This window comes from Bradyrhizobium glycinis (assembly GCF_016031655.1).
Taxonomy (GTDB): domain Bacteria; phylum Pseudomonadota; class Alphaproteobacteria; order Rhizobiales; family Xanthobacteraceae; genus Bradyrhizobium; species Bradyrhizobium glycinis.
This window is the reverse complement of sequence record NZ_JACCHQ010000006.1, coordinates 1-57413: the sequence shown is the minus strand read 5'-3', so window position 1 is coordinate 57413 and position 57413 is coordinate 1. Positions and strand designations below refer to the sequence as shown.

Annotated in this window: 46 protein-coding genes and 1 pseudogene (1 of these 47 running past the window's edge); 26 read left to right on the top strand and 21 right to left on the bottom strand. The window is 65.9% G+C overall.

Going from position 1 to position 57413, the window contains the following annotated elements:
* Both HZZ16_RS11780 and HZZ16_RS11775 read right to left on the bottom strand, forming a co-directional pair.
* Positions 1–287, bottom strand: partial view of an ADP-ribosylation/crystallin J1 gene (locus HZZ16_RS11780; protein ID WP_197948624.1) — the 5' portion only. Its footprint begins 67 nt before the window's first position; the window shows 287 of its 354 coding nt (coding positions 1–287); it begins with the start codon at positions 285–287; the stop codon falls past the left edge of the window.
* Between the two features lie 127 nt (positions 288–414).
* On the bottom strand, positions 415–1854 hold the full coding sequence (locus HZZ16_RS11775) for a hypothetical protein (protein ID WP_197948623.1): 1440 nt from the start codon (positions 1852–1854) through the stop codon (positions 415–417).
* 75 nt (positions 1855–1929) lie between these two features.
* Here HZZ16_RS11775 and HZZ16_RS11770 point away from each other — a divergent pair, with 75 nt between their 5' ends.
* Positions 1930–3126 carry an MFS transporter gene (locus HZZ16_RS11770; RefSeq protein WP_197948622.1) on the top strand — a complete coding sequence of 399 codons (1197 nt, stop codon included), beginning with the start codon at positions 1930–1932 and terminating at the stop codon, positions 3124–3126.
* On the opposite strand, the gene dgcA is transcribed toward HZZ16_RS11770, so the two are convergent.
* Complete coding sequence (gene dgcA / locus HZZ16_RS11765) at positions 3096–4091, bottom strand: N-acetyl-D-Glu racemase DgcA (RefSeq protein ID WP_197948621.1); 996 nt, start codon at positions 4089–4091, stop codon at positions 3096–3098. The two genes, HZZ16_RS11770 and dgcA, sit on opposite strands and share 31 nt — an antisense overlap.
* 131 nt (positions 4092–4222) lie before the next feature.
* On the opposite strand from dgcA, the gene HZZ16_RS11760 reads away from it, so the two are divergent.
* Genes HZZ16_RS11760 through HZZ16_RS11750 form a run of 3 tightly spaced genes read left to right on the top strand, consistent with a single transcriptional unit; the run spans position 4223 to position 7025 of the window.
* Entirely contained in the window at positions 4223–5356 is a 1134-nt protein-coding gene (locus tag HZZ16_RS11760; protein ID WP_197948620.1) for an MlaE family ABC transporter permease, read from the top strand.
* A 2-nt stretch (positions 5357–5358) separates the two neighbouring features.
* Positions 5359–6129 carry an ABC transporter ATP-binding protein gene (locus HZZ16_RS11755; RefSeq protein WP_197948619.1) on the top strand — a complete coding sequence of 257 codons (771 nt, stop codon included), beginning with the start codon at positions 5359–5361 and terminating at the stop codon, positions 6127–6129.
* A gap of 29 nt (positions 6130–6158) precedes the next feature.
* A complete protein-coding gene (locus HZZ16_RS11750; protein ID WP_197948618.1) occupies positions 6159–7025 on the top strand; it encodes an MlaD family protein in 867 nt (288 codons plus the stop codon).
* Positions 7026–7321: 296 nt separating this feature from the next.
* On the opposite strand, the gene HZZ16_RS11745 is transcribed toward HZZ16_RS11750, so the two are convergent.
* Positions 7322–12958: an apolipoprotein A-IV repeat region-like domain-containing protein gene (locus HZZ16_RS11745; protein ID WP_197948617.1), complete on the bottom strand. Its 5637-nt coding sequence runs from the start codon at positions 12956–12958 to the stop codon at positions 7322–7324.
* Between the two features lie 397 nt (positions 12959–13355).
* On the opposite strand from HZZ16_RS11745, the gene HZZ16_RS11740 reads away from it, so the two are divergent.
* Together HZZ16_RS11740 and HZZ16_RS11735 are read left to right on the top strand one after the other, a co-directional pair.
* Positions 13356–13730: an Hpt domain-containing protein gene (locus tag HZZ16_RS11740; RefSeq protein WP_197948616.1), complete on the top strand. Its 375-nt coding sequence runs from the start codon at positions 13356–13358 to the stop codon at positions 13728–13730.
* 166 nt (positions 13731–13896) lie between these two features.
* On the top strand, positions 13897–14217 hold the full coding sequence (locus HZZ16_RS11735) for a 2Fe-2S iron-sulfur cluster-binding protein (protein WP_008143731.1): 321 nt from the start codon (positions 13897–13899) through the stop codon (positions 14215–14217).
* Positions 14218–14348: 131 nt separating this feature from the next.
* On the opposite strand, the gene HZZ16_RS11730 is transcribed toward HZZ16_RS11735, so the two are convergent.
* Positions 14349–14816, bottom strand: a complete 468-nt coding sequence (locus HZZ16_RS11730; RefSeq protein ID WP_197948615.1) for an acyl-CoA thioesterase — start codon at positions 14814–14816, stop codon at positions 14349–14351.
* Positions 14817–14998: 182 nt separating this feature from the next.
* On the opposite strand from HZZ16_RS11730, the gene HZZ16_RS11725 reads away from it, so the two are divergent.
* From HZZ16_RS11725 to HZZ16_RS11715, 3 genes are all read left to right on the top strand, one after another.
* Entirely contained in the window at positions 14999–16027 is a 1029-nt protein-coding gene (locus tag HZZ16_RS11725; RefSeq protein WP_197948614.1) for an NAD(P)/FAD-dependent oxidoreductase, read from the top strand.
* 171 nt (positions 16028–16198) lie between these two features.
* A complete protein-coding gene (locus HZZ16_RS11720) occupies positions 16199–16792 on the top strand; it encodes a DUF2147 domain-containing protein (protein WP_197948613.1) in 594 nt (197 codons plus the stop codon).
* A gap of 261 nt (positions 16793–17053) precedes the next feature.
* The gene (locus tag HZZ16_RS11715; RefSeq protein ID WP_197948612.1) at positions 17054–17407 is read left to right on the top strand and encodes a hypothetical protein; all 354 of its coding nucleotides are present in this window, start codon (positions 17054–17056) and stop codon (positions 17405–17407) included.
* Between the two features lie 170 nt (positions 17408–17577).
* Here HZZ16_RS11715 and HZZ16_RS11710 read toward each other — a convergent pair whose 3' ends face one another.
* The 3 genes from HZZ16_RS11710 to HZZ16_RS38120 form a co-directional block, all read right to left on the bottom strand.
* Complete coding sequence (locus HZZ16_RS11710) at positions 17578–17847, bottom strand: hypothetical protein (RefSeq protein WP_197948611.1); 270 nt, start codon at positions 17845–17847, stop codon at positions 17578–17580.
* Positions 17848–18040: 193 nt separating this feature from the next.
* Complete coding sequence (locus tag HZZ16_RS11705; RefSeq protein WP_197948610.1) at positions 18041–19405, bottom strand: sensor histidine kinase; 1365 nt, start codon at positions 19403–19405, stop codon at positions 18041–18043.
* Entirely contained in the window at positions 19402–20082 is a 681-nt protein-coding gene (locus HZZ16_RS38120) for a response regulator transcription factor (RefSeq protein WP_197948609.1), read from the bottom strand. Before HZZ16_RS38120 ends, HZZ16_RS11705 begins: the two co-directional genes overlap by 4 nt.
* A 352-nt stretch (positions 20083–20434) precedes the next feature.
* On the opposite strand from HZZ16_RS38120, the gene HZZ16_RS11695 reads away from it, so the two are divergent.
* Entirely contained in the window at positions 20435–21322 is an 888-nt protein-coding gene (locus HZZ16_RS11695) for a MipA/OmpV family protein (protein WP_197948608.1), read from the top strand.
* 3 nt (positions 21323–21325) lie between these two features.
* Positions 21326–22066: a hypothetical protein gene (locus HZZ16_RS11690; protein ID WP_197948607.1), complete on the top strand. Its 741-nt coding sequence runs from the start codon at positions 21326–21328 to the stop codon at positions 22064–22066.
* 60 nt (positions 22067–22126) lie between these two features.
* Here the strand turns inward: HZZ16_RS11690 and garD are convergent, their stop codons facing one another.
* The 7 genes from garD to HZZ16_RS11655 all read right to left on the bottom strand — a co-directional run bounded on the left by garD (position 22127) and on the right by HZZ16_RS11655 (position 32105).
* Positions 22127–23668, bottom strand: a complete 1542-nt coding sequence (garD, locus tag HZZ16_RS11685) for a galactarate dehydratase (RefSeq protein ID WP_197948606.1) — start codon at positions 23666–23668, stop codon at positions 22127–22129.
* A gap of 112 nt (positions 23669–23780) precedes the next feature.
* Positions 23781–25229 (bottom strand): aldehyde dehydrogenase family protein, encoded by a 1449-nt coding sequence (locus tag HZZ16_RS11680; RefSeq protein WP_197948605.1) that lies wholly within the window; start codon positions 25227–25229, stop codon positions 23781–23783.
* 26 nt (positions 25230–25255) lie between these two features.
* Positions 25256–26614 (bottom strand): glucarate dehydratase, encoded by a 1359-nt coding sequence (gene gudD / locus HZZ16_RS11675; protein ID WP_197948604.1) that lies wholly within the window; start codon positions 26612–26614, stop codon positions 25256–25258.
* Between the two features lie 24 nt (positions 26615–26638).
* The gene (gene kdgD / locus HZZ16_RS11670) at positions 26639–27583 is read right to left on the bottom strand and encodes a 5-dehydro-4-deoxyglucarate dehydratase (RefSeq protein WP_197948603.1); all 945 of its coding nucleotides are present in this window, start codon (positions 27581–27583) and stop codon (positions 26639–26641) included.
* 123 nt (positions 27584–27706) lie between these two features.
* Positions 27707–28612, bottom strand: coding sequence for a LysR family transcriptional regulator (locus HZZ16_RS11665; RefSeq protein ID WP_109143167.1), 906 nt, complete (start codon positions 28610–28612; stop codon positions 27707–27709).
* A 365-nt stretch (positions 28613–28977) separates the two neighbouring features.
* Positions 28978–30924 carry an SGNH/GDSL hydrolase family protein gene (locus tag HZZ16_RS11660; protein WP_197948602.1) on the bottom strand — a complete coding sequence of 649 codons (1947 nt, stop codon included), beginning with the start codon at positions 30922–30924 and terminating at the stop codon, positions 28978–28980.
* 98 nt (positions 30925–31022) lie between these two features.
* Positions 31023–32105, bottom strand: coding sequence for a lysylphosphatidylglycerol synthase transmembrane domain-containing protein (locus tag HZZ16_RS11655; protein WP_197948601.1), 1083 nt, complete (start codon positions 32103–32105; stop codon positions 31023–31025).
* Positions 32106–32532: 427 nt separating this feature from the next.
* Between HZZ16_RS11655 and HZZ16_RS11650 the strand changes: the two genes are divergently transcribed.
* Positions 32533–33039 carry a YciE/YciF ferroxidase family protein gene (locus tag HZZ16_RS11650; RefSeq protein WP_197948600.1) on the top strand — a complete coding sequence of 169 codons (507 nt, stop codon included), beginning with the start codon at positions 32533–32535 and terminating at the stop codon, positions 33037–33039.
* A 52-nt stretch (positions 33040–33091) separates the two neighbouring features.
* Here HZZ16_RS11650 and HZZ16_RS11645 read toward each other — a convergent pair whose 3' ends face one another.
* Complete coding sequence (locus HZZ16_RS11645) at positions 33092–34312, bottom strand: MFS transporter (protein WP_197948599.1); 1221 nt, start codon at positions 34310–34312, stop codon at positions 33092–33094.
* A 269-nt stretch (positions 34313–34581) separates the two neighbouring features.
* Here HZZ16_RS11645 and HZZ16_RS11640 point away from each other — a divergent pair.
* Positions 34582–36971, top strand: a pseudogene (locus HZZ16_RS11640) (EAL domain-containing protein).
* Positions 36972–36975: 4 nt separating this feature from the next.
* Here HZZ16_RS11640 and HZZ16_RS11635 read toward each other — a convergent pair.
* Positions 36976–37410: a hypothetical protein gene (locus HZZ16_RS11635; RefSeq protein ID WP_197948598.1), complete on the bottom strand. Its 435-nt coding sequence runs from the start codon at positions 37408–37410 to the stop codon at positions 36976–36978.
* Positions 37411–37475: 65 nt separating this feature from the next.
* Here HZZ16_RS11635 and HZZ16_RS11630 point away from each other — a divergent pair, with 65 nt between their 5' ends.
* Both HZZ16_RS11630 and HZZ16_RS11625 read left to right on the top strand, forming a co-directional pair.
* Positions 37476–38057, top strand: coding sequence for a hypothetical protein (locus tag HZZ16_RS11630; RefSeq protein ID WP_197948597.1), 582 nt, complete (start codon positions 37476–37478; stop codon positions 38055–38057).
* Positions 38058–38119: 62 nt separating this feature from the next.
* Entirely contained in the window at positions 38120–38719 is a 600-nt protein-coding gene (locus tag HZZ16_RS11625) for a YdcF family protein (protein ID WP_197948596.1), read from the top strand.
* Between the two features lie 3 nt (positions 38720–38722).
* Here the strand turns inward: HZZ16_RS11625 and HZZ16_RS11620 are convergent, their stop codons facing one another.
* Positions 38723–40066, bottom strand: coding sequence for an aminotransferase-like domain-containing protein (locus tag HZZ16_RS11620; protein WP_197948595.1), 1344 nt, complete (start codon positions 40064–40066; stop codon positions 38723–38725).
* 186 nt (positions 40067–40252) lie between these two features.
* On the opposite strand from HZZ16_RS11620, the gene HZZ16_RS11615 reads away from it, so the two are divergent.
* Complete coding sequence (locus HZZ16_RS11615; RefSeq protein WP_197948594.1) at positions 40253–40489, top strand: DUF1127 domain-containing protein; 237 nt, start codon at positions 40253–40255, stop codon at positions 40487–40489.
* A 256-nt stretch (positions 40490–40745) separates the two neighbouring features.
* On the opposite strand, the gene HZZ16_RS11610 is transcribed toward HZZ16_RS11615, so the two are convergent.
* Together HZZ16_RS11610 and HZZ16_RS11605 are read right to left on the bottom strand one after the other, a co-directional pair.
* The gene (locus HZZ16_RS11610) at positions 40746–41171 is read right to left on the bottom strand and encodes a universal stress protein (RefSeq protein ID WP_197948593.1); all 426 of its coding nucleotides are present in this window, start codon (positions 41169–41171) and stop codon (positions 40746–40748) included.
* A 177-nt stretch (positions 41172–41348) separates the two neighbouring features.
* Positions 41349–41885: a SixA phosphatase family protein gene (locus HZZ16_RS11605; RefSeq protein ID WP_197948592.1), complete on the bottom strand. Its 537-nt coding sequence runs from the start codon at positions 41883–41885 to the stop codon at positions 41349–41351.
* A 92-nt stretch (positions 41886–41977) separates the two neighbouring features.
* Between HZZ16_RS11605 and HZZ16_RS11600 the strand changes: the two genes are divergently transcribed.
* The 9 genes from HZZ16_RS11600 to HZZ16_RS11560 all read left to right on the top strand — a co-directional run bounded on the left by HZZ16_RS11600 (position 41978) and on the right by HZZ16_RS11560 (position 55634).
* On the top strand, positions 41978–43435 hold the full coding sequence (locus tag HZZ16_RS11600) for an NAD(P)/FAD-dependent oxidoreductase (protein WP_197948591.1): 1458 nt from the start codon (positions 41978–41980) through the stop codon (positions 43433–43435).
* Positions 43436–43522: 87 nt separating this feature from the next.
* Positions 43523–44035, top strand: a complete 513-nt coding sequence (gene msrB / locus HZZ16_RS11595; RefSeq protein ID WP_197948590.1) for a peptide-methionine (R)-S-oxide reductase MsrB — start codon at positions 43523–43525, stop codon at positions 44033–44035.
* Positions 44036–44304: 269 nt separating this feature from the next.
* On the top strand, positions 44305–46566 hold the full coding sequence (locus tag HZZ16_RS11590) for a flagellar hook-basal body complex protein (RefSeq protein ID WP_197948589.1): 2262 nt from the start codon (positions 44305–44307) through the stop codon (positions 46564–46566).
* Positions 46567–46601: 35 nt separating this feature from the next.
* Positions 46602–48485, top strand: coding sequence for a flagellar hook-associated protein FlgK (flgK, locus tag HZZ16_RS11585; protein WP_197948588.1), 1884 nt, complete (start codon positions 46602–46604; stop codon positions 48483–48485).
* A gap of 21 nt (positions 48486–48506) precedes the next feature.
* Complete coding sequence (locus HZZ16_RS11580; RefSeq protein ID WP_197948587.1) at positions 48507–50390, top strand: flagellar protein; 1884 nt, start codon at positions 48507–48509, stop codon at positions 50388–50390.
* 71 nt (positions 50391–50461) lie between these two features.
* Entirely contained in the window at positions 50462–51247 is a 786-nt protein-coding gene (locus tag HZZ16_RS11575; protein ID WP_197948586.1) for a hypothetical protein, read from the top strand.
* Between the two features lie 10 nt (positions 51248–51257).
* Entirely contained in the window at positions 51258–52886 is a 1629-nt protein-coding gene (locus HZZ16_RS11570; RefSeq protein WP_197948585.1) for a hypothetical protein, read from the top strand.
* 1 nt (position 52887) lies between these two features.
* Positions 52888–54141, top strand: coding sequence for an ATP-grasp domain-containing protein (locus tag HZZ16_RS11565; protein WP_197948584.1), 1254 nt, complete (start codon positions 52888–52890; stop codon positions 54139–54141).
* Positions 54138–55634, top strand: coding sequence for a pyridoxal phosphate-dependent decarboxylase family protein (locus tag HZZ16_RS11560; protein ID WP_197948583.1), 1497 nt, complete (start codon positions 54138–54140; stop codon positions 55632–55634). Before HZZ16_RS11565 ends, HZZ16_RS11560 begins: the two co-directional genes overlap by 4 nt.
* A gap of 73 nt (positions 55635–55707) precedes the next feature.
* On the opposite strand, the gene flbT is transcribed toward HZZ16_RS11560, so the two are convergent.
* The gene (gene flbT / locus HZZ16_RS11555) at positions 55708–56148 is read right to left on the bottom strand and encodes a flagellar biosynthesis repressor FlbT (RefSeq protein WP_197948582.1); all 441 of its coding nucleotides are present in this window, start codon (positions 56146–56148) and stop codon (positions 55708–55710) included.
* 320 nt (positions 56149–56468) lie between these two features.
* Between flbT and HZZ16_RS11550 the strand changes: the two genes are divergently transcribed.
* Positions 56469–57413: DUF1522 domain-containing protein (locus HZZ16_RS11550; protein ID WP_197948581.1), on the top strand; the 945-nt coding region annotated here is incomplete at its 3' end.

Genomic DNA, 57413 nt, shown 5'->3' with positions numbered 1-57413 from the left:
GCCGGAATCCAGTATTCCAGATGTGAGCGCCCGCCCGCTTCTTGCACGTCGTATTTTTCGATGAAGCTGCGTTTGACGGCAAAGCGCGTCACGAAGCCCGCGCCACTCGCCGGGACATTCCAGTCGCGCGCGATCTTGATGGCGTAATCTTCGGTCAGCACCGGATAGAAGATCGGCTGGTCCGGCAGGCGCGGCGGAAATGCGCGCATGCCGGATTGCTGGATTAGCTCCAGCTCTTTTGGACCAACGGGCCGCCAGAGGATGAGGGTGTCTTCGGTGCGGAACATGTTCGTGAGGTCCAAGATCAAGCATCGTCATTGCGAGCGCAGCGAAGCAATCCAGAATCCCTCCGCGGACACAGCCTGGATTGCTTCGCTGCGCTCGCAATGACGGTGTGGGAGCGTGCGCGCCCCCTTACGAGAAGAACGCAATCTTCTCGGCCTGGGTCATGCGGCGGATCGGGGCGAGCGGGTCGTTGGCCGGTGTGCGGGGTTTTTGCAGGATGCCGCTGGCGAGGATGGTGGCGCCGAGCGAGGCGTCGGACATGGATGCGGACTTGGACGCGGGCAGGGGCGAGGGCATCGGCAGCGTCGCGGTCGGAGCTGCCGCCAATGATGCCGCGGCCATGGCCGGTGCCTGCTGCTCCATCACTTCGGCGGCGGCTTCCGCGATGGCGTCGGTGAGGCGCGCGAGCGAGTCCAGCGCGATCGGCGCGTCCGCAGCGGGCTCTTCGGCGATGGCTGCGACGACCGGCTCGGCTGCGACCGGCTCCGGATGCTCGGTGGCAATCGGCGTCACGATATCCGAGGGCACCGGCCCCGGCGTCGCGGCTGCCATCTCCGCCGGCTCGATGATTTCGTCGAAGTGGGGATCGGGCGCGGCCATCTCCATCGCGATGGCCTCGAGGATGGCTTCGTCCTCGGCCTCGGCAGCGGCATCGAGCGAGAACTCATCGCTTGCTTCCGTCAAGGCCTCCGGCTGAGCGGCCGGATCTTCAAACGCGACGGCTTCGAGCTCGGCATCATCAGACGCGACGTTTTCGAGCACCGCGCTTTCGGCAGGGAGCTGGCTTTCGGCCGCGATCTCCCGTGCGGCGCCTGCGTCGATCGCCTGCTCGGCCATGGCGGCGGTTTCAGCGACGGCCGCAGATTCGACGGCTGCATCGAGTTCCGGAGCTGCTGCGATCTCTTCGCGCGTCTCCGTAAAAGCCACGGGTGCATCGCCCGACATCGCCGCAGGCGCCGTCTCGACGGGCGAGGCTTCTGCGACCGATGAGGGCGCCTCCTGCGCCGCAGCGGGCGCGGCCTGCGGCGTTGCGTCGCCGTCGAGCTGCTCGACGCGGTCCTTCAACAGATCGAACGCAGCCTTGAGCTCGACGCGGGGATCGAGGGTCGAGATCTGCCCGCAGGCGGCCTCGATCGAAGCCAGCTGCGAATCAATGAGGTCGCAGATTCGCCCGTCGGCGCCGATCTCGCGCCAGCGCCATGAGATCTCCTTGATGATGCGCACCCCGCGCGGGATCGGCGCGAGACAAGCCTCGATCGCGCCGGGATCGAATGCAGCGAATGCGATCGTCTCAGCCTCGCGGATGGCGCGGCGGATCTCGACCAGCGCCTCGGGCAAGCGGTCCTCGACGACCGGTTGCCGCTGTGCCGCAAGGGTTTCCTCGATTCTGGCGACCGCATCCAGCACCATGCTTGTGTCGGCATTGCGGTTGCGCTTGGCATACTCGCCGAGGAACCAGCGGCCGCGCGCGGTCTCCATGAAGGCTTCGCGGATCGCTTCGTAATCCTGCTCGTTCGGCGCGGCCGCGCGGGCAGACATGGGCGAGAGGGCGAATGCTTCGTTGGCCATGACAATCTCGTCGCGCAAATCAGTGCGCGTTACTGTAACGATCATCACGATATCGACCGAATCGCAATTGGTTTGATGCAGTCCGAATCACAAATCCCCATCGCGGCAGCGACCAAGCGGCGATTCGCCGTGAGCCTCGCCGTGTTCTATTCGGCCTTCTTTGCGGTTCTGGGCACGCATATGCCGTTCTTCCCGGTCTGGCTGAAGGCGATCGGCATCGACGCGGCCTGGATCGGCATCATCAACGCGCTGCCGGCGATCACGCGTTTCACCACGCTGCCGCAAGTGACCGCCTTTGCCGAAAAGCGACAGGCCATTCGCGCCGCCATCATGGTGTCGGCGCTGGCAACCGCGATCGGATTTACGGCGGTCGGCCTGCAGCAGCAGCCGCTGGCGCTGTTCCTGATCTACGCGCTGACCTGCATGATGTGGACGCCGACGATGCCGCTGACCGATGCCTATGCGCTGCGCGGTGTCGCCCGCTACGGGCTCGACTACGGACCCCTGCGGCTGTGGGGGTCGGCGGCGTTTGCCGCCGGCTCGCTCGCCTGCGGCTATCTCGTCGACGTCGTCGCTCCGCGCGAGCTGATCTGGGTCATCGTAGCCTGGGCCGTCGTCGCGGTCGCAGCCAGCCTGCTGCTGCAGCCGCTCGACGATCTCAGGCGGAGGACGCCGGAGCGGCACGCCGGCAAGCCGCTGCTGCGTGATGCCGGCTTCTGGGCCGTGATCGCGTCGGCGGCGCTGATCCAGAGCAGTCACATCGCCTTCTACACCTTCTCGGCCATCGACTGGCAGCTCCATGGCATCAGCGGGCTGACCATCGCTGTGTTGTGGACGCTGGGCGTGATGGCGGAGATCGTCGTGTTCGCGCTGTCGCCGCGCTTTTCGCTGCAGCCGTCCACGCTGATGGCGATCGGCGGCGTGATCGCCGTGCTGCGCTGGATCATCACCGCGAGCGAGCCGCCGCTCGTGCTGCTCGCGATCGCCCAGCTCGGCCACGGCTTTAGCTTCGGCATGACCATCCTCGGCACCATGAACCTCCTGGTGCAGCGCGTGTCTTCGCATCAGATCGCGCGCGGGCAGGGCTATTACGCCGCCTGCAACGGGCTCCTGGGCGCGGCGACCTCGATCGCGTCCGGCGCGATCTATGCCCGCATCGGCGACAATATCTATCACGTCATGGCCGCGATGGCCGCTGCCGGTGCCATCCTGATCTGGTCGGCGCGGCATCGCCTCACGGCTCAGCCCCAGAGCGAAGCGTCCGGCGGGTAGACCAGGCTGCCGTCATAACGCAGGCCATGGTCGCGGTCGCGCGCCAGCAGCAAGGGGCCGTCGAGATCGACGAAGCGCGCCTGCGGCGTCACCAGCATCGCCGGCGCCATCGACAACGAGGTCGCGACCATGCAGCCGATCATGATCTCGAAGCCGAGCGCCTGGGCAGCATCGGCCATGGCCAGCGCCTCGGAGAGGCCGCCGGTCTTGTCGAGCTTGATGTTCACGGCGTCGTAGCGTTCGCGCAAGGGCGCGAGGGAAGAGCGGTCATGCACGCTCTCGTCCGCGCAGACGGCGAGCGGGCGCCTGATGCGCGCCAGCGCCTCGTCGCGGCCTGCCGGCAGCGGCTGCTCCACCAGGGTGGCGCCGGAAGCGGCGCAGGCGGCGAGATTGGCTTCCAGATTGGCCTCGGTCCAGGCCTCGTTGGCATCGACGATCAGCTCGGATTCGGGCGCGGCCTTGCGCACGGCCGCGATGCGCTCGGGATCGCCGTCGCCGCCGAGCTTGATCTTGAGCAGCGGACGGTGTGCCGCCCTGGCGGTCGCGGCGGCCATGGCCTCGGGATCGCCTAACGAAATCGTGTAGGCCGTGGTGCGCTCCCGAGGCGCCGGGCGGCCCAGCAGTTTCCAGGCGCGCAAGCCAGCCGCCTTGGCTTCGAGGTCGATCAATGCGCAATCGAGGGCGTTGCGGGCCGCGCCTGATGGCATGGCGGCCTGGAGGGCCTCTCGCGTCAGCCCGTCCGCGACGGCCTCCTGCATGGCCTGGATCGCGGCCAGCGTCGCCTCAGGCGTCTCGCCGTAGCGGGGATAGGGCACGCACTCGCCGCGGCCGGTCAGGCCGTCCCGGCTGACCTCCGCCACGACCGCGACGGCCTCGGTCTTGGCGCCCCGACTGATGGTAAAACTGCCGGCGATCGGGAAGCGCTCGATTCGCGCCGCCAAAGCTGCAAATTTCATGGAAGTCATTTTGAACTCTGGCGAAATCTGAACCTGCTAGTTACCTCTAGCAACTAACATTAACCCCTTGGGGATACCTTCTCTGGGTAAGGGCGCGTGCGCAACCATCTGATTTTCTCCGCCTCGGCACGGGAGCGGACATGAGTGGCGATCCGAAGCTGGAACGGATTGCCAGGGGCAACGCGCTGGCACTGTGCGCCACCGGCACCTGGACCGCGAGCTTTGCGCCGGTCCTGGAGCGGATGGTGACTGAGGCCGAGAAGCTCGCAGGCACCCCGCAAAGCATCTTCATCGACGTCTCCGAGATCGCCCAGCTCGACACGTTCGGCGCCTGGCTGATCGAGCGGCTGCGCCGCAGCCTGACCAAGGGACCCGTCGAGGCGCAGATCGCGGGCCTCTCCGCCAATTATTCCAGCCTCGTGGACGAGGTGCGGCGGGTCAGGGCGACGGCCGTGGTCGACAGCAACCCGATCACCATCTCCGGCATGCTGGAGCAGATCGGACGGGCCGTGGCCGGCGTCGCCGGCACGGTGGCGGGCCTCGTCGACATGCTGGGCGCCGTGCTCGCGGCGTGGTTTCGCGTCCTGATCCATCCGCGCTCGTTCCGCCTGACCTCGACCGTGCACCACATGGAGCAGGTCTGCTGGCGCGCGGTGCCGATCATCGTGCTGATCACCTTCCTGATCGGCTGCATCATCGCGCAGCAGGGCATCTTCCATTTCCGAAGATTCGGCGCCGACATCTTCGTCGTCGACATGCTCGGCGTGCTGGTGCTGCGCGAGATCGGCGTGCTCCTGGTCGCGATCATGGTGGCGGGCCGCTCGGGCAGCGCCTACACCGCCGAGCTCGGCTCGATGAAGATGCGCGAGGAGATCGACGCGCTGCGCACGATGGGATTCGATCCGATCGAGGTCCTGGTGCTGCCGCGCATGATGGCGCTGGTGCTGGCGCTGCCGATCCTCGCATTTCTCGGCGCCATGGCCGCGCTCTATGGCGGCGGTCTGGTGGCCTGGCTCTACGGCGGCGTTCAGCCTGAGGCCTTCCTGCTGCGCCTGCGCGATGCCATCTCCATCGACCATTTCATCGTCGGCATCGTCAAGGCGCCCGTCATGGCCGCCGTGATCGGCATCGTCGCCTGCGTCGAAGGGCTCGCCGTGCAGGGCAGCGCGGAATCGCTCGGGCAGCACACGACCGCGTCGGTGGTGAAAGGCATCTTCTTCGTCATCGTCATGGACGGCGTCTTCGCCATCTTCTTCGCCTCGATCGGGATGTGACGATGGCTGGCGAGATTCAAAATCCCATCATCCGCGTCCGCGACATCACCGTGCAGTTCGGCGCTACACGCGTGCTGGACGGGCTCAACCTCGACGTCAAGCGCGGCGAGATCCTGGGCTTCGTCGGTCCCTCCGGCGCGGGCAAGTCGGTGCTGACGCGCACAATCATCGGCCTCGTGCCGAAGGTCGCGGGCTCCATCGAAGTGTTCGGCGTCGATCTCGATTCCTCCGGTGCGTCGCAGCGGCGCAACGTCGAGCGGCGCTGGGGCGTCCTGTTCCAGCAGGGCGCGCTGTTCTCCTCCCTGACCGTGCGGCAGAACATCCAGTTTCCGATGCGCGAATATTTGCGCGTCTCGCAACGGCTGATGGACGAGATCACCATGGCCAAGCTCACCATGGTCGGCCTCAAGCCCGAGGTCGCCGAGCGTTTCCCGTCCGAGCTCTCCGGCGGCATGATCAAGCGCGTGGCGCTGGCGCGCGCGCTGTCGCTCGATCCCGACCTCGTCTTCCTCGACGAGCCGACGTCGGGTCTCGATCCGATCGGCGCCGGCGATTTCGACGAGCTGGTCCGGACCCTCCAGCGCACTTTGGGGCTGACCGTTTTCATGGTAACCCACGACCTCGACAGCCTCTACACCGCATGTGACCGCATCGCCGTTTTAGGGAACGGTAAGATCATTGCGGCAGGGTCGATCGCGGACATGCAGGCCTCGCAGCATCCCTGGCTGAGGCAGTATTTTCATGGCAAGCGCGCCCGCGCGGTCATGGGTTGAATAGCTGGATCGAGTAGCCGGAGCACCTGATGGAAACGCGGGCGAATTACATATTGATCGGCTCGTTCACGCTGGCGGTGATCGCCGCCGCGATCGGCTTCGTGCTGTGGTTTCAGTCGCTGCACACCACCAAGCAGCGCAGCCCGCTGCGCGTCGTGTTCGAAGGGCCGGCGGCGGGCCTGCGCAACGGCGGCAGCGTCAATTTCAACGGTATCAGGGTGGGCGAGGTGGTCTCGGTGAAGCTGGACAACCCGCGGCGGGTTGTCGCACTCGCGATGATCGAGAACAACGCCCCGATCCGCAAGGACACGCTCGTCGGCCTCGAATTCCAGGGCCTCACGGGCGTCGCCGCGATTTCGCTCAAGGGCGGCGAGGAGGCTGCGGCCCCGCCACCACTCGACCAGGACGGCATCCCGACGCTCATGGCCGACCCCAACAAGCTCCAGGACGTCACCGAGGCGATCCGCGCCACGCTGCAGAACGTCAACAAGATCGTCGCCGACAATCAGGAATCGGTGAAGAACTCGCTGAAGAACCTCGAGACCTTCACCAACTCGCTGGCGCGCAATTCCGAGAAAATCGACGCCGTGATGGCCAAGGTCGACGGCGTCATGCTCAAGGCCGACAACCTCATGCTCGGCCTCAACACGCTGGCCGGCGGCAAGGACGGCGGCGAGCTGTTCCAGGCGGTGAAGTCGATTCGCGAGCTCGCCGAGGATTTCGACAAGCGCTCCGGCGCATTGATGGCCGATGGCCGTCGCACCCTCGGCGACATCAGCCGCGCCGTGAACAATTTCGACCGCAACCCGACCCGCGTGCTGTTCGGCGCCAGCAATTCGTCGCAAGCAGCCCCGCCGCCCGAGCCGCCCAAGCCGGCGGCAGCGCCGAGGCGGTAGGAAAGCGGGAGCGTTCGCGCGAGAGGGGAGAGTGTTCATGCTCTCTCCATCCGTCATTGCGAGCGAAGCGAAGCAATCCAGACTTGTCTCTGCGGCAGCAGTCTGGATTGCTTCGTCGCAAGAGCTCCTCGCAATGACGAACTTGTAGGAGTCAGCTGCGTAGCCCGGATGGAGCGAAGCGCAATCCAGGAAACTTGCCCTGCATTCCGCTTCGCTCTATGCGGGCTACGATTGCCCAAACAAAACGGAGGCCGTGAGGCCTCCGTTTTCATTCGTCGTTCGTTGTTATCCGCAGCTTACCCCAGCCGGCCGGCCGCGTGGGCCAGCAGCGTGTACACCAGACCCGTCTCCGAGATCAGGTGGCTGCGCAGCTCCTGCGGGCCGCGGCCGTCGCGGGCGACTTCGTCGAGCAGGCGCTCGAACTCGGCGACGTAGCGGTCGACCGTGCCCTTGAAGTTGCGGTCGGCGCGGTACTTGCGGGCGACCTCGTCGAAGGCCTTCTGGCCGGCGGGCGTGTAGAGGCGCTTGGTGAAGGCCTTGTTCTCGCCGCGCTGGTAGCGGTCCCACATCTCGGCCGCGAGGTTGCGGTCCATCAGCCGGCCGATGTCGAGCGACAGCGATTCCAGCGGATTGCTGCTCGCTTGCGGGGCCTGCGGCTGCGGCGCGGGGGCCGCGCGGCCGCGGGGAGCCTGACCGGCCGGCGCGCCCTGATTGGCGTCGGTGCGGTTGAGCAGGTCCGACAGCCAGCCGTCACGGCCCTGGTCGTTGTTTCCGGGCGCAACCGGTGGCGCTTCGGTGCGGCGTGCGGCCGGCATGCCGAGGTCCGGCGGCGGCAGCGTCGAGGCGCTGCCGATGTCGCGCATGCGGGTCTCGGGAGCGCGGCCGCCGACGGCGGCCAGCACCGGCTCGTCCTGGCGCTGCACGCTGGCGCGGCCCGCCGTGGTGACGTCGAGCCCGCGGCCGTGCTGGGCCACGATGCGGTTGAGCTCGGCGAGCGCCTCGATCTGGTCGACGATCACCTTGCGCATCTGCGCCGTGCTCTCGGCGGCCTCCTGCGGCATTTCCAGCACGCCGCGGCGCAGCTCGTTGCGGGTGGCTTCGAGCTCGTTGTGCATCTCGAGAGCCATCTGCTTCATGCTGGCGACGAGGTTGGTGAACTTCTCGGTCGACTGCTTGAACATCGCATCCGCCTCATCCGTGGTCTGGCGGTAGATGTCGTGCATCGCCTCGATGGTCTGCCGGTGCTCCTCTTCGGACGCCGCGCGCACCGCCTCGAACTGACGGGTGATCGCGGCCGAGCCTGCGCCGGCGGTCTCGGCGACGACGCGCGCGATGTCGCGGGCGCGCTCTTCGGCCGCGGCAAGCGATTCATCGAGCAGGCCGGTGAAGCGCGACAGCCGCTGGTCGAGATCGGCCGTGCGCAGGTCGATCGTGGTGACGAGCGATTCCAGCGCCTGCTTGCGCTCGGCGAGCGAGGCGGTGGTGTTCTTGTTGCTCTGCTCGACGACCTGCGCGGCCTCGACCAGCGCCTGGCCGTGCTTGTCGAACTGGACCGACAGCTCGCCGAGATCCTGCAGCGCCTTCGTGGTCTTGCTGTTGAAGACGTTGAGCTGCTCTTCCAGGTTCTGCGTCGCCGCGCCGTTGCGCGAGGTGACGTCGTTCATCGCCGAGACGAAGTCGGCGACGCGGGTCACCAGCGCCCGCTCGAGCGAGTTGAGGTTGTCGTGCGCACCGGTCAGCACCTCCTGCAGCAGGATGTTGCCTTCGCGCAGGCGCTCGAACAGGGCGACGGTGTCGGTACGCAGGATCTTGCTGGTCTCCTGCATCTCAGTGACGGCCGCGATCGAGACCTGGCGCGACTGGTCGATCGCCGAACGCGAGGCCTGCTCGAGGTCCTTGAGCGACTTGGCTACCGCGGTGGTGGCGACCTCGCTCGCCGCGTTGATGGTGCGGGCGACTTCCGAGCCGTTGCCCATCATGGTCTGCGAGAACGCCTGGCCGCGCGTCTCGATCGACTTCAGCGCATCCGAGGTGACGCGGTCGATGTCGAGCGTGAGCTGGCTGGTCTTCGAGCCGATCGCGTCCACCAGCGCGCCGCGCTTGGCGTCGATCATGTTCGACAGACGGTCGGCCTGCTGCTGCACGTAGGTGACGATCTCGTCGGTCTTGCCGGTCATGGCCTGGCCGAAGCTGGAGCTGGCGGCGAGCACCGAGCGCTCGACGTCGGCCGAGCTCGACTTGACGCGCGAGCTCGCCTCGTTGGAGGCCGAGATCAGCGCGTTCTGGGCGTTGAGCGCGCTGGTCTGGATGTCGTTGGTCGCGTTGGCGGTGGCCGCGCTCAGCGTGCGCTCGATCTCGGTCGAGATCGTGCGGATCTGGCTCGCGGCGTCGGCCGAGGTCGAGGTTAGCGAGATCTGGGCCTCACGCGCGCTGTTGAGGATGGTCGAGGCGGTGTCGGCGCCGACCGCGGTCAGCGTGCGCTCGATGTCTGTGGTCAGCGACTTGATCTGGCTCGCCGCATCGGTCGAAGCGGAGATCAGCGTGCCCTGGGCCTCGCGAACGCCGCTGGTGAGCGCCTCGATGGTAGCGCCGCCGGCGGTCGCCAGCGCGCGCTGCATCTCGGCCGCGAGCGAACGGACCTGGCTGGTCTGCTCGGCCGAAACCGCGAGCAGGGTGGTCTGGGCGTCGCGGGCGCTGGTGGTGATCGTCTCGGCAGTGGTCTGGCCGACCTGCGAGAGCGAGCGATGCACTTCGGCCGCGAGCGACTTGACCTGGCTCGCCGCATCCGAGGATGCCGTCACCAGCGTGCTCTGGGCCTCGCGGGCGCCGCTCATGATGGTCTCGGCCGTCGAGGTGCCCGCCATCGTCAGCGAGCGCTGCACGTCCGAGGACAGCGCCTTGATCTGGTTGGCGGTCTCGGTCGAGGCGGCGATCAGCGTGCTCTGCGCATCGCGGGCGCCGGCGGTGATCGACTCCGCCGTGGCGGTGCCGGCCATCGACAGCGAGCGCTGCACGTCGGCGGTGAGCGTCTTGACCTGGCTTGCCGCATCCGAGGACGTGGTGACGAGGGTGGTCTGCACCTCGCGGGCGCCGGCCAGGATCGAGGCCGCGGTGGCAGAGCCCGCCGCCGAAAGCGTGCGCTCGACGTCGGCCGCGAGCCCCTTGAGCTGGGTGGAGGCTTCGCCCGAGGCCGCGACCAGCGTCGACTGCGCTTCGCGTGCGCTGGTCAGGATCGAGTTCGCCGCACCGGTGCCGACCGCGGTCAGCGCCTGCTCGACCTCGGCCGAGGTCATCTTGAGCTGGGCGTTAACGTCGGAGGAGACCGTCAGCAGCGACTGCTGAGCGGTGCGCGCGCCGGTCTGGATGGTCTCGCTGGTGTTGACGACGAGGTTGGTGAGCGAGCGCTCGGCGTCCTCGACATGCGAGCGGATCGCGGTCGAGATCATCTCGGCGCGGGACATCATGTCCTCGCTGGCCTGGCGACCGCTGCTTTCGATGCGGCCGGCGACGGCCTCGACGCGCGAGCCGAGCAGGTCCTCGAACTGCGCCACGCGCACGTCGATATCGCTGGCGACCGAGCCGACCTTGGTCTCGATGGCCTGCTGGATCTCCTGGAAGCGTGCCGTGACCGTGTCGGTCAGATGCGTGCTGCGGCCGTCGATGACCTCGGTGACGCCGGTAATGCGGCGGTCGACCGCCTCGATCGCCTGCGCGGTGCCGTCGGTGAGCGTCGAGGTCAGCAGCGTCAGGCGCGTGTCGATCGACTGCACGGCCTGGGATGCGCCGTTGGTCACGGCCGTAGTCAGGTAGGTGAGGCGCGAGTCGATGGACTCGAGTGCCTGCGTCGCATTGCCCGTCAGCGTCGTCGTGAGGTGCGTCAGGCGCGTATCGATCGTCTGGATGGTCTGCGATGCGCCGTCGGTCAGCGAGGTCGTGAGGTGGGTGAGGCGGGAGTCGATCGACTGGATCGCCTGCGCGGCACCGTCGGTCAGCGACGCCGCCAGCGTGTTGATGCGCCCGTCGATCGTTTCGGTCATCGACTTCGCGCGGCCGTCGAACGACTGCTCGAGCGCGGCGACGCGGCCGACGAGCTGCTCGTCGAAGGTCCTGATGTGGCCTTGGATGGTGCCGTCGAGGCTGGCGATCTTGCCGTTCAGCGAGGCGTCGATATTGCCGATGCGTTCGCCGATCGTGGTCTCGAACTGCGCGAGGCGCTGGTCGAGCACCGCCGTGATCTGGCCGCCGTTCGACGTGAAGCGGGTGTCGAAACCGTCGACATAGGTCTTCAGCGTCTCGGCGATGTCCTGCGTGCGCTGGCCCATGCGCTCGACGATCTCGCCGCCGAAGGTCTTCACGGTGCGGTCGAACTCGGAGATGTGGCGGGTGATCAGAGCGCCCAGCGTGCCGGAATCGCGGGCGAACTTCTCGACCAGCTCGGTGCCCTGGTTCCTCACCAGCTCGTCGAACGCGCTCATCTGCAGCGACAGCGAATCGTGCGCGGTCTCGGTCTGGCTGACCACCTTGGTGACCAGGGCGTTGACGGTGGCGTCGAGCGCCTCGCTGGCCTTGTCGCCGCTCGTCATGATCTGGCCGGCGAGGCGGTTGCCGGCGTCGTCGATCTTGGCGGAGATGTCGTTGGACCGCAGCTCGAGCTCGAGCAGCAGCGAGTCCGACGAGTTCTTCAGGCTATCGTGCACCTGCTCGGTGCGCTCGGAGATGCCGTCGACGATCGCGGCGGAACGCTGCTCGAACTCGCCGGTGATGCGGTCGATGCGCTCGTTCAGCATCTCGTGGACGCGGTCGGCGAGGTCGACGAACTCGTCGTGGACGTGGCCGGTCTTGAAGTTGAGGCTGGTGGTCAGCCGCTCGCTGGCGTCGAGCACGGCGCGCGTGGTCTCGTTGCTGGCTTCCTCGAGGCGGTCGAGCAGGTCACCGCCGCGCTCGCCGAGCGCCAGGATCATGTTGTCGCCGGCATTGCTCAGCGCCTGGGTGATGTGGGCGCCGCGCTCTTCCAGAGCGCCGGTGATGGACTTGGCCACCTCGTCGACGCGGGAGGCGATCGCGTCCGAGATCAGCGCGATGTCGTGGCGCAGGTCGATCTGCACGCCGGAAATGGCGCTGCGGACCTGCTCGGCCTGGCCGACCAGGTTGTCGCGCTGATGCGCGATGTCCTGGAGCAGAGCGCGGATGCGCACCTCGTTGTCGGAATAGGCGCGTTCGAGCGCGGCGACCTCGTTGGCCACCAGCGTCTCGAGCTCGCCGGCGCGCGCGATCGCACGCTCGATGCCGTCGCCCATCGCCGCAACCTCGCGGCGGATGGCCTGGCCGACGGTGACCATGGAATCGGAGGCCGAGCCTTCCGGCTCGGAGAAGCGGATCGCGACCTGCGCCATCGCCTGTGCGATCATGCGCATTTCCTGGCCGCGCCAGACCAGGCTCGCGAGGAAGTAGAACAGCATGATCGGCGCGAAGAACATCGCGACGAGGCCGGCGATCACGAGCACGCCGCCGCTCTGGCCCATGGCGGCCTGGATCGAGGGCAGGAAGCCGACGGTCAGCGCGGCGCAGGCGGCGAGCCAGATGCCCGCGAAGATGGTGGCGAAGGTGTAGACGCTGCGGGCGGGGCGGCCCTTCTGCAGCGCCTGGAGCAACTGGCCGATGGTCTCGCGATCGTCGTTGGCGGCGCGGCGCGCGGTGCGCGGCTCCTCGATCGGGTCGAACACGGTCGACCGCTCATTGGCGGCGGGGCGCGGCTCGAAGCTCGGCTCGTCGAAGACGGGAGGCGCGGCCGGCGGCACCGGGGGCGCCGCTTCGTTGCGCATCGCGGCGTTGCGGCTGGTATCGGCCGCCGTGTCGCTGATGTTCAGGGCTTCCTGAATCGCAGAAAGCGCAACTTCTGTAGGGTCTTTGACCTTTTTCGGAGTGTTCGCCATGTTCAGTCCGAGCCCTCGTTACTTGTACGCGTCCCCCCGCGAGCCCTGCGCGCGGCGCAAGCCCACAGACCGGATCATGCCGCTTGCGCGGATCTCCGAGCCGTCCCCACCCGGACGGCTTGTCCGCCAATTTCTGCAACATCCTATTGGCAGAGCGTCGCGAATGAAATGCCCGCGATTAAGACATTCTTAATCATCGTTAACAGGATCGCGCCGTAACGCCTTAGCAATCAACGCAATTCTCAGCCGGACCAAGCCAATTGCGGCAACTTTTCGTCAATAAACCGGCGGATCTACGTCAAATCCCCCAAACATTTCGTTAACCATTTCCATGCTTGGGTGAGGGGAACCTGACCCGCCGGACCGGCGGCCGTCGCGCGATGCCGGGGCCTGCGCCATGACGCCTGAACTGCAAGGGATGGACTGGATGCCTTCGCCCCCGCTTGCGCCCATCGACAGCCCGCTCGACCTCGATCACCTCTCCCGGATGACGCTCGGCGACGCTGAGCTGGAGCAGGAAGTGCTGGCCATGTTCGCGGAGCAGGCGGCCCGTCTGCTCGCGGCGATGACGGCATCGCCCGCCGAGACCGGCACGCTCGCGCACAAGCTCAAGGGCTCGGCGCGCGGGATCGGCGCCTTTGCGGTGGCCGATGCCGCTGCCAGCCTGGAGACTGCGATCCGGACCGGCCATGGCCGGCCCCACGCCTTCGCCGCGCTGAAAGAGGCGGTGGCCGAGGCCCGCGCTGCCATCGCGGCGATGCTGAAGCGTTGAGCCGATACGGCCGGAGCTAGGCTTTAGTCGCTTGTTTTGACGCGTTTTCTTCCTGCAAAGCAGGGATTCAATTCGTCACAAAACGCTATGGCGCCGGGCTGACCGACCCGTTATAGGACAGCCGGGACCCTCCTTCATTCAAAGCACCGCGGCAGCACGAGCACACATGGCCAAGATTCACTTTGTCGACCACAAGGGCGAAACCCGCACGGTGGAAATCGAGAACGGCGCAACCGTGATGGAAGCTGCGATCCGCAACAGCATTCCCGGCATCGAGGCCGAATGCGGCGGCGCCTGCGCCTGCGCAACCTGCCATGTCTATGTCGACGAAGCCTGGCGCGAGAAGGTCGGCAGCCCGACGCCGATGGAAGAGGACATGCTCGACTTCGGCTTCGACGTGCGCCCGAATTCGCGCCTGTCTTGCCAGATCAAGGTCTCCGACGAGCTCGACGGTCTCGTCGTGGCGACGCCCGAGCGTCAGGCCTGATCCGTCTTCAAGTAGACTATCCAAGTCGACTAAAGCGCGATGCGATTGGGATGAATCGTCATCGCGCTTTAGGTTATTGTTTGAGCATGATCTCTTCGGAAAACCGCTACACACTTTTTCCGGATCATGCTCTAAATGCCCGGCGGCGCGACCTCGATGCCGCGCTTGTGCCAGGGTCTGAGCTTCTCGATCACCTCTGCGGTGAGCGGCACCGGTCGCCGCGTCGCCTCGTCGAGCAGGACGCCGACGGACGTCGCCGACGCGATGCAGGTGCCGTTCGAGAACACGACCTGCTCGAATGTCACCGACGTTCGCCCGAGCTTGACCACGCCGAGGCCGAGCTCGATCTTGCCCGGCCAGTGCAGCTCGGCGCGAAAATGCATGTCGAGGCGCACCATGATCCAGGCGAGCCCCGGAGGGGTCAGCCCGTATTCGGGAAGCTTCATCAGCGTGACACGGCCGGTCTCGAAATAGGTGGCGTAGACCGCGTTGTTGACGTGCTGGTTCGGGTCTAAGTCGCCGAACCGGACGTTGTCGCTGAGGCGAAACGGAAAGTCCTCAAGGCGCGGGGTCGTGTCGAGGCGGGCTGGTGCGTTCACCGATTGATCTCCGTCATATCCATCCTCGTTACAGCCCAGTTATTTTGGCCCGGCAAGTGGGCGCGGCTGCGGGGCGATCCCGCTTTTATGCCTTCCCTGTTCCATCCCCGTTGGCTAGACAGGCAGGGTCACCTCTGCCCAACGGGCGCCGTCCAACCGATAACGATCGATAAAGAGACGACATGAGCGACGTGATCAAAACCGATGTGCTGATTATTGGCGCCGGCCCGTGCGGTCTGTTCGCCGCCTTCGAGCTCGGCCTTCTCGACATGAAGGCGCATTTCGTCGACATCCTCGACAAGGTCGGCGGCCAGTGTGCCGAGCTCTATCCGGAAAAGCCGATTTACGACATTCCCGGCATTCCGCAGGTTTCGGGGCAGGGGCTTACCGACGCGCTGATGGAGCAGATCAAGCCGTTTCATCCGACCTTCCATCTCGGCGAGATGGTCGAGACCGTGGAGAAGATCGGCGATCCCTTGTTTCGCTGCACCACCGATGCCGGCAAGGTGTTCGAATGCAAGGTGGTGGTGATCGCGGCCGGCGGAGGCTCGTTCCAGCCCAAGCGCCCGCCGGTGCCGGGCATCGAGGCTTACGAAGGCACCTCGGTGCATTACGCCGTACGCAAGATGGAGACGTTCCGCGACAAGAACGTGCTGATCGTCGGCGGCGGTGATTCCGCGCTCGACTGGACGCTCAATCTGCATCCCATTGCGAAGCGCATCACGCTGCTGCATCGTCGCGACGAGTTTCGCGCCGCGCCCCATAGCGTCGAGCAGATGCGCGCGCTGGTTGCCGGCGGCAAGATGGATCTGCGGCTCGGCCAAGTCACCTCGCTCTCCGGCGCTGACGGCAAGCTCACCGGCGCGACCGTCAAGGGCAACGACAACAGCGTCACCGAAATCGCCTGCGACACCATGCTGCCGTTCTTCGGGCTCACCATGAAGCTCGGCCCGGTCGCGAATTGGGGCATCGCGCTGGAGAACAATCTGGTGCCGGTCGAGACGTCCGCGTTCGAGACCAATGTGCCCGGTATCTTCGCGATCGGCGACATCAACACCTATCCCGGCAAGATCAAGTTGATCCTGTGCGGCTTCCACGAGGGCGCGCTGATGTCGCAAAAAGCCCATCGTTATGTCTATCCGGAGAAGCGGCTCGTGTTCCAGTACACGACCTCGTCCTCCAGCCTGCAAAAGAAGCTCGGTGTCAACTGACGGAAGCCCTCGGGGCGGCGATGCCCCATGTTTCTGGTGCTGGAACCGTTCGCGAAATCGCCTTAGTCTGCGGCCATTCCGGTCGTAGGCTTGGCCAGGTTTTTGGCTTAGCAAGTGTGGCTCAGCAAGGTCTTGGCTCCGCAAGGTGATTGGCTCAGCAAGGTGATGATAATGCGGACTCTCGTTTCCAGCTTTCGGCTGCTCTCCTTCCTGGCGCTCGCATTGTCGCTCGCGACGGTGACGCCGTGTGCGGCGCAGACCGCCGAGCCCACGGCTGCGGGGCTCTGGCAGAAGGTGGAAGACGGCAGGACGGTCGGATGGTTCCTCTTCATTGATCGCAACGGTGTCTTCGAAGGCGTGATCGCCAAAACCTTCCCGCGGCCGGCCGACGATCCGAACGAGGTCTGCTCGAAGTGCACCGACGATCGCAAGAACGCGCCGGTGCTCGGCATCTCCTTCGTCCGCAACATGAAGCGCGAAGGATTGAAGTACGAAGGCGGTAACGTGCTCAATCCGCGCGACGGCCAGATCTGGAAGGCCAACATGCGAGTCAGCCCCGACGGCCAGACCCTGACGCTGCGCGGCTATCTCGGCATCGCCCTGCTCGGCAAGGACGAGACCTGGACGCGCCTGCCCGATGCCTACATCGCGCAGGTCGATCCTGCCATCGTCGCAAAATACTTGCCCGCGCAGGCTGCAGCCGCCAAGCAACCGGCGCCCGCGGCGAAGAAGGGCGGCGCGATGATGGCCCCGGCAAAGCAGTAAGGGCGCAAGCCGCGCTGCGCTGCCTCAAAAGCTCTCGCCCTGGCGCAGGGTCTCCAGCCTGTGCGGCCATCTTCGCCGATGAGCAAACGCGCCTCGGACCTGCTCCAGTAGTTCCCCGGAATGCGCGCTGGCGCTGGATTTGCATAGCTTCCGGCAAAGCTGCTGGGGGAGCGAGTCGCCGTCTCCACGCCTGCCGCGCACCATGCGGACGGCGGACGGCAGCGTTTGCCCTGCGGTGATCACTTCGACCGCGGAGATCACATGAAACCTGCAAGACAGTGTGCCGCCGTGCTGCTGGGGCTGACGGTTCTGACGCATTCCGCGCTGGCACGCGACGACGGCCGCTTCGCCAACTCGCCCCTGAAACCCTGGTTCGAGAGCCTGCGTAGCGAGTTCGGGCAATGCTGCTCGGATGCGGACGGCTACGTCATCGCCGATGTCGATTGGGAGTCCGATCGCGGTCGCTACCGCGTGCGCATCGACGACGAGTGGGTCGTGGTGCCCGACGGCGCCGTGATCACCGTGCCGAACAAGATCGGCCGCACCATGGTGTGGAAGCACTATATCGACGGCCATCCGCGCGTGCGCTGCTTCATGCCGGGCAGCATGACGTAGACGCGCGTCATTCGCGTGAGGTGGAAGAGGCCGTCATGCCCGGGCTCGTCCCGGGCATCCACGTTCTTGGTGCCGCCGAGTGAGACGTGGATGGCCGGGACAAGCCCGGCCATGACGTGGTGGGAAATTCAGCGCGCAAGAAGTGATCGTTGTCGTTTGACGAGCCAAGCTTAGTGCGCCTGGTTATTCGAACCCGTGCTCGCGAGCTGCTTGATCCGCGGCGACAGCACGGAGACCTGCACGGGCGAGGCTGGCATGCCGGCGACGATCATCGCAGGGCTCGCAGACTGCTCCTCGACGCCGGCGCCGCCGAGCACCTGCACTTGCGTTGTCGTGATCGGAAACGACGTCACTTCGTAGGAGGGAAGCTCGCTGGCGAACGCGGCGGCCGAGCTCGCAATCATGGCACCGGCAACGGCAATCATCGAGAGAACACGCATTGGAAAATCTCCGTGGAAGATGTCAATCGATGGTTTGGTCGCCGCGATGGCGGCACAGGTTCGCTCGTGCGCGAACATTCCCGTTGTCTTCGGCGCAGATATTGATTGCTTGATGCGAAGGGACGAAACGCGGAAGAAGTTTTCCGCGCCAATGTTTCCGGACGGTTTCGCAGAAGGCGCCGATGGGCACCGCTCAATGCTCTTGCAGATCGAGCTGCGGAGATCTCGCCGGCGCGGCGGCCGCGGCAAAGCGCAGGCGCATCGTCGTGCCGCAGCCGGGCGCGGAAGCGACGAGCAACTCCCCGCCATGGGCCGCCATGATCTCGCGGACGATCGACAGGCCGAGACCGGCGCCTTCACCTGCGGCACTCCCGGTCTGAAACGGCTCGGTCAGCCTGTGTTCGGCGCCGTCGGGCAGGCCCGCACCATCATCGTGAATCGACACGCCATCGCAGCTGACCGTGGCAACGATGCGCCGCGCGCCATGGGCGTGGATGAGCGCGTTGCCGACGAGATTGGCAAGCGCACTTCGGATCGCGGCGTCCACGCCCTGCACCACGAATGGACCTTCTCCATCGTGCTCCAGCGCAAGCTCGATGCCGGCGTCCAGCGCCGACGGGCTGAAATCGGCCAGCACGTCCAGCGTGATCTGGGCCAGATCGATCGGACGCTTCTCGCTCGCATGATTTTGCAATCGCGCCAGGTCCAGCATCGCCGAGACCAGCGAGGTCAGCCGGCGGACGTCGCGCACCAGCTCGGCCTTCAGGGCTGGATCAGGCACATCGTCGATCTTGGCGCGCAGCAGCGTCAGCGGCGTGCGGAGCTGATGGGCGGCATTGCCGAGAAAGCGGCGCTGCATCCGGATATAGGCGTCGATCTCGCCGAAAGCGCGGTTCAGCGCCTCGATCAGTGGCTTCAGCTCGCGAGGGACCTCGGACAGGGAGATCAGGCCTTGCGGCGCCGAAGGATCGATCGCGAGCGCGCGGCGTGCCACCCGTTCGATGCCGCGCGAGACGAAACGTGCGGCAAGCGCTGAACCAACGGCAACGGTCGTCGCAAAGGCCAGCGCCACCACGGCGATCGAAAAAGTGTTGCGGACGAGGAAGTTTCTTGCGATCCGGCCGAAGCGGACCTGAGGCTCGCCGACCATCGTCGTGAGCCGCAGGGGGCCCCGTTGCGCAACGGCGAGACAGAACGTGCTGTTCTGGTCCTGGGTGCTGAAGACGGACAAGCCGACGGGCCCGCGATAGGGGAATGCGAAAGGAAGCGGCGGCCGGTGCTCGCTTCCGTACTCGCTGACAAGGTCGCCCACTGACACCACGTACCAGAGGTTCGGACTGTCCGCTTTCAATTCCTCGAGCGCGGGAGTCGAGCGTACCGTGAGGTTTTGACCATTGATATCAGTGGCGCGATCGAGAATGGCAGCCACGACCCGGCAGGCTCTGAACTCGCGTTCCTCCATCGGATACTTCGAGACGAAGATCGCGACCATGATCAGGAAGACCGTCGTCGCGGCGATGCCGAGCGACAGAGCAAAGGTTCGCGCGATCGACCTCATCGCGGCGTTGTCAGCCGCAGGATGTAGCCGATCCCCCGCATGCTGCGGATCTCGACGTCGCCGCCGAGCTCGGCCAGTTTCTTGCGCAGGCGCGAGACCTGTGCCTCGAGCGTGTTGGACTCGATCTCGTCGTCGAAGCCGTAGATCTCCTCGATCAGCGCGGCGCGGGTGATGACGCGGTCGCGCCGCATCAGCAGCGCCCCCAGGATCAGCGCCTCGCGCCGGCGCAACAGGATCCTGGTGTCGGCGACCACCGCCTCGTTGCTGCCGAGGTGCAGTTCGACGTTGCCGAGCGACAGCACCGATGGCGAGAGCAGCCGGGGCCGGCGCAGCACCGCGCGCACCCGCGCAATCAGTTCCTGCGGCTCAAACGGCTTGCCGAGATAGTCGTCGGCCCCGCCGTTGAGTCCTTCGACGACATCCTCCTTGGCGTCCTTGGACGTCAGCATGATGATTGCGGGCCGTTCCGGTGATTGGCTCAGGGCCGTGACCACCTGGAGCGCATCTCCGTCGGGCAGCATCCGGTCGACGATCGCCAGATCATACTTGAAATTGTCCAGCGCCTGGCGGGCATCGGCGATCGAGCCGACGAGGTCGACGATGCCGTGCAATTGCCCGAGCAGCCGGCTGACATAGGCACCGATCTGTGGTTCGTCTTCGATCACGAGGGAGCGCACGTAGGTCGTCCTTGACTCTCTGGGGCATCAAAACCCTGACCGTGACGCTCCCTGGCCGAATTCTGGCGTTTCGGCTCGTGCGCGAGGGGTCCCATTAAGGCAGCGAGCTTGGCGAATAAAAGGCAGGAACGGGTGAGCTCGCGGGCATGGCCCGTCAAGTTTCGAGGGCGTGATCGCGGCCGTGCAATGTTGGGGCAATGTTGGTCCGGTGGCGCGCCTGGCCAGCACCGGACATATCCCCGAGGCATTGGATCGCACCTTGCAATCTTGGGGCAATTTTGCCGGACCAGATGCTGTGGCTCCGAACCACATCAGTCGACTCGGCCTGCAAGGCCGGTCCGGGGCCCCTGCAATGAATGATTTCGAAGAAGCCGCTCTCCGCCTCACGGTGATTGTGCGGCGGACGACCACCTGTCTCGCCACGCTCGGTGCGATCATGGCAACTGCGCCATCAGTATCGGCGCAGACCGCGTTCACGCTGCCGGCGCCGCCGTTCGAGCTGCCGATGCTGCCCTCGCCATCGGGAAACTGGACCGTCATGGTCGGCATCGGCGGCGAATACAAGCCCGAGTTCGTCGGATCGAACAACGGAAGGTTTGTTCCGATCCCGATCTTCTCCATCCGCCGCGCCGGATCGGTCGACCAGTTTCGCGGACCGCGCGACAGCGCCAGCATCGCGCTGCTCGACGTCGGCAATTTTCGCGCGGGTCCTGCGTTCAAATACGTATCCTCGCGCAAGAGCGGCAAATATGCGGAGCTGACCGGCCTTGGTGACGTCAAGGCTGCCTACGAGCTCGGCGGCTTCGTCGAATATTATCCGGTCGACTGGCTGCGCCTGCGCAGCGAATTGCGCCAGGCCATGGGCGGCCATACCGGCACCGTGGCGGATGTCTCTGCCGACGTCATCGTGCCGCTGATTCAAAGGCTGACGATCTCCGCCGGCCCGCGCTTCACCTGGAAGAGCACCAAGGCCACCGCGCCGTATTTTGGCGTCGATGACGTGCAGGCGCTGGCATCAGGGCTGTCGAGATATGATGCCAGGGGCGGTGCGCACTCGGTCGGTTTCGGCAGCCAGATCTCCTACCGCATCAATCCGCAGTGGGAGGTCCATGCCTATGTCGAATACGAGAAGCTACTCGGCGATGCCGCGGACAGCCCGCTGGTGAAGCTGCGGGGATCCTCGAACCAGACCACCGTCGGTCTCGGTGCGTCCTATTCGTTCGATTTCAGGATCCGATAGATCATGCGCGGCAAGGTCATCCTCATTCTCGCCTGTGCGATCGCTTGCGTCGCGCTCGGCGCCGCCGCGGCGTTTGAGACGCGTGCGAGCCGGCTCCAGGCGATCAAGACCGTCGGCATCATCTCGGCCATTGGCGAGGAGATCAGCCTGACGCGAGCCGGCCTGACCGCGCTCGACAACGCCGCGCAGACCGCCTCGATCAGCGCATGGGGGCTGGACGAGCTGATCGTCCAGGAGGCGACGAAGCTGCTGAGCGGACGGTTTCAGGTGCAACCGGTGAGCTACCGGCGCGCGGCCTTCGCCGCGATCAGGGATTCGGCGGTCGCGCCGGTCAATCTGCTGCGGAGCGACCCGTTCAAGGAGCTGGTTCGCAGCGATGTCACGCCGCAGGGAGTGGACGCGTATATCGTCATCACCCGGGCGAGATCGAAGCTTGGAAACGGCCGCAACATCGAGGGCGTCGGGTTCGCCGAATATCGGACGCTGCTTGCGGACTACGGACTGATCCACGCGTTGTATGAGGTTCGCATCATCGAGGGCAAGTCGTTCGACGTGATCGAGAAGAGGGCGGCCGCGCCGCTCGACAACACCGGAACCGTGCGGATCGCCGGCCCGAGCGGACCGATCGAAGCGACGTTCGAGGGTGCGGGTTCGAGCGAGCGGCTGCGCGCAGCGATCGCGAACCTCATCGTCCGCAGCCTGCCGCTCACGCTGGGCGACATGCACCTGATCGAGGGCCAGTGACGGTTCTGTTTTGACGCGTTTTCTTGTCGCGAACCGGGATCCACTTCGCTCGAAAACGCTTCAGGTCACCGGCGCGGGATTGAACAGCGTGAGGTCGTTGTGGATGCCCCAGCGGTCCGACCAGGGTTTGATGCGGCCAGAGGCGACGTCGAGGATCAGGCGGAACAGGTCCCAGCCGGTCTCCTCGATGGTCTTCTCGCCGGTCGCGATCTTGCCGGCATCGAAGTCGATCAGGTCTTTCCAGCGCCGCGCGAGCTCGCTGCGCGTCGCGACCTTGATCACGGGGGCTGCCGCAAGGCCGTAAGGCGTGCCGCGGCCGGTGGTGAACACTTGCAACGTCATGCCCGAGGCGAGCTGCAGCGTGCCGCAGATGAAGTCCGAGGCGGGCGTCGCGGCGAACAGCATGCCCTTCTGCGTTGCCTTCTCGCCGGGCGAGAGCACGCCTGTGATTGCGCTCGAGCCGGACTTGACGATGGAGCCGAGCGATTTCTCGACGATGTTGGCGAGGCCCCCCTTCTTGTTGCCGGGCGTGGTGTTGGCGCTGCGGTCGGCGCCGCCGCGGGCCAGATAGGAATCGTACCAGGCCATCTCGCGCACCAGCGCGCGGCCGACGTCCTCGTTGATGGCGCGGCGGGTGAGGAGCTGGATCGCGTCGCGCACCTCGGTGACCTCCGAGAACATCACAGTGGCGCCGGCGCGCACCAGGAGGTCCGCGGCGAAGCCGACGGCGGGATTGGCGGTGACGCCGGAGAAGGCATCGCTGCCGCCGCATTGCAGCCCGATGACAAGATCGGACGCAGGGCAGGTCTCGCGCTTGCGGGTGTTGAGAACCTTCAGTCGCGCCTCGGCCTGGGTCATGATCGCCTCGACGATGGCACCAAAGCCGTCGAAAGCCTCATCCTGCATGCGCACGATGGCGTCACCGACGCCTTCCGGCACCAGCCGCTCGGGCGCGAGCTTCTCGCAGCCAAGGCCGACAACGAGGATCTCGCCGCCGAAATTCGGATTGAGCGCGAGGTTCTGCAGGGTGCGGATCGGCACCACCGCGTCGGGCGCGGAGATCGCGACACCGCAGCCATAGGCGTGCGTCAACGGCACGACGTCGTCGACGTTGGGATATTTCGGCAGCAGCTCGGCACGGATGCGCTTCACCGCATATTCCATCGTGCCCTTGACGCATTGCACGGAGGAGGAGATGCCGAGGATGTTCTTGGTGCCGACCGAACCATCCGGATTGCGGTAGCCCTCGAAGGTGAAGCCTTCGAGGGGCGGCAGCGGTGCGGGGACTGCGGTCGAGATTTCGAGCTTGTCGAGGGCAGGGGCCTCCGGCATACGGATGCGCGCCTCGTCCACCCATTCGCCGGCCAGGATCGGCGACAGCGCGTAGCCGATGATCTCGCCGTAACGGATGATCGGTTCGCCTTCGGCGATGTCGACCAAAGCCGTCTTGTGTCCCTGTGGGACGAAGGCGCGCAGCGTCAAGCCGCTGGCAAAGCGCGCGCCGGCGGGGAGCCCGAAATCATTCACCACGATCGCCACATTGTCGCGCTCGTTGAGCTTGATGTAGCGGGGCTGCTCTTTCGCGGCGACGTCCTGGTCCATCTGCGCTTGCCTCAGAAGTCGTAGGGTGGGCAAAGGCGCAACGCGCCGTGCCCACCGTCTTCACACCGAACGTAAGTGGTGGGCACGCTTCGCTTGCCCACCCTACGATATCTCACCCCGGATTGGTGTAGGCCGTCTTCACCGTGGTGTAGAACTCGCGCGCATAGGAGCCCTGCTCGCGGGCGCCATAGCTCGAGCCCTTCCGGCCGCCAAACGGCACGTGATAGTCGACGCCGGCGGTCGGCAGATTGACCATCACCATGCCGGACTCGCTGTTGCGCTTGTAGTGCGAGGCGTATTTCAGGCTGGTGGTGCAGATGCCGGAGGCGAGGCCGAACTCGGTATCGTTGGAGATGGCGAGCGCCTCTTCGTAATTCTTGGCACGAATGACGGCGGCGACCGGGCCAAAAATCTCCTCGCGCGCGATGCGCATGTTGTTGTTGGCCTCGGTGAACAGCGCCGGCTGCAGGTAGTGGCCGGGATTCTCGCGCTTCAGCAGCTCGCCGCCGAAGGCGAGCTTGGCGCCTTCGTCCTGGCCGATCTTGATGTAGCGCAGATCCTGGTCGAGCTGGTTCTGGTCCACCACGGGGCCGATATGCACGCCGGCCTTGAGCGCATCGTCGACCGACAGGCTGTTCAGGCGCTCGGCCATGGCGGCGACGAAGCGGTCGTGGATGCCCTCGGTGACGATCAGGCGGGACGAGGCGGTGCAGCGCTGGCCGGTCGAGAAATAGGCGCCGTTGACGGCAACCTCGACGGCGGTCTTGAGGTCGGCGTCGTCGAGCACGACCAGCGGGTTCTTGCCGCCCATCTCGAGCTGGAACTTCTTCATGGGATTCGACAGCACGCAGGCCTGCGCGATCTTGCGTCCCGTCTGCACCGAGCCGGTGAAGGAGATCGCGGCGACGTCCGGATGCTCGAGCAGGGTCTGGCCGACCACCGAGCCGGAGCCGACGACGAGGTTGAACACGCCCGCGGGAATGCCGGACCGGGTGATGATTTCGGCCAGCGCATGCGCCGAGCCGGGCACCAGCTCGGCGGGCTTGAACACCACGGTGTTGCCGTAGCAGAGCGCCGGCGCGATCTTCCAGGCGGGGATCGCGATCGGGAAATTCCAGGGCGTGATCATGCCGACGACGCCGACCGGCTCGCGGGTGAGCTCGACGTCGAGGCCGGGACGCACCGAGGCGCCCTTCTCGCCGATCAGGCGCAGCGCCTCGCCGGCAAAGAAGGCGAAGATCTGGCCGGCGCGCGCGACCTCGCCGATGCCTTCCGGCAGGGTCTTGCCTTCCTCGCGGGCGAGCAGGCGGCCGAGCTCTTCCTTGCGGGAGAGGATCTCGGCGGACACCTTGTTCAGGGCGTCATAGCGCTCCTGCGGCGTCGAGCGCGCCCAGGCGGGGAAGGCGGCCTTGGCGGCGGCGATCGCCTTTTCGGTCTGCGCCTTGTCGGCCTTGGCGTATTCGCCGACGAGATCATTGGTGTTGGAGGGGTTGATGTTCTTGGTGACGCCGGAGCCGTCGACCCATTCGCCGCCGATGAAGTTCTTCAGGATCGCTGTCATCTTTTTCCTCCAGGGGAACGCTCTTATTAACGGACGAGGCAAGGACGCTTGTCGTCAAACGTCCAGCCGGGGATCAGGTCCTGCATGGCCATAGCGTCATCCCGCCCGCCGAGTCCATGCTTCTTGTAGAGCTCGTGCGCGGCCTCGATGGCGGCGCGGTCGATCTCGATGCCGAGCCCGGGGCGGTCCGGGACGGCGATCTTGCCGCCCTTGATCTGGAGCGGCTCCTTCGTCAGCGCCTGGCCGTCCTGCCAGATCCAGTGGGTGTCGATCGCGGTGACCTTCCCCGGAGCGGCGGCGCCGACATGGGTGAACATGGCGAGAGAAATGTCGAAATGGTTGTTGGAGTGCGAGCCCCAGGTCAGGCCGTTGTCACGGCAGGTCTGGGCCACGCGCACCGAGCCCTGCATCGTCCAGAAATGGGGATCGGCCAGCGGGATGTCCACGGCCCCGAGCCGCAGCGCATGGGAGAGCTGCCGCCAGTCCGTGGCGATCATGTTGGTGGCGGTCGGCAGGCCAGTTGCACGGCGGAACTCGGCCATGATCTCGCGGCCGGAGAAGCCGGCCTCGGCGCCGCAGGGGTCCTCGGCATAGGCGAGGATGCCATGCATGCCCTTGCAGAGGCTGATCGCCTCATCCAGCGACCAGGCGCCGTTGGGGTCCAGCGTGACGCGCGCGCTGGGAAAGCGCTTTGCAATCGCGGTGACGGCCTCGATCTCCTGCTCGCCGCGGAGGACGCCGCCCTTGAGCTTGAAATCGGCGAAGCCGTAATGGTCGTGGGTGGCCTCCGCGAGCCGCACCACGGTCTCGGGCGTCATCGCCTCCTGGTGGCGGAGGTTGAACCAGTCGGGCTTGCCGGTCTCGCCCGTGACATAGTCGAGCTTCGACTTGCGGCGGTCGCCGACGAAGAAGAGATAGCCGAGCGTCTCGACGCTGTTGCGCTGCTGGCCTTCGCCGAGCAGGGCTGCGACGGGCAGCCCAAGGTACTGGCCGAGCAGGTCGAGCAACGCGGATTCAACGGCGGTGACTGCGTGGATCATGACGCGAAGATCAAAAGTCTGCTTGCCGCGCCCGCCGGCGTCGCGGTCGGCGAAGGCGGTACGGATGTCGGCGAGGATGTTGTTCATCGCGCCGACGGTCTTGCCGATCACGAGGTCGCGGGCGTCCTGCAGCGTCTGCCAGATCTTCTGCCCGCCCGGCACCTCGCCGACGCCGGTGTGGCCGGCATTGTCGGTGAGGATGACGATGTTGCGGGTGAAGAACGGCGCATGCGCGCCGCTCAGGTTGAGGAGCATGCTGTCGCGGCCCGCAACCGGAATGACCTGCATCGCCGTGATAACAGGTGCTCCGGCGACTGACGCGCCGGAAATCTCAGTTTGGGCCATCGCAGGCTCCTCCCTGTTGTCTTGCTATTCTGCAGCCTGTTGTGACGATCGTGCGGCGGGCAGCTTGTGCACCAGCGCGGTCAGCTCCGCCATCTCCTGCTCGGTGAGATCGGTCAGCGGCGGACGGACCGGGCCGGAATCGCGGCCGATCACCTTCATGCCGGCCTTGATGATCGAGACCGCGTAACCCTTCTTGCGGTTGCGGATCGCAATCAGCGGCAGGATGAAGTCCTTCAGGCCGGACTGGATCGTGGCGTGGTCGCGCTTGCGCACCGCCGCGTAGAAGTTGGTGGCGAATTCCGGCACGAAGTTGAACACGGCCGAGGAATAGGTCGTCACGCCCATGTCGAGATAGGGCAGTGCGAAGGTCTCGGCGGTCGGCAGGCCCCCGACATAGGTGAGGCGGTCGCCGAGCTTGGTGTAGACGCGGGTCATCAGCTCGATGTCGCCGATGCCGTCCTTGTAGCCGACGAGGTTCGGGCAGCGCTCGGCAAGGCGCGCGAGCGTGTCGGGCTGGAGGATGGCATTGTCGCGGTTATAGACGATGACGCCGATCTTCACGGCGGCGCAGACCGCCTCGACGTGGGCGGCAAGGCCTTCCTGCTCGGAATGGGTGAGGTAGGGCGGCAGCAGCAGGAGGCCGTCGGCGCCGGCCTTTTCCGCACTGATCGCGATCTCGCGCGCGATCGCGGTGCCGTAGCCGGTGCCGGCGAGCACGGGCACGCGGCCCTTGGTCTCGTCTACCGCGACCTTGACGACCTCAGGAACCTCTGATGGTGTCAGCGAGAAGAACTCGCCGGTGCCGCCGGCGGCGAAGAGACCTGCGACCTCATAACCGCACAGCCAGTCCATGTTGGCGCGATAGGTCACCTCGTCGAAGGAGTAGTCAGCCCTGAACGGCGTGACGGGGAAGGACAAAAGGCCCGATCCGATCTTCTGGGCCATTTCCTGCGGGGTCATCTTGCTCATGGGCGCTCCCTTCTCGTGTTGCGGAGGACGCAAGCAGAAGTCGCGCGTCCATGCGCCGTGGTTTAGGAGACCGTTCGATGCGCGTCCAAGCCAAAGCCTATATCGACCGATGCGGATTGAGCATCAATCCTCAGCCAGCTCCGCGGAGGACAATTCGCCGGCGATTTTGACCAGCGCCGACAGCAGCGGGTTCTCGTCCTCGCGCCGCCACACCATGAACAGCTCGACGGGCACGCGGGTGCGCAGCTTCAGGGGACGCAGGCGCACATCGGATATCTTCAGGCTCGCCGCCGCCGCCGGTACGATGGCAAGGCCGAGGCCGGCGCGTACCATGGCGAGGATCGAGTGGATCTGGCTGAGATGCTGGACGTAGCGCGGCAGCACGTCGGCGCGGGTGAACAGCGCCACCAGCAGGTCGTGGAAGTAGCGGCTCTCATAGGGCGAATACATCACGAAGGGCTGGTCGTCGAAATCCTTGATGGTGATGCCGTCGGCGTTCGCTAGCGGATGCTTCTTCGGGATCGCGGCGAGGAGGGGCTCGGCGACGACGCGGCGGCTGGCAAGCTCGGGCCGCGCGATCGGCGGCCGCAGCAGCCCGGCGTCGATCTGGCCCGAGGTCAGCGCCTCGAATTGGTCGCCCGACACCATCTCCTTCAGCGAGAAGTCCACCTCGGGCAGCTTGGCGCGGCAGGCGGCGATGAGCTCGGGCAGAAAGCCATAGGCCGCGGCCGCGGTGAAGCCGACCTTCAGCGAGCCGGTCTTGCCGAGCGCGATGCGGCGGGCGACCTGCGAGGCGCTTTCGGCAAGCTTGAGGATGCGGCGCGCCTCCGGCAGGAAACTGCGTCCAGCCGGGGTGAGACGCACCGAGCGGCTGGTGCGCTCGAGCAGCGGCGCATCGATGATGTGCTCGAGCACCTGGATCTGCCGGGACAGCGGCGGCTGCGTCATGTTGAGCCGCACGGCGGCGCGGCCGAAATGCAATTCCTCCGCCACCGTGACGAAACAGCGGAGCTGGTTGAGGTCGAACATCGATACATGCCTTAGATGAATAAGGCGTTTCGCTGGCACTTCTAGCATCGATCACCCCCAAAACAAAGACGGCGGCTTTGTGGGCCGCCGTTGAGTTGCCTGGTCAAGCTCCCGTGGGAGCCCTCAGGAGGAACAGCCTGATGCGAGACCGCCTCGCGTCCGCTGCGGACACCGCTGCGCTCATTGCGCGCCTCTCCTAAATCTCGTTCCCGTCTCCCTGACAGGAGTCCTAGAGGCGCGCGCGGCGAAGTGTCCAAGTTCAAGGCAGCATCGATCGATGCCGTTTTTGGATTGATGGAACGGCGGTGACAGGGAGGGCGTGGGTCACGCGTGCCACAAACTCGTGGAGAGGGCCGCGTTTGCTTCTACTGCTGCGCGCTCGGCAATAGCTGCGGCAAAAATCCGCGCGTCACGTTCGGCGGCACGGCATCCAGCCCGAGCACGGCGCTCGCCGCTGGCAGCGCGGCATCGGCCATCGCGGCATGGCCCTCGGCGCTCGGATGCACCGCGCCGCCATAGACGGCGGAGAGCACGCCCCAGGTCGCGTCGTGGATGTCGGTCGGCTGGCTTGCGGCCGGCAGGCCCTGCGGATAAGTCATGGCGGCGAAATAGCTGTCATTGGCGTCCCGGACCCAGCGCGCGCGGGGCAGGTAGGCGCGGTACTCCGAGGCGCCGCGGCCACACAGCATCGGCTGGCTCGCCGCGCTGACAATATCGGGATCGAAGCTCTGGCCGTTCTCGGCAAAGCAGCTGCGGTCGAATTCGGGATCGTTGCCGGAACGGGCGCAGAAGCCGTGGTCGGCGAACGCGGCCTGGTGCGCGTCGACGAAGGTCATGCGGTCGGCTTCGGGATCGCGGCACAGCGCACCGCGGGTGCAGGTGGCGAGCCCCTTCAGCTGCGGCAGGAATTCGGTGTCGACGAAGGCGGAGACGCGGGCGAGACGCTGCGGATCGGTGTTGAAGGACGGGTGGATGTCGAAGCCGGCTCGGCCGCCGCGGCAGGGCGCGCCGCCTTCGGCGAGCGCAGGATTGGCGTAGGAGACATAGACCACGCGCGAGAGGTCGCCGCCGACCAGCGGCTTCAGCGCCTCGCGCAGCTTGACGAAATTCTGCGGCAGCTCGCGTTGGAGCGCATCGCGGGAATCGTCGACGCTCGCCATCACGCCGGAGCGGCGGAACAGCGCGCGCTCCGTCGCGGTGTCGACGATGACGTCGGCGACGAGACCGGAGAAATAGACGTCGTTGGCGCCGACCGAGAGCAGCACGAGATCGAGCGTGCGATCGGGCTGGCGCTTCTTCGCCGCGGTGACGGCTTCCCGCAGCTCGGCGACTTGCGCGTTCACGCTGGTGTTGCAGACGCCGGTCTTGCCAGGCGGACATTCGCGGGCGCGCTGCGAGCCGAGCAGCCCGTCGCCAATGCTGGCGCCGGTACAGGCGAGCGGCAGGAAGGTCACGGCGACGTGGGTGTAGCGCACCGCGAGCGCCAGCGCGGTGCGCGCCTGATAGCTATAGAGCGAGCGATGGCAGGGCGCATTGAACCAGAGCGCGCTGTAGCGTTGCCAGTTGGCGAGCGTATCCGGCGCCTCGCAGGCGCGGCCGCCCTTGAAGCCGTGGCGGCTCGGCCGGTAGTACTGCGCGCCGGCGGTGCCGAGATAGGAGCGGAAGCAAAAACCTTCGTCCGACAGCGCCAGCGGCCGGTCCGGGTTGCCTTCGCCGGAGGCGATGCTGTCGCCTAGACCTGCGATGAAGATGTCGCGGACCTGGATCTCGGTCTGGACCCGCTGGGTCGGATCCGAGCCGGCAGAGACATCGACGGTCGCAACCGTCTGCTTGCCGTAGCGGACGCGCAAATTGATCGGCTCGGCGCAGTCGAAGGTCGAGGTCTGCGGGCCGTCGCCGTCATCGAACGACCAGGCGCAGGTGGCGCCGACCGGCACCGCGCCGGTCAGACGCACCGTGACCGGATGGTCGATCGGCGTGAGGTAGTTCTCTTTGACATTGTCCCGAGTGCAGGGCTGGTTGACCCTGCCCTGCAGGTCGATGCACAGCCGGTTGACCATGTTGCGGGCCCAGCCGCGGCCCTCGCTCTGGAGCTCCAGGGACTGCTCGGCGGCGAGAATGCTGCGGTTACGCGCGTTCTCGACATGGAGCAGGAAGTCGCGCTCCTCGCGGAATAGCCGGAAGCGGTTACGCACCTCCCAGCTGATCTGCATGGTGCCGGCGTCTTGCGCGGCGGCACGCTCGGGCCAAGCGAGGAGGCCGGCAAGCAGCACGGCGCCGGCCGAGAGGGTGCGAAGGAATACGGAAATCATGGCCCGCGTCTTCAACGGCAAAGTTGAGGCGGAAATAAGAGAGGATTGCGCGCCGGCCTGCAACCTTTGCCTGATGATTCCGAGGTGCCTTCGGCGTCTCAGCGCTTGCTGACCCGCCGCAGCAGCCGTTCGCGCTCCATCGGCGTCACCTCCTTCGGCAGGTTGGCCTGCGCGCAGGCTTCCGCCAGCCGCCGCCGCTCCTGCCACGGCGCGACCACATTCATCCAGAGCTCGCGCGTGCCCATGATGGAGATGGCAAGGCCGAACGGGATCACGAAATAGAGAATACGGAACACCAGCAGCGTCGCCAGAAGCTCCTCGCGGCTGAACTGGGGCAGCGCCACCAGCATGGCGGCATCGAACACGCCGATCGAGCCAGGCGCGTGGCTGGCAAAGCCGATCAGGGTCGCCAGGATGAACACGACTGCGAGCGACATGAAGTCGATCGGCGGGTTGGCCGGCATCAAGAGGTACATCGCGGTGGCGCAGAAGCCGAGATCGACGACGCCGATCAGGATCTGCACCAAGGTCAGCGGCGCCGAGGGCAGCACCACCTTCCAGCCTTTCTGGCCGAGCTCGCGGCGCTTCTCGCCCATGCAGAGCCAGACCAGATACGCGCCGATCGATGCAAGGCCGCCAAGGGCGATCAACCGGTTGAGCGAGGAGGGCAGCTGATCCATCGAGGAGGCCGCATCCGGATGGATGGCCATGCCGATCGAGAGCACGAAGATGTTACCGAGCCAGAAGGTCAGGCCCGACAGGAAGCAGATCTTCGCGACGTCGATCGCGTTCAGTCCGTAGTCCGAATAGATCCGGAAACGGATCGCGCCGCCGGTGAAGACCGTGGCGCCGATGTTGTGGCCGATCGAATAGGACGTGAAGCTGGACAGCGCCGCGATGCGATAGGGCACGTGCTTCTTACCGATCGTTCGCAGCGCAAAAAAGTCGTAGAAGGTCAGCGTACAGAACGCGAAGAAGACGCAGACCGCCGCCAGCCCGATGTTGCCGCGGGGAATCTCCGTCAACGCGGTCAGGATGACCCCGGTATCGATGCCCTTGAGGGTCCGCACCAGCGTGGTGATCGCAAACGCGATGATGAAGATGCTCGCGGCGACTCCGAGCCGTCGCCAGCCGATCCATCTCTTGAAGCCGCGTTTCAGCGCGGGCAGCAGTCCGTGCATTCATCCTCCCGGCGGGGGGCAAAACCGATCGGGCCAGACATTGGCCGGTCGGGTGCGATCACGGCCAAAAGGCTGGCACCGATCGCTAGGCAATGATCCGGCTCATTTAAGGCAAAATCAGCGGCTTGTGCAGCCCTTGACAACAATAGGTTCTGCGTTCGGCCGGCAACTCTGTCATACGCGGTTCATATCGGCGGCGCGTTAAGCATATGAGTCGCGAAACCCGGCTCCGTCCGCGCATTCATCGTGCCGAACGATCTCAAATCCTGGCGCTGTCGGCGTTGTTCCAGTGCAAGCCGTCTCGGCGTTTGGAACGTCGATGCCGCGTGGTCGTTAGGCTCCATCAGCAATCGAACATGGTGGAATACGCGGCTTTTTCGTGCGAGCCGGCGCCTCCGTGTTCCCAAGACCCGAGAGGATCGGAACAATGGGACTGTTCACACAAGACATCAAGACCATGAACGACCTGTTCGTGCATCAGCTCCAGGACATCTATTACGCCGAGCAGCAGCTCACGAAGGCGCTGCCGAAAATGGCGAGCAAGGCCACTGATCCGCAGCTGAAACAGGGCTTTTTGACGCACCTCGAGGAAACCAAGCAGCAAATTGCGCGGCTCGAGGAGGTGTTCAAGATGCACGGCGTCGCGGTGAAGGCGGTCGATTGCCCGGCCATCGACGGCATCATCGAGGAAGCCGACGAGACCGCCGGCGAAGTCGCCGACAAGGCGGTGCTCGACGCGGCCTTGATCAATGCGGCGCAGGCCGCGGAGCACTACGAGATCGCCCGCTACGGCAGCCTGATCGCCTGGGCCAAGCAGCTCGGCCGCAACGATTGTGCGGCGGTGCTCGCCAAGACGCTCGAGGAGGAGAAGGCGACCGACAAGAAGCTGACGACGCTCGCCGAGAGCAAGGTGAACCTGCGCGCGGCGAGCTGAGCCCAGCTGACCGATGCCGAGAACGCCGCGCCGTGAGCGCGGCGTTCATGATTCAGCGGTCCGTATATTTGAGCCCGAAGCCGAGCGCGACCACGGCAAAGGCCGCGATCATCGCGGCGAAGACGAGACTCGCGAGGCGCGGGCTTGCCAGCGTCGAGATCACGCCGATGCCGATCACCGGCAGCGCGTTGCCGAGAAAGCAGCAGATGAAATAGGCCGAGACGATTTCCGCGCGACGATCCTCCGGCGCGATCTGGTTCACCACCTGAAGGCTGCCGCGATAACCCAGCCCCACCGCAACTGCGCATAGCATAGTTGCCGCGATCATCAGGGCCATCGAGGCCCGAAATTGTGCGGCGACGATCAGCGCTACGCTCGGGAGCATGAGGCCGAGGGAGCACAGCATGGCCGCGCGGTTCGACAGCGAGCGCGTCAGCGCGATAACGATGGCCACCACTGCGGCCAGCTCGAGGAAGACTGCCCCGGCCACGGCGTGGCTGGTCTGGTGCAGCTCGTTGGCGAGCATGCTCGGCACCAGCGCGGCAAAGAACGCCACCAGCGCCATTGCGCCGAAGCCCGTCACCGCCGGCGCGACGAATGCCGTGCGAACAGCGGCAGGCACGGCCGCGCGCGGACGGAGCGAGATCCGCAGCAGCGCATCAAGCGGCCGGAGAACCGTCTCCCTGGCGAAAGCAAGCGCGATGGCGATCAGCAGCAACGCCGTCACATAGACAATGAAGGGCATCCTCAGCGGATGCGGCGCGTACTCGGCGAGCAGCCCCGCGATCAGGGCGCCGATCCCGAGGCCGGCGAAGTTTGCAGCCGTCGCAAGGACGGTGGCTCGGGATTTGTCCGTCTCGCCAATCAGCTCCGAAATCCACGCCGTGCCGGTTCCGGCGCCAATGCCGATCGCGAGCCCGCTCAGCACCCGCCCGACATAGAGCGCGGCGACGCCGTGCGCAAACAGGAACACCAGCGCGCCGATGATGGCGACGACCGTTGCAGTGAGCGCTGTCCGGCGGCGTCCAATCTGGTCCGAGACGCGCCCGAACACCAGCAGCGCGGCCAGATTGCCGATCACATAGGCCGCGTAGATCAGGGTCAGGGTGATCTGCGAAAAGCCGAACTGTCGCTCGTAGATCACATAAAGCGGCGTCACCAGGGTGCTGCCCGCGAACAGCACGCCGATCAGGCCGGCGACGATTGCAAGCGTAGCCTGCTTGGCGAACTCGGACCCACTGTGCGATGGAATGGAGTAGTGCTTCGTTGCCATACTTAACCTCTGGATGTAGTCCCGCGGCCAACTCGAAGGAATCATCCTCGTTCCCTGTGCACCCGGCGCGGCTGGCATGCGCGCGCGTCAAGATTGATATTTAGGGGAGGGCCTCATCCCTCGTTGAAATACGAGAGCGAACGCCGTCCCGTCGGCAACAATCGGTTGATTTTGGAAGCACCTGTTCACCATCCGACAAGCCCGTCTTCCTTCGTTACCCAAAATCCACCACTTCACCGCTCTGGTGATGGCAGGTTTGGGGAAAGCTTATGTACCAGGTGCTTTATTGTCTCACTGACGAACATGACTGGCGACTGGTCGTACTTGGTGGCGCGGTGTGCCTGCTCGCCAGCACAGCCGCGATCAGCCTGTTTCACCGGGCGCGCGCGACGCTGGGATCGGCGCGCCTGGTCTGGCTGGCGCTTGATGCAGTCGTCGCCGGCTGCGGTATCTGGGCGACGCACTTCATCGCAATGCTGGCCTACGGACCCGGTGCCAGCGGCGCCTATAATGTCCCGGTGACGCTGTTATCGTTGATCTTCGCCATCGCCGTCACCTTTGTCGGCTTGAGCGTTGCGGTCTCGACCATGCGGTCGGGCCTCGTTGCCCTTGGCGGGGCGGTCGTCGGCGGCGGCGTGGCGGCGATGCACTACACTGGCATGATGGCACTCGAGATCCCCGCACGCGTCAGCTGGGCGCCGGGCACGGTCGCCACATCGATTCTGCTCGGGGTGGTTTTTGGCGCCCTCGCGCTCCATGTCGCTGAACGGCGTGGCAACTTGTCCGGCGCACTCGGCGCTGCGGTGTTGCTGACGGTCGCCATCGTGTCGCATCATTTCACGGCGATGGGAGCGGTGCAGCTGACGCCGGATCCGACCCTGGCGGTGAGCGGGCTGTCGATCCCGACCACGACGCTGTCGGTTCTGACCGCGAGCGCCGCGGCTGCGATCATCGTGATCGCATTGGTCGCCGCGCTGCTCGACCGCCGCGCCAAGGGCGAACTGGGCCGTCAGCAGATCGTGCTCGACAGCGCGCTGGAGAACATGTCGCAGGGGCTGTGCATGTTCGACGCCGACGGCAAGATCATCCTGTTCAACGAGCGCTATGCGGCGATGCTCCGTCGTACCGACGTGCCGCTCACCGGCCGCTTGCTGGTCGACGTGCTCAGGGAAGAGCAGGCCAAGGGCCTGTGGCAGGGCGATGCGGACGAATTCTTCGCCCGCCTCGTCGCCGACGCCCGCGAGGGCCGCACCACGACCGACGTCGTCAACCGGTTCGGCCGCTCGATCCGGGTCGTCAATCAGCCGATGCAGGGCGGCGGCTGGGTCGCGACGTTCGAGGACATCACCGAATGGCTGGAGGCGCAGGCCAAGATCTCGCACATGGCGCGCTGACCAGCCTGCCGAACCGGGTGCTGTTCCACGAACAGCTCGAGCAGGGGCTGCGCCAGACCAGGTCGGGCGACCAGCTCGCGGTGCTTTGCCTCGATCTCGATCACTTCAAGGACATCAACGACTCGCTCGGCCATCCCGTCGGCGATGCGCTGCTCAAGGAGGTCGGCCGCAGGCTCGAGGCCACGGTCGGCGAACAGGACACCGTGGCGCGGCTCGGCGGCGACGAGTTCGCGGTGGTCCAGACCGGACGCTCTGAGGAGATCGCCGCGCGATCGCTTGCCGGGCGCCTCGTCGAGGTGATCTCTGCGCCTTACCAGATCGACGACCATCAGATCGTGATCGGCGTCTCGATCGGCATCTCGCTGTCGCCGCAGGACGGCAGCAATCCGGACGAGCTGTTGAAGAACGCGGACCTGGCGCTCTACCGCGCCAAGGCGGACGGCCGCGGTACCTATCGCTTCTTCGAGACCGGCATGGATGCGCGCGCGCAGGCGCGGCGCCTTCTGGAAATGGATCTGCGCGCGGCGCTGCAACGCGACGAGTTTCAGGTCTATTACCAGCCGATCCGTGAGGTCGCCAGCGGTCGCGTGGTCGCCTTCGAGGCGCTGCTCCGCTGGAATCATCCGCAGCGCGGGCTGATCGCCCCCATCAGCTTCATCCCGCTCGCCGAGGAGACCGGGCTCATCGTTCATCTCGGCGAGTTCGTGCTGCGCTCCGCCTGCACCGACGCGGCCACCTGGCCGGACGATGTCGACGTCGCCGTCAATTTGTCGCCGGTGCAGTTCAAGAGCCCGAACCTGATCGCATCCGTGACGGAGGCGTTGGCCGCCTCGGGACTGGGTGCGCGCCGTCTCGAGCTCGAGATCACCGAATCCGTCCTGCTCCAGAACAGTGAGGCGACGCTGACGACGTTGCACGAGCTGCGTGCCATGGGCGTGCGGATCTCGCTCGATGATTTCGGCACCGGGTATTCGTCGCTGAGCTATCTGCGCAGCTTCCCGTTCGACAAGATCAAGATCGACCGCTCCTTCGTGTCGGAGTTGGCGACGCGCGAAGATTCCATGGCGATCATTCGCGCCGTGACCGGCCTCGGCCGCAGCCTCGGCATCGTCACCACGGCGGAAGGCGTCGAGAACGACGCCCAGCTCGAGCTGCTCCGGCGCGAGGGCTGCACCCAGGCGCAGGGTTATCTGTTCAGCAAGCCGCGGCCCGCCTCGGATGTCGCGATGATGCTGGAGCGGCCGCGACTGCGCGCGTCGGCTTGACAGGTCAGCTTCGGCGCAGCGCGAAATGCGCGCCGCAGAACGCCATCACGGCGCCGAGACACAAGGCGGCAAGCCCGGCGAGCACGCCCGAGACGGTCGGGATCGGGCTCGGCGCCGACGCCGCCTGGCCCGCTCCCGCAAGCAGGAGCACGCCGACCGCGATCAGGAATTGCCGCATCCGCTGGGGGATTTGTCCGGAGACGACGCTCTGCATCAGGCTCGCCGTGAAGTAGCCGCCCGAGAAGCCGACGGTTGCGATCAGCCACCAGGCGATCGCGGCGCCCGCCGGAATGAACTCGTGCGTGTCGGAGCGCCAGAGGCCGCCAAGATCGAGACCGTAGCGCGCGCCCAGCATGTGTACCGCGAGCGCGAGCAACACACCGGAGATCATTGCGGCGCCGAGAATCAGGTGGCGCGGAAAAAAGGTCGTCTCAGCCATGCCTCGCTTGTAGGATGGCCGAGGGCGATCGCGCAAGCCGATCGCCGATGGGATCGTTGATCGACATGCCGGGAGCTGAAGCGGGTTCGGCCACGAGCTATGCCTACAAGGCCTCGCTGATCGGCTCGGCGCATCGCTTCGAGCTGACGGAGCAGGGGCTGTCCTGGCACATCGCCGGCCGCTCCTCGCTGTGGCACTATGACGAGATCTCGGCGATCCGGCTGTCGTTCCGCCCGGTGTCGATGCAGCAGCACCGCTTCCGCGCCGATATCAGCCGCACTGGCGGCGGCCGCATCGCGATCCTGTCGACGAGCTGGCAGACCGCGGCCCTGATGGCGCCGCAGGACAACGGCTTTCGCGATTTCCTGATCGAGCTGCATGCGCGGATGGCGAAAGCGGGCAGCCGCGCCGAATTGACCGCGGGGCTCGGTCGCAAGACCTATGCGGCGGTGCTGGCGTTCCTGGCCGTGCTCGCCGTGGCGATGGCGGGACTCCTGATCCGCGCGCTTCTGACTGGCGAGTTCGCCGGCGTGCTGTTCATCCTCGGCTTCGCCGCGCTGTTCGCCTGGCAGGTCGGCGGCTTCGTCCGGCGCAACCGGCCGCAGAGCTACAGTTTCGATCGCGTGCCGAAGGCCCTCTTGCCCTAGGTGCAATCGGCCGCAATCAAACGTGACTTCGCGTCCCACTGTCGTCGTCGCATCTTGTGGTCATGTCAGCCATGGACCGCAGCACCCGTCTGCCAACGGCAGATGAGATCGCCAGAATCAACCGCACGCATATGATCGACACGCCGCTTCGGCCAGCCGACCTGCTGTTCGTGTTCGGCACCCGCGAGGACGCTGGTCTGCGTGCCGACACCGCCGCAAGGCTGTGGCGCGAGGGCCTGTTTCGCTGGTCGATTGTCAGCGGCGGTGTGACGCCGGGCTCGGAGCAATCCGAGTGCAGCATCATCAAGGCCGCGATGGTTGCGGCGGGCATTCCGGCGGACCTCATCCTCGAGGAGCATCGCGCGATGAACACCGGCGAGAACGTCATCTTCTCGCTTCCGATCATCGATGCGGCGCTCGGGCTCCAGAATATCCGCACTGTGATCTGCCTCGGCAACACCTGGACCGCGCGGCGTTACCCCATGACGCTGCATCGGCATTGGCCGGCGGTCGAGAAGATGCTGGTCACGGTCGACAGTTTCGCGACACCGCGTGCACTCTGGCATACCGACGCCGAATTTCGCCGCCGCATGCTGCACGAATGGGACAAGATCGAACCTTACAAGGCGAGAGGCTTTATCGCGGACTGGCCGGAGGCCTGAGCCCTACTCCGTCGAATCGAAATCGTCCTCCTTGGTGCCGAGCAGCGAGACAATGGTGCGCAGGCCGGCATCGAGCTGCTCGGGCGAGGGCGGGGCGAGCGCGAGCCGCACCGCATTCGGCGCATGACCGTGCGCGATCGCGAAGGTCGAGGACGGCGTCAGCGCGATGCCGCGCCTTGCTGCTGCGGCGACGAAGGTCTGCGAGCGCCAGTGCGGCGGCAGCGTCAGCCAGAGATGATAGGAGCGCGGATCGGCGGCGAGCTGGTAGCCGGCGAGTATACGTGCGGCGGTCTGCTGGCGGCGCGCGGCGTCGATGCGTTTCAGCCGGGTCAGTTCGGCGACGGTGCCATCGGCCATCAGCCGCTGCCCGGCCGCGAGCGCGTAGCCCGAAGCGATCCAGCCCCCGGTGCGCACCGCGCCCATCACGCTTTCGCGCATGTGAGGCGGCGCTACCAGCATGCCGAGCGCGAGCCCCGGCGCGACCTTCTTGGACAGGCTGTCGATCACGAAGCAGCGGTCGGGCCCGAGCGCCGCCAGCGGCGTGTCGTCGGCGAGAAAGCCGTAGACCGCGTCCTCGATGATGGTGAGATCGAGCTTCTCGGCGACGCGCATGATGTCGGCGCGCCGCGTCGCGTTCATGGTGACGCCGAGCGGGTTCTGGATGATGGGCTGCAGATACAGCGCCGACAAATGCGCCTCGCGGTGGGCCTTCTGGATGGCGTCGGGCCGCGCGCCGAACTCGTCCATGGGGATCGGGACCAGGGTCACACCTAGCCGCGCGGCGATGCTCTTGACGTAAGGATAGGTCAGCGCCTCGACGCCGCAGCGGCCGCCGGTGGGCACGAGCGCGGCAAGCGCGGCCGCGAGCGATTGCTTGCCGTTGGCAGTGAAGAAGATCTGCTCGGGCTGCGGCGCAAAATCCTTGCGTGCGAGATAGCCAGCGGCGGCAACGCGCGCACTCTTGGTGCCGGTGCTGGTCGAAACCCGCAGCGCGGATTCGAGCGCGTCGATGCGCTCGAGCCCCGCGAGGCTCTTGGCGATCATCGCCCATTGCTGCGGCAATAGCGGGTAATTGACCTCGAGATTGATGCGCACGTCGGCCGGCTCGCGCATGGTCTCGACTTCACGCCTGACGTCGCCGGAGATGAACGTGCCGCGCCCGACCTCGCCGACCACAAGGCCGCGGCGGAGCAATTCCGTATAAACCCGGCTCGCGGTCGAGACCGCGATGCCGCGGTCATAGGCAAAATTGCGCTGCGGCGGCAGCCGGTCGCCGGGCCTTAACGTGCCGTTAGTGATATCGGCCGCAATGGCATCGGCGAGCTTCACGTACTCGAACTTGGACATATTGCACCGAGAGCAATGTTTTGCTTGCTCCGAGGAGTGTACTGGAGCATTTTGGTTCCATCAAGTTCCGCGATTGAGCCGAGGAGAGCTAGAGCAATCCGACGGCAATTGAGGTGCAGGCGCCCACAAGCGCCCGCGCCAACGGCACCTGCTTCGCCGCGCGGGACGATAGGCCGGAGAAGAAGAATGACCACGATCTCGCAAACTGCCGGGCGGACTTTACGCCCATCCTCGTCGGGCGGATTTTTCAGTGCACTCGCCTGCGGCGTCACCGCGCTCTTCGATCGCCTGGAGCGCCGCTCCGCGGTCAAGACGCTGAACGAGCTCGACGACCGCGCCCTGCGCGACATCGGCATCACCCGCAGCCAGATCGAAGATGCCGTGTACGGGCAGTTCAAGACCGAGCTGTCGCGGTATCTGTGAGCGACTCCAGTGTCCCGGACGCGCTGCAACGCCCTTAGCGTTGCTGCGCAGAGCCGGGACCCAGCAGGCCATAACACTCGCTGATGCATAGGCCCCGGCTCTGCAGCGCATTACTGCGTGCTGCGCAGCGTCCGAGGCACTGGTGGGGTTTGGCGTACACTTCGTCATTGCGAGCGCAGCGAAGCAATCCAGATTGTCGCCGCGGAAAGATTCTGGATTGCTTCTCTGCGTTCGCAATGACGGAGTCTGCTGCCCTTCAATGCCTCACCACCAGCACCGAGCACTTGGCGTAGCGCACGACGTGGCCGGCGTTGGAGCCGAGGAAATAGGTGCGCATCGCCGGCCGGTGCGAGGTCATCACGATCAGATCGGCCTTCATCTGCGCGGCTTCCTCCAGGATCTCGTGATAGATGCCGCCCTGGCGCACCACGCTGGAGATGCGGGAAGGCTCGATGCCGGATTCGCGGGCGACGATGGCGAGGGCCTCTTCCGAGGTCTGGCGCTGCTGCTCGTCGAAATCGGCCGGGACGTATTCGGCCAGCATCACCGGCGTCATCGGCAGCACGTTGAGCAGGCGCACGTTGCCGCTCCAGGTCTGCGACAACGTCGCTGCGGTTGCGATCGCCGGCTTGGCGAGATCGGTGTCGGCGAGGTCGATGGGCACGAGGATGGACTTGAACATCTGCGCCTCCGGTCTTGCGGTCAGGAAGTCTAGAGTTCTTTCCGTTCCGATGGAATCGGAACGGGGCTCTAGCTTCCTATTTGGACGCGTTTTCTTTACGCGAACCGGTCCCCACTTCGCTCGAAAACGCTGATGTGACCAAGCTGAAGCAACGGTCGAGACGGCGCCCGCGCGTCTCTAGCCCGATCGAAGCAGCTTGGGGCTGACGAACAGCACCAGCTTGCCGCGGCGGTAAGCCACGTCATCCCAATCCTTGACGTCAAAGTCGAAGATCGCAAGCCCTGCTGTGGGCAGGTTGTGGCCGAGTGCTTTGGCGCCATTGGGATCACCGCCGCCGATCAGCATCAGGGCGACCTCGTGCATGCCGGGATTGTGGCCAATCAGCAGCAACCGCTTCGGATCGGCCGGGGCGGTTGCCGTGCGAATCGTGTCCAGGATCTGTGCGGGATCGGCGCCGTAGAGTTCCGGCACGACTTCAATCTGCGGCGCCGGGACGCGGTCCTTCATCGCCTGCCAGGCGATGTCCCAGGTCTGCCGGGCCCGTACGGCGTGTGACACCAATACGGTATCGGGGAAGGGCGGATGGGCGGCGATCCAGTCGCCCATCTGCGCGGCATCCTTGTGGCCGCGGTCGTCGAGCCGGCGGTCCTGGTCACGGCCGCTCGGTGCGTCGGTCTCGGTCTTGGCGTGACGCAGCAGCATCAAACGGCGCATGGCATTCTCGAATCGTTCCACGTCCAGGATAATCTACAGGCGCCGGTTGAGGACAAGGTGACAGGCGCCCGGTTGGTATCTTAAGAAACGCTATGAGCGAGACTTTCACAAGCGTGTCCCAGGAAGAAGCCGGCTTTCGCGATCGCGTGCGGCTGTCGTTCGATCTCGATGCCGACATTTGTGTGATCGGGGCGGGGCTTGCCGGGCTTTCCATCGCGCTGGAAGCAGCCCGGCTCGGGGCCAGCGTCGCGGTGCTCGAGGGCCGGCATATCGGCTGGAACGCCTCCGGCAACCAGCTCGGCACCGTGATGCCGGGCTTCGCGCTGCCACTCAACGACCTGATCGAGCGCATCGGCTTCGAGGACGCCCGCGAATTGTGGACGCTGTCGAAGGAGGGCGCCGAGTTCGTCCGGGCCAATGCGAGCGAAGAGAACATGCCGGGGATCGGCCGCAGCGATGGCGTGCTGGAGGTCTCCAACGTCGATGCCGGCGACCGGCTGATCAGCCGGTTGCAGATGCTGAACGAGGATTTCGATACCGAGGTCGAGGGCTGGCAGGTCGATCGCGTGCGCGAGACGCTCAAGACCGATCGTTACTTCCACGGCGTGTATTATCCAAAGGCGTTCCAGGTCGACGGCCGGAAATACGTGCACGGCCTTGCGGCGCTGGCACGGCGGGCAGGCGCCCGCATCTTCGAGGATACGCCGGTCGTCAGCATCGATCATTCCGGCGTCCGCAAGCGCATCGTCACGCCCTCGGCGCGGCTGCGCGCGAGCCACATCGTGCTCGCCGGCAACATTCATCTCGGCACGCCGTTGAAGCGCCTGTCGGAGACGTTGCTGCCGGTCTGGCGCTATGCCGGCGTGACCGCGCCGCTCGGCGAGCGCCTGCACGAGATTATCGCTTTCAAGGGATCGGTGATGGATTCCGACGGTGTCGACCATTTCCGGATCGTCGACGGCGACCGGTTGATGTGGGAGAGCCCGGAGACCACCTGGGCCGCGCGTCCGCAGCGCTTCGCTGGCGTCGTCGGGCGGCGGATCCGGACGATCTTTCCCGAGCTCGGCAATGTCGAGATCACCGAGACGTTCGGCGGCGCCACCGGCCAGACCGTGCACGGCATGCCGCAGATCGGCCAGCTGCGCAAAGGCCTGTGGGTGGCGAGCGGGTTCGGCCGCCAGGGCATGAACACCTCCGCCATGGCCGGACAGATGATCGCGCGCAGCATTTTGTGGGGCGATGAGCGCTGGAAGCTGTTCTCGCCGTTCGAGCTGGTCTGGGCGGGCGGCGCCACGGGGCGCGTCGCCGGGCAGCTGGTCGGGATCTGGGGCAGGGCGAGCTCCGCCGCCGCCGGAGCGCTCGCCCGCTATCGCGAGCGCGCGAGGGTCAAGGACAGGCAACGCGAGGCCCGCCTCGCCGAAGCCAACCGTGCCGCCGGCACCGGTCCGCGCCGTGCGCCGCCCGACGTGCAGCCTCGGCCGGCGCCAGCGCCGAAAGCTGCGGCCGGCGCTGCGGAACCGGTCGTGCACGACGACCGCGTCTCGCAATAAGTTGAGAGAAATTCCGCCCGGACGTGTAACTTCGGCTGACAGAAGCCCGTATCTCAGGGCGTGGACTTCCCGCGCACGGAGAATGACATGCTTGACCGCCGCATCCTGCTCACGACTGTCGCCGGCCTGTTCGGCCTTTCGGCCTTCCGCTGGCTGAGAGGAACACCTGCCGAGGCCGGCGAGAAGGCCGCGCAAAAGTTCGAGATCACCAAGACGGAGGCCGAATGGCGCGCCCAGCTCACGCCGCAGCAATATGAGATCCTGCGCAACCACGGCACTGAGCGGCCCGGCTCCAGCCCGCTGTTGAAGGAGCACCGCAAGGGCATCTTCGCCTGCGCCGGCTGCGACCTGCCCCTGTTTACGTCGGAGACCAAGTTCGAGAGCGGCACGGGCTGGCCAAGCTTCTATGCGCCGATCGAGGGCAATGTCGGCAAGACCGAGGACCGCACCTATGGCATGGTCCGCACCGAGGTGCATTGCCGGCGCTGCGGCGGCCATCTCGGCCATGTCTTCGACGACGGCCCGAAGCCGACCGGATTGCGCTATTGCATCGACGGTTTCGGCTTGGTCTTCCACCCGGCTGCGGCGTCGGCGACGTAGACAATCAAGCCGTCATTCCGGGATGGTCCGAAGGACCAGACCCGGAATCTCGAGGTTCCGGATTCGATGCTTTGCATCGCTCCGGAACGACGCTCGCCCCGGCAATTGTTGCCGGTCCCGGCAAATGTGCCCCGGTCGTCAGGCCGGGGCTTTTTCATTAAGTCATTGATTTCCTGAAATTACCCGCATTGGCATAGGCCTTGCGACGTCTCTCCCGATTGCGGCCACATGGTCGACCGGCCGCCGAGATCGGATTTGGAGACAAAGTTATGGGTATCTTCGATGCAATGAACACCTCGGTGGGTGGCCTGCAGGCGCAGTCTTTCGCGCTGCAGAACATTTCCGGCAACATCGCGAACTCATCCACCACCGGTTACAAGGGCATCGGCACCAGCTTCGTCGACCTCATTCCGGACTCCTCGGTCCCGAGTAAGCAGGTGGCAGGCGGCGTGACGGCCAACGCCAAGGCCACCATCACCACCCAGGGCACGATCTCGTCCTCCAGCGTCGCCACCAACATGGCGATCACCGGCGACGGCTTCTTCTCGATCCAGAAGGCGAGCGGCGTCGTCGACAACGTGCCTGTCTTCACCGGGGTCACCTACTACACGCGGCGCGGCGACTTCCAGCTCAATGCCAACGGCAACCTGGTCAACGGCGCCGGCTATTATTTGATGGGCGTCACGGTCGACCCGAAGACCGGCAACCCGACCGGCAGCGTGGCAAGCGTTCTGCAATTCCAGAACAACTTCATTCCGGCGCAGGCGACCACCTCGATCCAGTACGCGGCCAACCTGCCGACCCAGCCGAACACGGTGGCGAAAACCACGGCCTCGAGCGGCACGCTGCTCGCGGCCGGCGGACTCAACCCGTCCGATTTCGCCGCCAACCCGCTGCCGGTCGGCACGCCGCCGGCGCCCTACGCCAATGCGACCGTGTCAGGCGCGGCTGCAACCGGCAACATCCGCTCGGCCTATTCGTCGACGACGGCCACGGGCACGGTTGCGCTCCAGAACAATTCGTCGGCAGTCGCCTCGACGACCACGTCCCTCGACAACGCCGCGGGCACGCATCTCGCCTCCAGCATCCTCACTGCGTTGAGCGGCCAGACGCTGACCATCAACGGCAACACCATCACGTTCAACGGCGGCACCACGGTCTCGACCGTCGGCAGCAACACCACGATCGGTCTCGGTGCCGGCACCACGGCGACGGTGGCCGACATCCTGAACGCGATCCAGACTGCCGGCGGCGCTGGCGTCACCGCTTCGCTCTCGGTGAGCGGCAATATCCAGATCTCGACCGGCACCGGCACCGACGTGGCGGTCGGCAGCGGTACGGCCGCCACCGCGCTTGGCATCAGCAGCGTGACGCGCGGCGGCAACGTGCTGTCCTCGCCACCGATCTCGGGCGCAACGGTGCTGAGCGGCACGGCGACCGCCGGCGGCGCCCAGGTGCTCACATCGGGCTTCTCGGCGGGCCCGCCCGCCGACACGATCACCGTCAACGGTCAGACGCTGACCTTCGTCGCCTCGGGTGCCTCGGGCCCGAACCAGATCAACATTACCGACAACATCACCACCCTGCTCGGCAAGATCGACGCGCTCTCGGGCGCCTCGGGGTCGTCGGTCAGCAGCGGAGGCGTGATCACGCTCAACACCGGCACCGTCTCCAACCTCGTGGTGTCCAGCTCCAACAGCGCCGCCTTCGCCGCACTCGGCTTCACCTCGACCATCACCAAGAATCGCGACGGTGGCGGCACCGCCGGCACCGGCGGCGTGATCGGCAACGACATCGCGACCTTCACCAAGGAATCGATCAGCGGCGGCGCGGTGACGGCCTACAACGCCGCCGGCACGCCGGTGAACCTGCAATTGCGCTGGGCCAAGACCGACAGTGCCTCGCTGGGTGCGGGTCATTCGGACAGCTGGAACCTGTTCTACCAGACCGACCCGAACGCGACCGGCACCACGGTCGGCTGGGTCAACACCGGCCAGACCTTCACCTTTGCCGCCGACGGCTCGCTGACCTCGCCGAGCGGCTCGGGCATCACCATCAACAACGTCACCGTCAGCGGCCAGTCGCTCGGCTCGGTCGCCTTCAACATCTCCTCGGGCGGCCTGACGCAATATGCCAGCACCAGCGGCGCGGTGACGATCAACACCATCACCCAGAACGGCTACGCCGCCGGTCAGCTCCGCTCGGTCGCCGTCAACAACAACGGCACCGTGGTCGGCACCTTCTCCAATGGCCAGAACCTCAACCTCGCCCAGGTGCAGCTGTCGCATTTCAACGGCACCAACTATCTGAAGGCGATGGACGGCGGCGCCTATGCCGCGACCGAACAATCGGGCGACGCCATCGACGGCGCTTCGGGCACCATCGCCGGTTCGTCGCTGGAGGGATCCAACACCGACATCGCCGACGAATTCACCAAGCTGATCGTGACCCAGCAGGCCTATTCGGCCAACACCAAAGTGATCACGACGGCGAATTCGATGGTGCAGGATCTCCTCAACGTGTTGCGCTGATCGGCGCGTGACGTAACCAAAGGCGGGCCAGTGATATGGGTTTGAGTTCAGCCCTCGCCAGTGCGATGAGCGGTCTGCGTGCCAACCAGGCCGCGCTCTCGATCGTCTCCTCGAACGTCGCCAATGCGCAGACGCCGGGTTACGTCGTCCAGACGCCGAACCAGATCGAGGTCACCACCGGCGAGTTCGGCGCGACCGCGATGACGACCGGCGTCAGCCGCGAGCTCGACGCCTATGTGCTGAACCAGTTGCGAACCGAGACCGGCGGCAGCGGTTACGCCGACCAGATGGCCAACATCCTGAAGCAGCTTCAGAATGTCTATGGCACGCCCGGCAACAGTGGCACGCTCGAATCCGCGCTCAACAAATTCACCACCGCGCTGCAGGCGCTGTCGACCAGCTCGGGTGCGTCGTCGGCGCAAACGGTCGCCCTCGGTGCGGCACAGGCGCTCGCGACGCAGCTCAACGTCACCACCAAGGGCATCCAGTCGCTGCGTTCCAACGTCGAGCAGGATCTCGGCAATTCGGCACGGGCCGCCAACGCGGCGATGCAGCAGATCGCCGCCATCAACACCAAGCTCCAGGGCCTGTCGCCCAACGATCCCTCGGCCGCCACGCTGATGGATCAGCGCGACCAGGCCATCAATACGCTGTCGAAATATGTCGACGTCCGCGTCACCACCGACGGCTCGAACCAGACCAACATCTACACCACGACCGGCATTCAGCTGGTCGGCGCGGGGCTCGCCTCGGAATTCTCCTTTGCCTCCGCCGGCGCGCTGTCGGCGACCTCGCTCTACAACATCGACCCGGCCAAGTCCGGCGTCGGCGCGCTCAACATCAAGCTGCCGAACGGCTCGCAGGTGGACGTCGTCGCCAACAACGTGGTCTCGTCGGGGCAGATCGCGGCCGATCTGAAGTTGCGCGACGAGACGCTGGTGCAGGCGCAGAACCAGATCGACCAGCTCGCCGCCACGATGGCGAGCGCTTTGTCCGACAAGACCACGGCCGGCAGCACCGTCTCCGGCCCGCCGGCCGGTTTCGACCTGGAGCTTGCCGGTGCGTTGCCGGGCAACACCGTCAACATCACCTACACGGACACGGCCACCAACACGCAGCGCCAGATCACGCTGGTCAACGTCACCGACCCCGCGGCGCTGCCGCTTCAGAACACGACGAACGCCAACCCGATGCGGATCGGCGTCAACTTCGCCGGCGGCATGGGCGCGATCGCCTCTGCGCTCAACACCGCGCTGTCGGGCACGCATCTGTCGTTCTCCGCCGCCCCGTCGCCGGCGACCGCGACGACGTTGCGGGTGACCGACGACAACACCGGTCTTGCTAAGATCAACTCGGCCTCGACCACCAAGACGATCTCGTCGCTGACCTCGGGCAATCCGCAGCTGCCGCTATTCACCGACGGCGGGCAGGCGCTCTACACCGGCGCGATCACGGCATCGGGCTCGCAGATGACCGGCCTTGCCGGACGCATCGCCGTCAACACGCAGCTGGTCGCCGACCCGACCAGGATGTCGGTCTACAACACCTCGCCGGTGACGCCCGCGGGCGACACCACGCGTTCGGACTATCTCTATTCCCAGCTCACCAGTGCGGTGTTCTCCTATTCGCCGCAGAGCGGTCTCGGCTCGGCGACCCAGCCCTTCACCGGCAGCGTCTCGAACTTCCTCCAGCAGTTCCTGAGCGTGCAGGCCAACGCCGCGACCCAGGCGACGCAGCTTCAGCAAGGCCAGAGCGTGGTGGTCTCGACGCTTCAGGCCAAGTTCGACTCGACCTCCAAGGTCAACCTGGACGCGGAGATGTCGAACCTGATCCAGCTGCAGAATGCCTACGCCGCCAACGCCCATGTCATGTCGGTGGTGCAGAGCATGATGAACACGTTGATCCAGGCTCAACTGTAAACAGTAACAGGGCTCTGAAACATGTCGATCGCCAGCATCAACTACTCCTCGTCGATTCTCGGCGCCCAGATCCGCAACATCAATCAGCAGCTCACCGACCTCTCGACGCAGCTTTCGACCGGCAAGCTGTCGCAGAACTATTCCGGCATGGGCACCAACGAGGGCTTTGCGATCGCCGGCCGCGCGCAGCTCTCCAACATCGCCGCCTATACCGACACGATCACCAACGTCAACGTCAGCATCAACCTCGCCAACACCGCGCTGCAATCGCTGACCAAGATCCGCAGCACGGTGCAGACGGGCTCCGCCAACACCGCGCAGGATCTCAACGTCAACGGCCAGACGATCGCGCAGAACACCGCGGCGGCTCAGTTCGGCTCGATGGTCGGCGTCCTCAACACGCAGACCGGCAACCGCTATCTGTTCTCCGGAACGGCCGTCAACACCCAGTCGGTGGCCAATGCCGGCGACATCATCAACGGCACCACGACGCAGGCCGGCTTCAAGATCGTCATGGCCGAGCGCCAGGCCGCGGACTTAGGGGCCAGCGGCATGGGCCGCCTGGTGCAGACGCAGCCGACGGCAAGCTCCGTGCAGGTGTCGGAGGACGTCGCCGGGTCGCCGTTCGGCCTCAAGATCAAGGCGGTGTCCTCGACGCTATCAGGCGCGACCGTCACCGGCCCGAGCGGCTCGCCGGTGTCGTTCTCGGTCGATCTCAACGGCGTCAATCCGAACAACGGCGACAAGCTCAGCATTCAGTTCACCCTGCCGGACGGCACGACCGAGCAGATCGACCTGACGGCGTCCTCGGCGATGCCGACGCCGCTCGGCAGCTTCGCGATCGATGCGAGCACGCCCGTCAACCCGAACAATACCGCCACGAACCTCAACACGGCGCTCAACACCGCGATCCAGAAGCTCGCCAACACCTCGCTGGTGGCGGCATCGGCGATCGTTGCGGGCGACAACTTCTTCAACACCGCGAGCTCTGCGATCGGCACCCCCGTCAACAACCAGGCGGCGCCGGCGACCCCGGTCACCGGCGCGACGGCGCTGTCGGGCGCGAGCCCCTCGGACTCGATCTCGCCGGGCTTCGTCGCGGGCGATACCATCACCGTCAACGGCACCACGCTGACCTTCGTGGCCTCGGGCGCGACCGGCAACCAGCTCAACGTCACCGACAGCATCCAGACCCTGCTGAGCAAGGTCGACGCGATCACCGGGACGTCGAAGCCCTCGACGGTCCATGGCGGCTCGATCACGATCAACACCGACGATGCGGCGAGCCTCAACATCACGACGTCGAACACCGGCGCGCTGAGCGCGCTCGGGTTCGGCTCGACGCCGGTGACCGCCACGCAGCCGCCGCTGCGCGTCGGCTCCTCGCCGGCGAGCTCGGCGACCACGCTGGTGAACGGCTCGGCCACCACCGTGAAGTGGTACCTCGGCAATGACGGGCCCGGCTCGCCGCGCTCGACCGCGATGGCGCGGGTCGACGATGCCGTGACGGTGCAGTACGGCGCCCAGGCGAATGAGGATGCGATCCGGCGGCAATTGCAGGCGATCGCGGTGTTCGGCACCTTCTCGACCTCGCCGACCGGGCAATATTCGGGCGGGCAGGTCTCGGCGCTGAGCTTGCGGGTGACCCAGGCGCTGACCCAGCAGCCCGGACAGCAGCGCATCGAGGACATCCAGACCGACATCGCTATGGCCCAGAACACGATGAAGGACGCAAGCACGCGCCAGACCCAGGCCAAGGCGCAGCTCCAGACCGTCATCGACCAGGCGGAATCGGCGTCGCCCGACCAGGTCGCGAGCGAGATCCTGGCGCTGCAGAACGCTCTGCAGGCGTCCTACCAAGTGACCTCGAACCTGGCGCAGCTCTCGCTCGTCAAGTTCCTGTAAGGAGGCGTTAACACGCCGTTAACCATGCCTGTTTACCTCTTGGTGAGGAATGCGGCGGGGCGGAGCGATCGATGTCGGACAAGATGCAGCTGGTGGTGGCGACGCCTTGCTTCGGCGGGCAGGTGTCGAGCATCTATGCGAGCTCGATCTTCGCGCTGCAGCGGGCCGTGCACGGCATGTCCAATCTCGAGCTCAAGGTTCTCTTGCGGGACGGCGACGCGCTGATCACCCGTGCGCGCGCCAATCTGGCCGCGATGTTTCTGGACGATCCGAAGGCGACGCATTTCCTGTTCATCGATGCCGATATCGGCTTCAAGCCGGAGCAGGTGTTCCGCCTGATCGAATGCGGCGCGGACGTCGTCGCCGGCTGCTATCCGATCAAGCGGGTCAACTGGGACAAGGCCGCGCGGGCGATCCAGGCAGGTCGGGCCGACGTGCCGGCCGCCTCGCTCGACTACGTGCTCGAGATCGAGGATCCCGACCGCATCGTGGTGGTCAACGGATTCACCCGCGTGCGCTATGCCGGCACCGGCTTCCTGATGATCCGGCGTCACGTGCTGGAGGCGATGTGCCGCCACCCGGACTATGCGAGCCTGCAATTCTTCCGCGAGCATTCGAACGATACGCTGGCGGCGAGCCGGAACCGGTTCGCGCTGTTCGAATGTATCATCGATCCGGCGACCGGCACGTATCTGTCCGAGGACTTCGCCTTCTGCAAGCGCTGGACCGACATCGGCGGCGAGATCTGGGCCGACATTCAGAGCCCGCTCGACCACGTCGGGCCGTCGGTGTTCCACGGCGACGTCGCCTCGCAATTCGCAGCCGCGCCTGCGGCGGCGGCCGATGCCGCGGCGTGAGCCCTTCGGGATGAGCGGCGGCGCATCCCCTCGGCCTGAGATGCAACGCGCCGCCGACGGCGGCTCGCGTTATCGCCTGCGCGACCTCTTCACGCCGCTCGACACGCTGCTCGTTTCCGGCGGAGATCCGCGCCTGGCGCTCGATCCCACGGGCCGCGTCAACGCCTATGGCTGCCCGGCTTCACCGGAGCCGGAGGTCTGGAATTTCGCCTCCTCGACCGCGTCGACGATCTCGCAGGCGGCCTATGACCGAGCCGCGCTGGCGTGCGAAGAGCTGATGCACAAGTGCCTGCTCGACGAGGTCGAGCTCGCTTTCGATGCACGCTGCGAGGATATGCGCCACGAGCTGCGCGGTCATCTCCAGCTCTCGCCGCGCGTCGACGTGGTGTTCTCGCCATCCGGCACGGACTCCCAGCTCCATGCCCTTTTCCTGGCGAGCACGATGCTCGGCGCGCGGCCTGTGACGATCGTGGTCGGCGCCGACCAGACCGGCAGCGGCACGGCCCATACCGCGCGTGGACATCATTTCAGCACCCTGACGGCGAGCGGCTTTGCGGTTCGCAAGGACGGCGCGGTCGCGGGGCTGGCCGGCGCCAGCATCTCGCTGCCATTGCGCGCGCCGGGGGCCGGGATCGCGATGCGCGCCGATGCCGATGAAGCGGTGCTGCATGCGGTCGAGGCCACGATCGCGCAAGGCGCGCCCGTGCTGCTCCAGATCATGGATTGCTCCAAGCTCGGATGGCGTGCACCCAGCACGGCCTGCCTCGACGACATCGCGCGACGCTGGCCGCGCAAGGTCCAGATCGTCATCGACGCCTGCCAGGCCCGGCTCGGCCGCCGGCGGCTGCGCTCCTATCTCGACCGCGGCTATATGGTGCTGATCACCGGCTCAAAATTCTTCGGCGGACCTGCCTTCAGCGGTGCGCTGCTGGTGCCGAAGGGCCTCTCGCGATCGATCGATCGCATCGAGGGAATCGCGCCTGGCATCTTCGACTACGCCGGCCGCTGCGACTGGCCGATGGCCTGGACGGCGCTGCGTTCGCGCTTCGAACGTCGTCCGAATTTCGGTCAATGGCTGCGCTGGGAGGCGGCGCTGGCCGAGATCGGCCGCTACTACGCCGTGCCCGCGGCTTTCCGCGCCGGGATGCTCGCCGAGCTCGCTGCCGGCATCGACAGCATGATCGCATTGTCGCCGTCGTTGCGCGCTGTTTCGGCCACGACCCACGTGGCCGGCATCGACGACGAGGAATTCGCGCAACCGACCATCTTTCCGTTCATGCTGCTGCGCGGCGGCAAGCCAGTGTCTATTGCCGACACCACTTCTGTTCATCGCGCGCTGGCGCGTGACGTCAGCGAAGAGATCAACGGCAGCGCGGAGGACCGTCAGGTCGCCGCGCAGCGCTGCCTGATCGGCCAGTCGGTGCGGCTGGAGCGGCAGGACGAGACGCCGCAGGCCGTGCTGCGCCTCTGCGTCGGCGCGCGGCTCGTGACTGAGGCCTGGTCGCCGGACAGGGCGGAGGCGCAACACAATGTGCAGCACCTCCTCGACCAGATCGCCCACGTCCTGGTGAAGATCGAGCTGCTGCTCGCCGGTGGCGCAGCGGCGGCCGTGCCGGTAAAGTCCGCGTTCGAGGTGTGAGATGCAGCATCCGGTTTCCGCGCCGGTCGGCCTCGCCGCAGCGAACTATGCCGACCGCATCGGCTTTGCAGAGCTGACGCGCCGGGCCTTCGAAGGCGTCGATCTGCATCCGTTGCGCGACCAGCTCGTCGCGCGCATCGCGGCGGGGACCGCGCTGGCGGGCGAGGGGCTGGACCTGTCGTTGATCACCCAGCTGCTGGGCGACAAGGATCGGGGGCTTGCGATCCAATCCGAGGTGCTGGCCTTCCATCAATTGTTCCGAACGCCTAGCGCGGCTCCGAAGTCGGGCCTGCGCCTGCTCGCGCTTGCAGCCGACATCGACATGGGCGGCAACACGCCGATTGATTTCCTGCTCGAAGGCTCCGATGTCGAGCTGTTGACCCTCTATGTGATCAAGGGCGTCGGTTTGCCCGAGACCTTGCCGGAGCACGACGTGGCCATCGTGGTCGCGTCCGATTCCGAGGAATGCCGTGAGGCGCTCGCGCTGATCGAAGAGGCCGCGCCGCACTGGCCGCGGCCGCTGCTCAATCGCCCCGATCGCATCGGCAATCTCGATCGCGACAAGCTGTATCGGCTGCTGATGGACGTGCCCGGCCTCGACATTCCCGCGACCATCCACGCAACGCGCGCGCAATTATCGGATCTCGCGCAGGCGCGGATCGCATGCGAGGACATTGCGGGCGAATTGCACTTTCCGATGATCGCACGGCCGCGCGGCTCGCATGCCGGCGTCGGGCTCGCGAAGCTCGACGATGCGGCAGCTATCGCGGCCTATCTCGCCGAACGGAAAGAGCAGGACTTCTTCGTCGCACGCTTCGTCGATTATGTGAGCCCCGACGGGCTCTACCGCAAGTATCGCCTCGCCATCGTCGACGGCAAGCCGTACGCGTGCCACATGGCGATCGCCGACCGTTGGGACATCTGGTATCTCAACGCGTACATGGCCTTCAGCGAAGAGAAGCGGGCCGAGGAAGCCGTCTTCATGCGCGACTTCGACCATGCCTTCGGCGCGCGCCACGGAAACGCGCTGGAGGAGATGAGCCGGCGCGTCGGCCTCGACTATTTCATCGTCGATTGCGCCGAGAACGCGGCCGGCGAGCTTCTGGTGTTCGAGGCCGACAACACCGCCGTCGTGCACAACATGGATTCGCCGGTCGTGTTTCCCTACAAGCCGCCGCAGATGCGCAAGATCTTTGTCGCGTTCACGGCGATGCTGTCGCGGCACGCAAAGACGGGCAGGGAAAGCGCAGCATGAACGAGATCATCCGCAATACGCAAAGCTCCGTCACGGATACCCCGCTCGATCCGCAGGACTGGAGCGAGTTTCGCGCGCTGGCCCATCGCATGCTGGACGAGACGATCGACGGCATCGCCAACGTCCGGGCGCGCCCCGTCTGGCGGCCGATCCCAGATGACGTCCGCGCGGCATTCAGGTCGGACGTGCCGCGCGAGGCGAGCGACCTCGCCGAGGTCTATCGCGAATATTCCGAGCATGTCGCGCCCTATGCGACCGGCAACGTCCATCCCGGCTTCATGGGCTGGGTGCATGGCGGCGGCACCGCCGTCGGCATGATCGCGGAGATGCTCGCCGCCGGCCTCAACGCCAATCTCGGCGGACGCGACCACATGCCGATCGAGGTGGAGCGCCAGATCGTCGACTGGATGCGCCGCCTGTTCCTCTTTCCCGAGAGCGCAAGCGGCGTCTTCGTCACGGGCACGTCGATGGCCAATCTGATGGCCGTGCTGGTGGCGCGCACCACCGCGCTCGGCACGCTGGCGCGGCAGCACGGCATCGGCAATGACGGTGCGCTGCTCACGGCCTATACGTCGCGGGCAGCGCATGGCTGCATCTCGAGGGCGATGGACATTGCCGGGCTCGGCACCGATGCGCTGCGCAAGATCGCAGTCGATGCCGATCATCGCATCGACGTTGCCGCATTGCGCGCGCAGATCGCGGTCGATTGCGAGGTCGGCTTCAAGCCTTTCCTGGTGGTCGCATCCGCCGGCACGGTCGATATCGGGGCGATCGACGACCTCAGGGCGATTGCTGCACTATGCCGCGAGGAAGGAATCTGGTTTCACGTCGACGGCGCTTTCGGTGCGCTCGCAATCCTGTCGCCGGAGCTTGCGCCCCTGCTCGGCGGCATCGAGCTTGCGGATTCCATCGCACTCGATTTCCACAAATGGGGGCAGGTTCCGTACGACGCTGGCTTCCTGCTGGTGCGCGACGGCGAGCAGCATCGGCAGGCCTTCGCGCAGCCGGCGGCCTATCTCAGTCGCGCGGCGAGGGGGCTTGCGGCGGGCGCGGTCTGGCCTTGCGATCTCGGTCCCGATCTGTCGCGCGGCTTTCGCGCGCTGAAGACGTGGTTCACGCTGAAGACGTTCGGCACCGATCGGCTGGGCCGGGCAATCGCACGAAGCTGCGCGCTCGCCAGATATCTAGAGGCCCGGGTGCTGGCCGAACCGCGGCTGGAATTGCTGGCGCCGGTCAATCTCAACATCGTCTGCTTCCGCTACCGCAGCGGCGATGCGGTCAATCGCGAGATCGTCGCCGACGTCCAGGAGTCCGGCATCGCCGCGCCCTCGAGCACGACGCTGGACGGAAAGTTCGCGATCCGCGCCGCGATCGTCAATCACCGCACAGAGGAGGCGGACATCGATGCGCTGGTCGCGGCCGTGCTGCAGTTCGGTGGACAGCGGAGCGGCGGAGTGATCGAGGTCGACGCGCCGCCGCTTGCGGCGCAATAGCTTGACGAACGCCTGAAACGACAACGGCCCCGAAGGCGATCCGGGGCCGTTGTCGTTGGCGCGAATGCCTGTATTAGGCCGCGGTGCTGACGTCGTCCTTGTCCGCTGCCGCCTTGGGATGAGTGGCCTCGAACTGGTTGCGCAGCTTCTCCTCATAGGCGATCAGCTTGCGGGCTTCCTTCAGCGCCCGGTAGAGGTCGCCGTTCAGGATATTGTTGTTGATGCCTTCGATGATCGGCCAGGAGCTCGGCACCGCGGTGACGATGTCCCGCACCAGATTGAAATAAGTGCCGTGCTGGGTCTGCGGATCTGGGGAGATGTACATAAGCTGGACCGCCAGATAGACGAGCTTGGCAGGCGTGTTGGCGGTCTCCGGCGTGAGGATGTCGCGCTCGCGCAGGATCGGCACGTTCTCGCCATCGATCAGGAGACGGGCCCGCTGGTCGGTGTTGGTGATCACGGAATTGCCGACGATGATGCGTTCGTGCGGTTTGAGCTCGACCTTGAGGGCCATTCCTGTTCTCCATCAACGCTTTCGTAACCGAGCGTTCGTTGCGGCCTGTCAGGACGCGATTCTCGCTCGCAACTAGTTAACGAGCTGTAAATCTGGGCTTTTCGCGCCAAAAAGCTCAATGCTTTCAAGCGCGAGCTCCGTGCGGCGGTGCAGCCATGGGCGTTGCTTCCGGGACCGAATCACGCGTGACCGGGCAAAAGCGCGGGTTTCATTTCATGTTTCGTTAGAGGTCTCGGCGCCACGGTCCGCCGTCGCTGGGTCCATCGCGATCCAAGCAGACGTGTAACAGTAGCGTCGTTTACCAGAAAGGTAACAGAGTCATGTCCGGTATCGTCCTCTCCGCATCGGTTCGTCAGAACCTGCTGTCTCTCCAGTCCACCGCTGACCTTCTCGCCACCACGCAGAACCGTCTGTCGACCGGCAAGAGCGTCAACTCGGCCCTGGACAATCCCACCAACTTCTTCACCGCCCAGTCGCTCGACAACCGCGCCAGCGACATCAACAACCTGCTTGACGGCATCGCCAACGGCGTGCAGGTGCTGCAGGCTGCCAACACCGGCATCACCTCGCTGCAGAAGCTGATCGACTCTGCCAAGTCGATCGCCAACCAGGCGCTGCAGACCACGGTCGGCTATTCCACCAAGTCCAACGTCTCCGCCACCATCTCCGGAGCGACGGCGGCCGACCTGCGTGGCACGACGAGCTTCGCCAGCGCCACCGCGAGCAGCAACGTGCTCTATAGCGGCGCGGCCGGCGGCATCACCGCGGCGACCGGCACCAGCACGCTCGGCGCCAGCATCGGCGTCTTCGCAGGCACTGGCGCAACGACCGGCGCCGGCGGTACCACGACCCTGGAAGGCACCATCACCCTGATCGCCACCAACGGCACGAGCGCCAGCGGTCTGGCCGGCAACGCCCAGCCCGCCGACGGCGACACCCTGACCGTGAACGGCAAGACCATCACCTTCCGCGCCGGCGTCGCGCCGGCGGCGACCGGTGTTCCCGCCGGTTCGGGCGTCAGCGGCCATCTCGTCACCGACGGCAGCGGCAACACCACCGTCTATCTCGGTAGCACCGGCACGCCGGCAACGCTTGCAACCGTCGACGATCTGTTCACCGCGATCGATCTCGCCAGCGGCGTCAAGACAGTTGCCATCAGCTCCGGTGCTGCGACGATCGCCACGAGCGTCGGCCAGACCGCCTCGACCGTTGTGGGCGGCGCCGTCACGCTGAGGAGCTCGACAGGTGCGGATCTGACCGTCACC

Excerpts from the sequence above, each read along its gene's own strand:
- HZZ16_RS11775 (WP_197948623.1), bottom strand. The coding sequence starts at position 1,854 with ATGGCCAACGAAGCATTCGCCCTCTCGCCCATGTCTGCCCGCGCGGCC.
- HZZ16_RS11770 (WP_197948622.1), top strand. The coding sequence starts at position 1,930 with ATGCAGTCCGAATCACAAATCCCCATCGCGGCAGCGACCAAGCGGCGA.
- dgcA (WP_197948621.1), bottom strand. The coding sequence starts at position 4,091 with ATGACTTCCATGAAATTTGCAGCTTTGGCGGCGCGAATCGAGCGCTTC.
- HZZ16_RS11760 (WP_197948620.1), top strand. The coding sequence starts at position 4,223 with ATGAGTGGCGATCCGAAGCTGGAACGGATTGCCAGGGGCAACGCGCTG.
- HZZ16_RS11755 (WP_197948619.1), top strand. The coding sequence starts at position 5,359 with ATGGCTGGCGAGATTCAAAATCCCATCATCCGCGTCCGCGACATCACC.
- HZZ16_RS11750 (WP_197948618.1), top strand. The coding sequence starts at position 6,159 with ATGGAAACGCGGGCGAATTACATATTGATCGGCTCGTTCACGCTGGCG.
- HZZ16_RS11745 (WP_197948617.1), bottom strand. The coding sequence starts at position 12,958 with ATGGCGAACACTCCGAAAAAGGTCAAAGACCCTACAGAAGTTGCGCTT.
- HZZ16_RS11740 (WP_197948616.1), top strand. The coding sequence starts at position 13,356 with ATGACGCCTGAACTGCAAGGGATGGACTGGATGCCTTCGCCCCCGCTT.
- HZZ16_RS11735 (WP_008143731.1), top strand. The coding sequence starts at position 13,897 with ATGGCCAAGATTCACTTTGTCGACCACAAGGGCGAAACCCGCACGGTG.
- HZZ16_RS11725 (WP_197948614.1), top strand. The coding sequence starts at position 14,999 with ATGAGCGACGTGATCAAAACCGATGTGCTGATTATTGGCGCCGGCCCG.
- HZZ16_RS11720 (WP_197948613.1), top strand. The coding sequence starts at position 16,199 with ATGCGGACTCTCGTTTCCAGCTTTCGGCTGCTCTCCTTCCTGGCGCTC.
- HZZ16_RS11715 (WP_197948612.1), top strand. The coding sequence starts at position 17,054 with ATGAAACCTGCAAGACAGTGTGCCGCCGTGCTGCTGGGGCTGACGGTT.
- HZZ16_RS11710 (WP_197948611.1), bottom strand. The coding sequence starts at position 17,847 with ATGCGTGTTCTCTCGATGATTGCCGTTGCCGGTGCCATGATTGCGAGC.
- HZZ16_RS11705 (WP_197948610.1), bottom strand. The coding sequence starts at position 19,405 with ATGAGGTCGATCGCGCGAACCTTTGCTCTGTCGCTCGGCATCGCCGCG.
- HZZ16_RS11695 (WP_197948608.1), top strand. The coding sequence starts at position 20,435 with ATGAATGATTTCGAAGAAGCCGCTCTCCGCCTCACGGTGATTGTGCGG.
- HZZ16_RS11690 (WP_197948607.1), top strand. The coding sequence starts at position 21,326 with ATGCGCGGCAAGGTCATCCTCATTCTCGCCTGTGCGATCGCTTGCGTC.
- garD (WP_197948606.1), bottom strand. The coding sequence starts at position 23,668 with ATGGACCAGGACGTCGCCGCGAAAGAGCAGCCCCGCTACATCAAGCTC.
- HZZ16_RS11680 (WP_197948605.1), bottom strand. The coding sequence starts at position 25,229 with ATGACAGCGATCCTGAAGAACTTCATCGGCGGCGAATGGGTCGACGGC.
- gudD (WP_197948604.1), bottom strand. The coding sequence starts at position 26,614 with ATGGCCCAAACTGAGATTTCCGGCGCGTCAGTCGCCGGAGCACCTGTT.
- kdgD (WP_197948603.1), bottom strand. The coding sequence starts at position 27,583 with ATGAGCAAGATGACCCCGCAGGAAATGGCCCAGAAGATCGGATCGGGC.
- HZZ16_RS11665 (WP_109143167.1), bottom strand. The coding sequence starts at position 28,612 with ATGTTCGACCTCAACCAGCTCCGCTGTTTCGTCACGGTGGCGGAGGAA.
- HZZ16_RS11660 (WP_197948602.1), bottom strand. The coding sequence starts at position 30,924 with ATGATTTCCGTATTCCTTCGCACCCTCTCGGCCGGCGCCGTGCTGCTT.
- HZZ16_RS11655 (WP_197948601.1), bottom strand. The coding sequence starts at position 32,105 with ATGCACGGACTGCTGCCCGCGCTGAAACGCGGCTTCAAGAGATGGATC.
- HZZ16_RS11650 (WP_197948600.1), top strand. The coding sequence starts at position 32,533 with ATGGGACTGTTCACACAAGACATCAAGACCATGAACGACCTGTTCGTG.
- HZZ16_RS11645 (WP_197948599.1), bottom strand. The coding sequence starts at position 34,312 with ATGGCAACGAAGCACTACTCCATTCCATCGCACAGTGGGTCCGAGTTC.
- HZZ16_RS11635 (WP_197948598.1), bottom strand. The coding sequence starts at position 37,410 with ATGGCTGAGACGACCTTTTTTCCGCGCCACCTGATTCTCGGCGCCGCA.
- HZZ16_RS11630 (WP_197948597.1), top strand. The coding sequence starts at position 37,476 with ATGCCGGGAGCTGAAGCGGGTTCGGCCACGAGCTATGCCTACAAGGCC.
- HZZ16_RS11625 (WP_197948596.1), top strand. The coding sequence starts at position 38,120 with ATGTCAGCCATGGACCGCAGCACCCGTCTGCCAACGGCAGATGAGATC.
- HZZ16_RS11620 (WP_197948595.1), bottom strand. The coding sequence starts at position 40,066 with ATGTCCAAGTTCGAGTACGTGAAGCTCGCCGATGCCATTGCGGCCGAT.
- HZZ16_RS11615 (WP_197948594.1), top strand. The coding sequence starts at position 40,253 with ATGACCACGATCTCGCAAACTGCCGGGCGGACTTTACGCCCATCCTCG.
- HZZ16_RS11610 (WP_197948593.1), bottom strand. The coding sequence starts at position 41,171 with ATGTTCAAGTCCATCCTCGTGCCCATCGACCTCGCCGACACCGATCTC.
- HZZ16_RS11605 (WP_197948592.1), bottom strand. The coding sequence starts at position 41,885 with ATGCGCCGTTTGATGCTGCTGCGTCACGCCAAGACCGAGACCGACGCA.
- HZZ16_RS11600 (WP_197948591.1), top strand. The coding sequence starts at position 41,978 with ATGAGCGAGACTTTCACAAGCGTGTCCCAGGAAGAAGCCGGCTTTCGC.
- msrB (WP_197948590.1), top strand. The coding sequence starts at position 43,523 with ATGCTTGACCGCCGCATCCTGCTCACGACTGTCGCCGGCCTGTTCGGC.
- HZZ16_RS11590 (WP_197948589.1), top strand. The coding sequence starts at position 44,305 with ATGGGTATCTTCGATGCAATGAACACCTCGGTGGGTGGCCTGCAGGCG.
- flgK (WP_197948588.1), top strand. The coding sequence starts at position 46,602 with ATGGGTTTGAGTTCAGCCCTCGCCAGTGCGATGAGCGGTCTGCGTGCC.
- HZZ16_RS11580 (WP_197948587.1), top strand. The coding sequence starts at position 48,507 with ATGTCGATCGCCAGCATCAACTACTCCTCGTCGATTCTCGGCGCCCAG.
- HZZ16_RS11575 (WP_197948586.1), top strand. The coding sequence starts at position 50,462 with ATGTCGGACAAGATGCAGCTGGTGGTGGCGACGCCTTGCTTCGGCGGG.
- HZZ16_RS11570 (WP_197948585.1), top strand. The coding sequence starts at position 51,258 with ATGAGCGGCGGCGCATCCCCTCGGCCTGAGATGCAACGCGCCGCCGAC.
- HZZ16_RS11565 (WP_197948584.1), top strand. The coding sequence starts at position 52,888 with ATGCAGCATCCGGTTTCCGCGCCGGTCGGCCTCGCCGCAGCGAACTAT.
- HZZ16_RS11560 (WP_197948583.1), top strand. The coding sequence starts at position 54,138 with ATGAACGAGATCATCCGCAATACGCAAAGCTCCGTCACGGATACCCCG.
- flbT (WP_197948582.1), bottom strand. The coding sequence starts at position 56,148 with ATGGCCCTCAAGGTCGAGCTCAAACCGCACGAACGCATCATCGTCGGC.